Raw genomic sequence first — 57,671 nt, 5'->3', positions numbered from 1 at the left:
CGTCCTTGCAGGCATCGGTAGGTTGGCAGAAGATCGTGTAGTCCCGGAAGGGTTCTGGCCAGTTCGCCGACATGGTTGCGCGACAGAAGCCCCGGTGCGCCCCGTCCGGAGTTGAGCATCTCCGTCGTCTTGACAGCGCCCTGGAATGGTGTGCCGAAGGTCAGGGTGGCTCGTACGTCGTCGGACGCCCCGGATATTCCTGCCATCGCCCAGCACAGCAGGCCTCCCATGGAGTGGGCCAACATGACCAGCTGGGCATCCCGCGCGTCAGGGTCCGCCTGTCGTGCCTTGTCGTAGGCTGGGTGCTTTCGCCAGGCCGCCAGATGGTCATTCGCGGCACGTGCCAGCAGGGTGGCATTGTGATCGACGGAAAGCCGCCAATCATAGGCGAATTCCATGATGGCATCGGGGTGGGCGACTGCGGTCCGCAATCCGTCTACGAGATCCCGGTACGGCTCCTGCCCTCGTAGGAAGGGCGCCCACGCAGGTGCCTCCAGCAGGCCGCAAGCCTTGATCCGTCCGGTGCGCCCCTCGCGCTCCGCGTCGGTGACATGCAGTGCTCGCAAACCTCGTCGATGTCGCCACCTCAACGAGTACTGAACCACCTGTTCCATGCCCCATACCCAGCAGTTGTTCTCTGTGTCGTACAGGCGGCTTCCCATGATTCCGGGAACCAGTACGACCGCGTCGTAGCACACACTGCGGCGGATCAGTGGGTAGCTGGTACCCCCCTGTGACTCCATCACTCAACGGTAGCGGACTCGGACGGAGGTCTTCTGGTTTCCAAAGGCCCGGTTTGCGGATATCAGGATCGAGTCTTCTTGCTTTGGCCGGGCCAGCCATGTTGCCCGAGAATGATTTCGGGCGGTTTCCGATCAGCTTCTCTGTGGGTCCGGGGGGACTCGATGTTCAGGTTCACGGTCTCGCGCCTGTCAGCTCCGGTGTTCGCATCGAGAAGGTCAGGGGTTCGATTCAGCGCTCCCACTTCGGGCTCCCCGAACGACACGGAAACGACACGCTTTGGACGGGAATCGGCGGGTCTCGACGGACGTCGATGAGCAGCCTGGTTTCGACAAACGTGCAGGTAGCAGGCAATTTTTGGATAGATTGGGAACCGTTGGGATTGGCCTGTTCGAGAGCGGCAGGTATCGATGAGGTCGAAGACCGGGTAGTCGGCTTGGCAAGTGAGTTTCGTTGGCAGTCAGGCGGTCTCGACCATCATCCGGAACTGCGGCGTCGGTCGAGCCTTCCAGCACGTCGGTTGGTCAGCGCACGCCTGAATCCACTCTGACCGTCGCTTAGACCCCTTATCGGCGGTCAGGCCGCCTGTCGGCCCCGGGTCGGCATATGGATTCGATCCGCCGATCCCGCTGTCCGGCTCTCTCGGCCGCGCAACGCCGAAAGCCCCGAGCTCGCACGTAATGAGCCCAAGGCCTTCGTGATTGGGTGATCGGCCGCACACAGGCTTGATGCAAGCTAATGGTTGGCGTTTCACAAAGTAGACGCGGTGGGCGGGTTCAGGCATCGGGCGGTCAGCGGATGCGGCCGACAGCTCGTCTACAGTGGAGCGTGAAGAGTCGTTGCCCGGGGAGGAACCTCGGTGACGCATGCCTTCCCATGACTCTGCTTCGACAGCCCCACGTCCGAACGACGGGACAGGTCCGCAACGACCGTCCCAACCCGACGACGAAACGTGGTTGAGCACCGTCGAACTGTCGGACCGCCTGAAGATCCCCGTGAAAACACTGGCTTCATGGGCCTCCGGTGGGACCGGACCGCGCTTCGCCCGCATGGGCCGCTACCGGCGATACCGACTCGGCGACGTGCGCGACTGGGAAGCTCAGCAGCTGTTCACGCGCCGCGATAGTCGCTGACCGAAACGCCGCATTCGGCGGATCTTTCCATGCAAACACCTCACACATGTTGCCGACGATGCCCTGCGCATCCGAGGCCCTTCTGCGCGTCCACCAGTCTGCCCCGTCAGCGACGCCGCCTCCCCCAACCTTGCGAGCTTCTGCGCGCAGGGTATTCGGGCTGCGGCGCTGTCGACAACACACGAATGAGGTGACCATGACAGGCCGCCGCCCGCGTCCCGTGGGCACGTTCGCGACTCCGTCCAAACCCAAGAAGCAGCGCAACGGCTCGTGGAAGGCAACGGTTCGCTTCTACGGAGTCTGGGGCACTCCCCAGATCACCCGATTCGGCGCGACCTCGGGAGAGGCGAGCGACCGACTGGCCGAGGCCATGCGCGATTTCCGTGAGGTTCCGCGCAACAGCCAGATCACACCAACCACCACTCTCACCACGCTCGCCCAGGAACTGTTGGCCGAGATGCGGGCCGACGCCGCCTGCTCGGCGGGTCTGGTCGAGGACTACCGACGCGAGATCGAAGTCTCCACACACCGCCGCGCGAATCCGAAGACGATCAAGATCGACAACTCGATCGGTCGCCTTCAGATCTGGCAAGCCACTGCCGGCGAACTCGACCGCCACATCAAACAACTCACCACGCTCGGACTCCGCCGAAAAGCCAAGCAAAACAAGATCATCCTCCGATCGATGATGCAAATAGCGGTCCGGCACGGCGCCCTCGACGCCAACCCCATCGATGGCGTGGCAGCGTTCAGGAGAGTTGCCAAACCCGCCCGCGGCAAGATGGCCGACATGGAATCCTTGCCGGCATTCCGTGACCAGGTCCGCGCCTGGGCGCGGGGCGAGGAAGTTCCCGGAACAACGGCATACACCAGCGGTCCGAAACGGGACTGGACCATGGTCTGGGTTGTCGATGTCATCACCGGGACCGGCATCCGCCCCTATGAAGTCTTCGCACTGTTGCTCGACGAGATCGATCTCGACGCGCCCGTCCCCTACTTTGATGTCACCGGCACCCTCGTGGAAGTCAAAGGCGCCGACAACGGTGGGTGGGTGCGCAAACCCACGCCGAAGTCCGAGAACGGATGGCGCCGAATCCTGTTACCCCAAGACACCGTTGAGGCCATCGGTGAAGCGATCATCGACCTGGAGATCACCCGATGCCCGAACCCGATGGGTCTGCTGTTCCCTGCCCGCAACGGATCATTGCGTAACCCCAACAATTTCGGCCGCATCTGGCGGGCGGCCCGCGGTGAGAACTTCGCCTGGGTCACCCCACGCACCTTCCGACGTGGTGTCGCCACCGCAGTCGACCGCGCCTTCGAAAGCCCCGAGCGCGCCGCCCGCCAACTCGGCAACACCACCGCTGTCGCCAAAGCCCACTACATCGACCGCCCCGACACCGCACCCGACAATTGCGAGATCCTCGAGCGCTGGGCCAAAGGCGGTCCGCAGGAGCACCGTCAGTCACCACTCGAAACCCCGGACATGTAGACCGTGATAGCCCGATCGGCATGTAAGGAGCGCAGAACGCCGGAAGCGCTCCCCCGTGTTCCGAGCCACAGTTTGGACACGGTCCACCACGCGGTTCCGTCGCTACAGTCGATATTGACCAAGCCAGGCGCTCGATGAGAGATATTCCGTGACAGTCGATTTCATCGAACCCCAGCCCTCCGACGACCACGAGCACCCGCTCGGCGCTGATCGAATCGCGGCGATGGTCACCGACCTTCCTCCATTGACAGGCGAGAACCCCAACGCGGCGATTCCACTCGAGGCCCAGGCCGCCGACATGGTGCAGGAAATGCTGTATGCCATCGAGAAACAACTCGATGTTGTCGACAGCCAGATTTCCGGGTACACCGACGGAAACGGTCGTCTTGCCTGCTGGACCGAGCAGCGAGTCGACACGTGGAGAATCGCGAGAGCCACCCAACAACACGTCCCGACGTGGGCCACAGTCCGTGCCGACCACCGTCCGCTGTACGCAATGATGTCGAACGCCATGAACCTGCGTGGTTTGATCTCTGCGGAAGACCCGAGTCCTCCCGTGTGGGCGTACATAGCCAACGAGCGCAACAAGCCCCCGCCTCAAATTTGCGGAGCCTCGTCTGCGACTCTTCTTGCGGCAACGGCCTGCCCGTGTGCCCGGGCCATCACGTACCCCCCGGACACACGGCGCTATTTATAAGCGTCGATCCCACACAGGTTGTGGCCAGCAACTATTCCCGCTGGGGTCTCGCGCTCAGCGGTGCCTATATTCCGGCGGATTACCTCGATGCAACTCGCTTCTATCGCCTCCTCTCCACCGTGTATCCAGGGAGCGCTGGCGAGCCAATATCAGCCCGGGACTGGACGCCTGCCCTGCGCACGCTCGCACGAGCGTCAGCGGTCCGAGCATTCGATCTCACGCCAGGAATCCCTGGGATAAGTCCGCAGACCCTGTTCTCCGAAGCTGACGAGGCGCGTCGCGATCGCACCATGCAGGTCGCGTTGCCAGCGTTGAAGCACTCACAGGTGCGCCAGGTCGTACATGGACCGTCATGGGAGCAGAAAGAGGAATGGTGGTCCTTCGCGGTCAAGCACAAACCGGTCGCCGTTGTTCGCAACGCAGGCACGCATGCCTACCCGTCGATCAACTCGGTCAGCCCGGCATCGAGGGCGACAGCGTGTGAAACCCGACCTACGTTGGGCGCTGCTCGAGTGCAGACGTCCAGCGATTGCCCGCTCGTCCGGCTGGTTGAATCTTCCACTGGCGACAGACTCGTAGAAAAACTGCTGAGCAACCCAGACCACTCTCGAAAGTCGAACCCGGTCTGATCACCCGGTTCGACTATGGCAGTGTCCGAATGCGTTCTGACCTGCATATATTGTGCGAAACGGGGAACTCGAGCCCCTGACCCCCACAGTGCGAGGTTAGAGTTCGACCACGATAAGCCGACTACACAAGGAACACAGCCGCCGCGGGCAGGACTGGCGTTACCCCCGTTCGCGCGGGTAGGGCGGCGACGGCGGAAGCACCGTCCAGTCGGACGATTCGGGCTCATCCCCGCTCGCACGGGCGGGCGGCATTTCTCGCTTCAGCCGCACCGCCCGTCCCATCCATCTCGAGGTGATTGTCGGCATCGATGCGTGCCTGGGGGGACGAACGTGGCAACCCGTGCTGGACGTTGCTCCCGGTGTCGTCGAGGACTATCGATCGCAGCCAGCGATCGAGGGCCGCGAAGTCCTCGCCGGTAAGCCCTCGGAACGACTCGACCTGCCACAGGAACGCGGGACCGCGATGATGGACAGCCACCCAGGAGCGGTCGGCATCGGTGATCTCGTCGTCGACCCAGGCGAACGGACGCCCGGCCGCCCAGTCCACCAGGGTCCGGGTCTTCCAGCACAGCCCGAACCAGCGGTCCTCGCGTTCGTGCTCAGCAGCGGGTTCCGGCCAGCGCACGACCGGCAGTCGTGGCAGCCCGAGCCGGGGCGCGATCTCGGCGTTCGCCTCGTCTTCCCATGTTGTGGCCCAGACCAGCTGGCACGGCAACTCTGCCAGCCGACAACCTGCCCCGAGGCTGAGCCGCGAGAAGCGTGCGTCCGATACGGCGTTGCGTGGCCCGCGTCCGGGGTCTTCACCGAACGGCAGAAGCGGCCCGTCGACATCGAGGAACAGCAGTGGGTGGTGTGAGTGATCGGTCATGCCGCCGTCTCGATCAGAGTGAGAGATGCTCTCACTACACCACACCGGACATAGCAGGCCGGCCAGGATTCGAACCAACCCGCTGGGTCAAGGTCAGTGTCGTACCGCCACGAACCTGTGGATCACCCCGATCGGCGTGGCTTCTCGAACAGCTTCTTGAATTTAATTCGGTATCGCGAGTGTCCCGCCCGACGCCGGCGAGTTGGTCGGCGAACGCGGACTGGGCCGCGGCGATCAGGTCCGCTGATACGTCAGGTGTGGCGTCCATGATCTCGAGTAGCGCGTCCTGGACGTCACTGTTGAGCGACAAGTGGGTCCGGCCGCGGCCCTGCTGGGCTTCACCGAGTGCCCATTCGAACTGGCGGCGCATCTCGGCGTCGGTGCGCGGCCCGGAAGATCGGCACATGCTCGTGGCGTCCTCGGTGCTATTTGTTGGGCGGTTCGGACAGAACCTCGCGGGATAACTGGGTCCACCCTGATCCTGCCAACGAGCCCTCCTGCGCACAACAGAGGTGCCCAGGTTGGTCCAGAAGCAGCATGAAGTCGAGATAGGTTGAGTCCGGGCGTGATACGACTCGCCTCGACCGATGAGCTGGTCGAGGCGAGTCCTTCCCCGTGCACCCACGCGCCGCCGCCACGTCGCGGGGCGCGGTCCAGCCTAGGCTCCGCAGGGCCACCGTCGCAGGAGCTGCGCCCGCCGACTGGATATCGGATCTACAGTCGCTTGATAGCCACTGCCACACGCGACTTCGCGGATCGCTCTGCCGCCGCACGTGATACGAAGGCCGAGCTTCGCGATTCGCCATAGGGAGTAGCGACTTCGGCTGTATCAGCGCAAACCCGACATCGAGAGACGGCGCACGGGACCACTCAGAGTCCCGTTCGACTCACACGCGCGGACTACCCAACAGGTCGGACGGTTGGCGGCGTCGCATCGATCCCAGGCGCGTTGCGGCATCGGTCGGGGCGGAGCGGGACTCCGCCGCACAGGTCGGCGTTTACGACGGACGTGAAGAAGGACTGCACCTGACCGACCGCACGGACGACTCTCCCAGCAACCCGGCGGAGGGGAACCACGGGGCACTGGACAGGTGATCAGATTCAAAACTGTGGAGTTTGGCCAAACCACGTCAAATCTCCAAGACACAAGAAGACCCCCTCCGACTCAGGTCAGAGGGGGTTTTCACTGTCGGGCTGACAGGATTTGAACCTGCGACCACTTGACCCCCAGTCAAGTGCGCTACCAAGCTGCGCCACAGCCCGTTCTTGCCCCCGTCTCCGGGTGCTCGAAAAGATTACCTCACCACTCGTCGAAGGTACTAATCGGCTGGTAGATGCATCTTTTATCGTTGCCTGGCCGCACCTCCGACGATGCGGTGGAGCTGGCGTGAGTGCCGAGTTCGTCGGGGTCACACTCGGTTCCGTGGAGTAGCGCGCGAAGGCCACTGCCGGGACGGCATCTGACATACTGACGCAGACGGTCTCGAGCCCTCGGCGCTCGACCGCTCTCGGCTGCGGTGCACATCAACCCGCATCGCCTTCCTCATCCGCGTTCCGCGACGAGCACTCGATCCACCCTCTGGTTCATCACCGCCAGCTGGACGTGTGGCACCCGAGATCACTCGCGATCATCCGCTCGTAGCAGGCCGCATCGAACTTCGACCAGCAAGAGAACGGAGTGAAAGTCCATGTCTACAAACATAATTACCATCGGAACCGAGCGAGCGATCATCGAGAACACACTCGATCGCAACCGAGAAGCGCTCATCGCGACCGCGCGCGGGCTCTCCGATGTCGATGCTCGCCGACGGCTCGTCGCGTCGCTGACCACGCCGATCTCGTTGATCAAACACGCGGCCGCTGCGGAGCGGATCTGGTTTCAGCGGTTCTGGGCGGGGCTGGACGAGTCCGAATGCGACGGGTACTCGAATCGAGACGAGGGCACGTTCGTTGTCGCCGCCGACGAGTCGCTGGTCGAGGTGATCGCCGAATTCGAGCGCGCAAGTGGGCGGTCACGGGTGATCGCCGCTCGCTTCGACCTCGACGACACCAGGGTGAATCCGCGTGAGGGGGCTGTCAGCATGCGGTGGACACTGCTTGCCATGATCGAAGAATTCGCCCGCCATGCAGGTCACGGCGACATTCTGCGCGAGCAGATCGACAGGTCTCGCCGGTCAGGGGGTTGACCCTCCCCTGTTCTATGCAAGACTACATAGCAAGTGCCGCGATCGGTGCTTCTACCTCGAAGGGGCTTGTATGTCGCGCAACACCCCGGCTGCCGATGACAACATCGCGGACTCGCCCGAAGCGGCGGTCTGGCGAAAGACTGCCTGCATTCTCTGCGAGTGCAATTGTGGTCTCGAAATTCGGACCGACGGTCGCAACCTGCTCAAGATCAGAGGTGACAAGCAGCATCCGGGGTCTGCGGGCTACACCTGCGAGAAGCCGCTGCGGCTCGACAAGTACCAGTCGGGTGCGCACCGCATCGACACTCCGCTGCGACGCACCGCTGACGGCACGTACGAACCCATCGACTGGGATACCGCCCTCGATGAGATCGCCGCCAAGCTCGCCGGGGTCCGTGACGAGCACGGCGGGGAATCGATCTTCTTCTACGGTGGGGGCGGGCAGGGCAATCATCTCGGTGGCGCCTACGGTCGCGCGCTGTATCACGCGGTCGGTGGCCGGTATATGTCGAATGCGTTGGCGCAGGAGAAGACCGGCGAATCGTGGGTCGATTCGCAGCTCTACGGCAATCACACCACCGGCGACTTCGAACGCAGTGAAGTCGCGATCTTCGTCGGCAAGAATCCTTGGCAGTCACACGGCATCGCCCAGGCGCGGCCGGTGCTGCGCGAGATCGCGCGGGACCCGAATCGAACGATGATCGTCATCGATCCGCGCGTCAGCGAGACCGCGGCATTGGCCGACTATCACCTGCAGGTCAAACCAGGTACCGACGCCTGGTGCGTGTCGGCGATCGCGGCGACGCTGGTCCAGGAGAATCTGCACGACGAGGCATGGTTGGCCGAGCACGCGACCGGCGTGGAACCGGTGCTGCGGGCGCTGCGGGCGGTCGACATCACCGCCAACGCGCGACGCTGCGGTCTCGACGAGACGCTGATCCGCACTGTCGCGCGTCGAATCGCCGCCGCCGAGAGCGTCGCCACCTACGAAGACCTCGGCGTGCAGCAGTCGCCCAACAGCACCTTGGTCGCCTACCTGAACAAGATGCTGTGGATTCTCACCGGCAACTTCGCCAAACCTGGTGGGGTGCACATCCATTCGTGGATGTTTCCGCTGGCCGGATGCTGGCACGCCATTCCGAAGCGGAGTGCGGCGCGCAGATCACAGTGGGCGCGGCGTGCGGTCGCGACCGTGGCGATGCGCTACGGCGCCACCCCGGCACGTCGGCTGATCGCCGCGACCGCGGGGCACGGCGCGATCGCACGGAACATGGCCGGGTTGACCGCGAGTGCCACGCTCGACGTGTTCTTCGACGCTGTCGCGGTGCCGATCGCCCGCACTATCGCGGACAAGTTGAGCATGGCCGAGGGGCCCACGCACACACCGGTTTCCGGTGCTCGGATTCTGAACGGCCTGATTCCGTGCAACTCGATCGCCGACGAGATACTCACCGATCACCCCGCCCGGTTGCGGGCGATGTGGATCGATTCGTCCAATCCCGCTCACTCGCTGGCGGATTCGGCTCGGTTCGTGGCGGCGATGCGATCGCTCGAGCTGACGGTGGTCGTCGATGTGGCGATGACCGAGACCGCTCGCCAGGCCGATTATGTGCTGCCCGCGGCGAGTCAGTTCGAGAAGTACGAAGCGTCGTTGTTCACGCTGCACTTCCCGCACAACAGCTTTCAGGTGCGGGCACCGCTGATGGCGCCGTTGCCGGGAACGCGGCCCGAACCGGAGATCTACGGCGCGGTGATCGACCGGCTCGGCGTGGTCGAGCCGCGCCTGCTCGAGGAGTTGAGCGCGGCGGCGCGGGTGAGCCGGGAGGCGTTCGCACTCGCGCTGTTCTCCACGCTGAAAGCGCGCCCCGAACTGTCCGGGCTCACGCCATATCTGCTGTACCGCACCTTGGGCGCCGGCCTGCCCGAGGGGCAAGCGGCGCTGGCGCTGGCATGGGGATTCGCGCTGCTGTGCGTGATCTCCCAGCCCGACGCAGTGGCACGCGCGGGATTCACTGGATCCGGTTTCGGGCAGGCCGAGGAGTTGTTCGAGGCTCTGCGCGCGCACCCGGAAGGGGTGATGTTCTCCGATGACCGCTATGAGGACGCGTGGCGCTACATCCAGCACACCGACGGCAAGATCCATGCCGCGATCCCGGAACTGCTCGACGAACTGCGCGCGGTCTGCGCGGTCGACCCCGAATACACCAGCGCGGAGTTCCCGTTCACCCTGTCGGCCGGTGAGCGGCGCGCCTTCACGGCGAACGTGATCATCCGCAATCCGGATTGGCGGCGCCGCGATCGTGACGGCGCGTTGCGGATCGGGGTGGCCGATGCCGAGCGACTCGCGCTCTCCACCGGTGACAGGGTGCGGGTGGTCACCGAATCCGGTTCCGCGACAACCTCGGTGGAGATCAGCGAGATGATGCAGGCCGGCCACATTTCGCTGCCCAACGGCATGGGCGTCGCCTATCCGGGTGAGGACGCTGTGGTCGGTGTCGCGCTGAATACACTGACCTCGACCTCGCGACGCGACAAGTTCTTCGGCAGCCCCTGGCACAAGAACGTTCCAGCCCGGCTCGAGGTGCTCGCGGCGCCGACGAAGGAGGACTGACGGTGGGAGCTCGAACCGGTACTCGCCAGAAGATGCTGGGCAGCGCGATCGAACTGCTGCGGGAGCGGGGCGCGGCCGGGGTGACCATCGACGCGGTGCTCGCGCGCAGCGGCGCCCCGCGCGGATCGGTGTATCACCATTTCCCCGGCGGCCGCGCCGAGATCATGACCGAATCACTCACGCTCGCCGGCGATGCGATCAGTGACCTCATCGAAGAAGCCGCGACGCGGGGTGCGTCCGGGGTATTGGCCGGCATCGCCGAGTTCTGGACGGCGATCCTGCTGGCGTCCGATTTCGAGGCGGGCTGCCCGGTGGTGTCGGTGGCGGTCGGCGGATCGCCCGAGGACCACCACTTGCACCCGGAAGTCGCGAACATCTTGCACCGGTGGCACGACACCCTCACCAGCGCGATCACCGCGGAAGGTATCGAACCGGAACGCGCGGGGCGCTTGGCCACCATGGCGATCGCGAGCGTCGAAGGGGCGGTGATCCTGTGCCGCGTCAACCGCTCCACGACCGCTCTCGACGAGGTCGTCGAGGAATTGCGCGTCCTGCTCGCCGCCGCCGTCGGCAGGTAGGGCAGCTCCGCTGGACGCGGGACCCTCAGGCAGGTCGCAGAATTCGCAGGGCGGCGCGCTCGATGCGGTCGGCGATTTCGGAGTACGACTCGTAGCCCATGCCCGCCCGCACCAGCGCACCGGCGTAGATGATCTCGAGCCATTCGATGACCTCGTTGTCGGCGTCCGGGCCGAGTGCGCGCGCGAGCCTGTCGCGGATCTCGATGCCGATGCGGGTGCGCAAATGTTCGACGTCCGGATCCGAGCCCAACAGCGCGCCGGTGACCGCGCCGGACAACTCCTGCTCCTCGGCCACCAGGAGTGCGATGTTGCGCAGCTCGGCCAGTACGCGCACCGTCGGGTCGGGATTCTCGCTCGCGGGTGAACGCGAGGCCAGCAGGCGACGCCAGAAGATCTCGGCGACCAAGTGTTCCTTGGAGGAGAAATAGGTGTAGGCGGTGGCGGTGGCGACGCCGGCCTCCGCGGCGACCAGCCGGATCGTCATGCCGGAAAAGCCATCTCGCGTCAGTACCACCAGCGCGGCCCTCGTCAGCCGTTCGACGGTGTCGGCCTGCTTACCGGTCAATCGACGCCGGGTGGCTTCGAGACTGATGGAATCGCTTTCAGACATGCGTCCGGATGTTACTCGCCAGTTCCGACGCCTCGACGAGGCACACCGCGTCGGCGCACGAGGCGGGGTTGATTCATACTAATGTCCAGAATACAATCTGGACACATGTCTGATGCATTGAACGCGAGATCCACCGCCGACAAGGTCGTCGTCGTCACCGGCGGCGCGCGCGGCATCGGACGTGCGGTGGCGAGTGAACTCGTCCGAGCCGGTTCCGTCGTCGCCATCGGCGATATCGACGCGGCCACTGCCGCGAGCACCGGAGCCGAGATCGGGGCTGCCGTGGCGCGCCACCTCGATGTCACCGACCCGGCGTCGTTCGCGAGCTTTCTCGCCGAGGTCGACAAGACCTGCGGCCCCGTCGATGTGCTGATCAACAACGCGGGCATCATGCCGGTCGGCCGGTTCGCCGAGGAGTCCGACGAGATCACTCGCCGGATACTCGACATCAATGTGTACGGCGTGCTGCTCGGCACCAAGCTCGCCCTGCCGCACATGCTCGCCCGGGGTCGTGGCCACATCGTGAACATGGCCTCGATGGCGGGCGAGAATCCGACACCGGGAATGGCCACCTACTGCGCGAGCAAGCAGGCCGTGCTCAGCTTCACCGAGACCATGCGCCTGGAACACCGCGGCACCGGCGTGCGGTTCTCCGCCGTGCTGCCGACCTTCACCCGCACCGAGATGATCGCCGGAACCCGCGCTCCGCGTGCGCTGCTCGCCGAGCCGGCCGACGTCGCCGCCGCGGTCGCCGCCTTGATCGCCAGGCCACGGCGACGTGTGTCGGTCACCCGCACCGCGGGCATTCTCGCCGCCTTCAACAAGCTGACCCCGCGCCCGCTCGGTGAGTTCATGGCTCGGCGGTTGGGCGTGCACCGCACCTTCATCGATGTCGACCGCGATGCCCGTCGTGCCTACGACGACCGGCTCGCGGCCGACTGAAGTCTCAGCTGCGCGACAGGATCACGACGGGGATCTCGCGTTCGGTCCAGGACTGGTAGGCATCGAAATCGGCGTAGAGGCCGGTCAACAACGGCCACAGGCGCTGACGCTCGTCGGCGTCGGCGACGCGGGCGCGTACCGGGTAGTGCTCGGCGCGGATCCGAACATGCGCGTTCGGATCCGCGAGCAGGTTCAGATACCACTGCGGATGATTCGCGAGACCGCCTTGTGAGCCGACGATGACCAGATCCTCGCCGTCGACGAGGTAGAGCAGGGGCGCGGCGAAGATCTTGCCGGACTTGCGACCTCGATGTTCGAGCAGCAGCGTCGGCACCGGACTGCGGAACCCGGCACCGATCCGCCAGGTGCCGCCGACGCGGCCGTTGGTGCGGCGATAGATCCACGCTTGCATCCGTGACCCGTATCGGATGATCCGGGTCGTCATCGGCGAGTTCAGCCCTTTCGGCTGATTTTTCGGCATAACCATCGTTCGCACGCTACAGCGATCGCGGATCGTCGATTTCGGTGTCGGTCACTTCTTCCGACGCTCCTGGGCGATCACCTTGCCGACGGTGCCGTCGAGCTTCGTCCCCGCGGGCCAGCCGACGTAGTGGCACAGGAACAGCGCGATCTCGCGCAGCTGTTCCTCGGACAGTTCGCCGTTGCGCAGGGCGGCACCGATCTGGATCTCGGCGACATCGACATTGCCCTGCGCGGTGAGCGCCCCGAGTAGCAGCAGTCGTCGTTCCCGCACGGTCAGGGCGGGTCGCGACCAGATGTCGGCGAACAGGTGGTCGGCGGTGACGGCGAAATGCTCGCCGGGACCGTCCTCGAATTCCCAGCCGTAGACCTCGGTCATCTTGGCGAGGCCGCGCTGTCGAACGTCGGCGGGGGTTTCTCCGTTGGTGGTCATGAGGTCTCCTTGTCGAGAGCGGGTTCGGCGACGCCGAGTCCGCCGGCCAGTCGGGCGAGGGCGAGTTGCGCCAGCGGCAGCTCGACCCCGAGCCGGTCACCGAGATCGAGGGCGAGCGTGAGGTCCTTCTCGCCGAGGTCGCGCACGTGGCCGAGGATGGGGAACCAGAAGTCGTCCGGGTCGATCGGCGCGGTGGTCTCGCGCAACATGATCGCGCCCGGCCCGCCGGTCACCGCATCGGAGTGGCGGACCACCTTGCCGAGCGCGGTGAGACTGAGCCCGGCGGCATCGGCGAGCCGCTGCGCCTCGGTGGCGGCGGTGAACGAGATGAAGTGGAGCAGGTTGCGGGCCAGCTTCATGCGCGTTCCGGCACCGACCGGGCCGGCGTGCACGATGAGGTCGGAGAAGCATTCGAACGGCGGCCTGATCAGGTCCACCGCGGCGGCGCTGCCGCCGACCATCACGGCCAGACTCCCCCGGGTCGCGCCGGGTGCGCCACCGCTGACGGGCGCGTCGACGAATTCGACCTCGTGCTCGGCACACCGGGCCGCCAGCTCCTGCGCCGTCCGGTCACTGATGGTGGAGTGCACGGCCACGACCGTGCCGGGCGCCGCGGTGCTCAGGATGCCCGCGGGACCGGTGAGGACTTCGGTCACCTGCGCGTCGTCGATGACGGTTACGCAGATGATCCGCGCGTGCGTGGCGACCTGCGCTGGATCGGCCACCGCGCGCGCACCCGCCGCAACGAACGGCTCGGTGACCTCGGCCCTGATATCGCACACCGTGAGCCCGCCGGGCCACTCCAGCAGTCGGCGCGCGATCGGCGCGCCCATATTGCCCAGTCCGATGAATCCGACCGGGGCACTGGCGGATTCGGTCGTCATCGGATGATCTGCCCGCCGTCGACATTGAGGATCTGGCCGGTGACCCAGCTCGCCTCGTCGGAGAGCAGGTACAGGCAGGCGCCGACCAGGTCCTGCGGGGTGCCCATCCGCTTGATCGGGATACGCTTGACCATGTCCTTGACCATGTTTCCCGGCGTGACGGTCTGGGTGGCCTCGGTGTCGATCGGGCCCGGCGCGATCGCGTTCACCCTGATCCGCGAACCGCCCAGTTCGGTGGCGAGCTGCTGGGTGAGGCCGTTGATGCCGACCTTGGCCAGCCCGTAGAACCCCGAGTACAGCCACGCGGCCGTGGAGGATTGGTTGACGATCGAGCCGCCGCCCGCCGCGACCATCGGCTGCCAGACCGCGCGCGTCACATTGAGCGCGCCGTCGAAGTTCACGCCCATGAACTTCTTGTAGTAGTCCCACGGGACGGTGAGCAGCAGATCGAGCTTCATCTCGCCGTAGATGGCCGCGTTGTTGACCAGGTGGTTGATCGCGCCGAACTCGGCGACGGTGAATTCCGCCAAGGCCGCCGCTGATTCGGGATCGGCGACGTCGACGCGGCGAAAAGCCGCGACCCCGCCGTCGGCGACGATTTGCTTGGCCACCTCCTCGCCGCGCTCGACGTTGAGATCGGCGACGACGACATTGGCGCCTTCGGCTGCCAGCGCGGCGGCGTAGACCGCGCCGATGCCCTGCGCGGCGCCGGTGACGATCGCGGTACGGCCGGTGAAACGTGCCATGGTGTTCAGCTCCTGAGTGTGGATGATGTCGGTGAGGTCAGGCGGGGGTGGCGATCAGCTTGGTCTCGAGGTATTCCTCGAAACCGGCGACGCCCATCTCACGGCCGATGCCGGACTGCTTGTAGCCGCCGAACGGCGCGTCGGCGTGGTACCAGAGGCCGCCGTTGACGCTCAACGTCCCGGTGCGCACCCCCGAGACCACCCGGTCGATCCGGTCCTGGTCGGTGCCCCACACCGAACCCGACAGGCCGTAGGGCGATTCGTTGGCCAGTCGGATGGCGTCGTCGTCGCCGTCGTGGGCGATCACGACGAGCACCGGCCCGAAGATCTCCTCCTGCGCGACCGTCGCGGTGTTGTCGAGTCCGCTGATCAGCGTCGGTTCGATGAAGTACCCGCGTTCCTTGTCCACGGGCCTGCCGCCACCGACCTCGATACGCCCGCCTTCGGCCCGCGCGATCTCTAGGTAGCGCTCCACTCGGGCTCGCTGACGCTCGGAAATCACTGGCCCGCAGACCGTTCCGGGGTTGGTCGGGTCACCGGCGGCGAGCCCGCGCATCGCCCCGGCCGCGGCGGTGACCGCGGCGTCGTAGGACTCGCGCGGCACCAACAGCCGGGTGGTGAGGGCGCACCCCTGGCCGGCGTGGACGGCGACGGTGAATGCGGTGTAGCTCGCCGCCGCCGCGATGTCGGCGTCGTCGAGCACGATGGCAGCGGATTTGCCGCCCAGTTCGAGAAAGGTGCGCTTGAGCGTGGCCGATGCGCCGACCATCACCGAGCGGCCGGTCTGGGTCGAGCCGGTGAAGGTGATCATGTCGACGCGCGGATCGAGGACCAACTGGGCGCCGAGGCCGTGGTCGGAGGAGGTGACGATATTGATCACCCCGGCCGGGATGTCGGTGTGCTCGGTGATGAGCGCACCCAGCACCGCCGCGCACCAGGGTGTGTCCGGGGCGGGTTTGAGCACCACGGTGTTGCCCGCCGCGAGCGCGGGTCCGATTTTGGCCATGTTGATCTGGTGCGGGAAATTCCACGGGGTGATGGCACCGACGACACCGACCGCCTCGCGGCGGATCACCCGGCGACTGGCGATACCCATCAGGTCCCTGGTGCCGAGATCGGTTTCCCAGGTGTAGTTGTCGGCCAGGTCGGCCGCGTAGGACAGGTCCGCGATCGGACCCTCCAGCTGCGGACCACTGGTCAGCATGACCGGGGTGCCGACCTCGGCGATCGTGATCTCGCGCAGTTCCTCGAGGTGCTCGCCCAGCACGTCACGCAATTGGCGCAGGCAGTGCGCGCGAAACTTCGGATCACGCGACCACTGCGTCTCGTCGAAGGCGGTGCGTGCCGCGGCGATGGCCGCCTCCATATCGGCGCCCGAGGCGTCGGCGGCGTAGCCGAGCACTTCCTCGGTGGCGGGATTGATGGTCGCGAAGACACCGGAGCCACCCGGAATCAACTTGCCGCCGATCAACAGTGGGGTGCCTTCGGCGGGGACGAGACCGTTCATAGCAAAGCTCCGATACGTGTCTGGACAGGTGTACGGAATATAGTTCGGGTTGTCGATCGGACGCAAGACCATCGGCGTCCATTGGCCTGTACACCAGGCTGTAGTAGCATCCGGACACATGTCCGAAATCGCGCCTACCGGCATCGAAGCAACTCGACGACGCTTGACCGAAAAGCAGGCCGATACCGTGGACCGCCTGACCGTCGCCGCCGTCGACGTCTTGTCGCGCGAGGGCTACTCGGGCACGACGATCCGGCTCGTCGCCGCGTCGGCGGGTGTCGGCACCGCCACGGCCTACACCTACTTCTCCTCCAAGGAGCACCTCATCTCCGAGGTGTTCTGGCGGCGCCTGGTCGCGATGCCACCCCTGGCGACCGGCGAGGCCGACCAGACCACACGCGTCGTCGCCGTCCTTCGCCAGGTCTCGATGCTGGTGGCCGACGAACCCGCCCTGGCCGGGGCCGTCAGCAGCGCCATGCTCGGCGACGATCCCGACGTGCGACACCTGCGGGTGCGCATCGGCAGGGAGATCCGCCATCGACTCGGCGAAGCGCTCGGCACGAAGGATCCCGAAAGCCTGGCCGCGCTCGAGCTGCTGTATTCCGGCGCGCTGCTCCAGGGCGGGATGGGCTTGCTGTCGTATGCCCAAGTGGCCGATCTGCTCGAGATCTGCGCGCGCCGATTGCTGGCCACACCCGCCACCGACAGCTAGCCCGAATTCGGCTCGAACCTTGTCGCGCACCCGGAAACCGTAGTACTGTCCAGACACTTGTCCATGACATTTCTGGACAGTATTCCAGGAAGGACTTTCCATGACGCTGGTCAAACCGCAGCGCGTCTCCGGAGGCGAGGACGAACACGGGCACCTGGCCGAGTTCCGCACCGACCCGATCGCGCTGATGCGGCGCGTTCGCGCCGAGTGCGGCGATGTCGGCGCCTTCGAGCTCGCGGGGCGCGATGTCGTCCTGCTGTCCGGCGCCGAGGCCAATGAATTCTTCTTCCGGGCCGGCGACGAAGATCTCGACCAGGGCGCCGCCTATCCCTTCATGAAGCCCATCTTCGGTGAAGGCGTCGTCTTCGACGCACCCCCGGAGCGCCGCAAGGAGATGCTGCACAACCAAGCCCTGCGCGCGGACCACATGCGCGGGCACGCGGGCACCATCGCCAACGAAGTGGACCAGATGGTCGCGCGCTGGGACGACGAGGGCGAGATCGACCTGCTCGAGTTCTTCGCCGAACTGACCATCTACACCTCATCGGCCTGTCTGATCGGGGTGAAGTTCCGCAATCAGCTCGACGGCCGCTTCGCACACCTGTATCACGAACTGGAGCAGGGCACCGACGCCCTGGCCTACGTGGACCCGTACGCGCCCATCGAGAGCTTCGTCCGACGTGACGCGGCACGCGCGGCGCTGGTCGAGCTGGTGCAGGCGATCATGAATCAGCGCGAGGCCGATCCGCCGACCAGTAAAGACGATCGCGACATGCTCGATGTCCTCATCTCGGTGAAGGACGAGAACGGGACACTGCGGTTCTCGGCCAGCGAGATCACCGGCATCTTCATCTCGATGATGTTCGCCGGCCACCACACCACCTCGGGCACGGCGGCCTGGACGATCATCGAACTGCTGCGCCACCCCGAGACAATGGCCGGCGTGGTCACCGAACTCGACGAGCTCTACGCCGACGGCGCCGACGTGAGTCACCATGCGCTGCGCCAGATCCCGAATCTGGAAGCCGCGCTCAAGGAAACGCTGCGCCTGCATCCGCCCTTGATCATCCTCATGCGCCTGGCGCGCGGGGAATTCGAGGTCTGCGGACATCGCATCGAGCCCGGCGACATGGTGGCCGCCACCCCCGCCGTCTCCAACCGGATCCCGGAGGACTTTCCCGACCCGGACGCCTTCGACCCCGGGCGCTATCTCGACCCACGTCAGGACGACATCCTCAACCGCTGGACCTGGATTCCGTTCGGCGCGGGCAGGCACCGCTGTGTGGGAGCGCCGTTCGCGCTCATGCAGCTCAAGGCGATCTTCTCGATTCTGCTGCGGGACTGGGAATTCGAGCTCGCTCAACCGTCGGATACCTACCGCAACGATCATTCGAAGATGGTGGTGCAGTTGCAGCAGCCGTGCCGTGTCCGCTACCGCCGCAGGCAACGCTGAGCGCGGCGGAGGTCACCGTGTCCGCACCGTCCATTCCCCCCGGCTTCGACTTCACCGATCCGGCCCTGTGGGAATCACGCAATCCCGTCGAGGAATTCGCCGAGCTACGCCGAACCGCTCCCGTGTGGTGGAACGCCCAGACCGACAGGCAGTCGGGTGGCTTCCGCGACGGCGGCTACTGGGTGATCACCAAACACGAGGACATCAAGGAGGTTTCGCGCAATCCGGAGCTGTTCTCCTCCCAGCAGAAAGGTTCGGTCATCCGGCTGCCCGGCGAGGTGACACCCGAGCAGATCGAACTCACCGGCGCTCTGCTGCTGAACATGGATCCGCCCAAGCACACCAAGATCCGACGCATCATCTCCAAGGGATTCACGCCGCGCGCGGTCGAGGGGTTGCGCGCGGCGTTGAGCGAGCGGGCGGCCGCGATCGTGGCGGCCGCACGCGCGGCAGGCGGTGGTGATTTCGTCGAACAGGTGGCGTGTGAGCTTCCGTTGCAAGCCATCGCCGAACTCATCGGTGTCCCGCAGCAGGACCGTCGCAAGCTGTTCGACTGGTCGAACCAGATGCTCAACTACGACGACCCGGAGTACGGCGACGCGACCACCGCCGACGCCTCGTCGACCGCGGCGATGGAGATCCTCGGCTACGCCTGGAACATGGCCGAGCAACGACGCGCCGATCCCGCCGACGACATCGTCAGCAGGCTCGTCCATGCCGACCTCGACGGGGAGGCGCTCGGCTCCGACGAGTTCGGCTTCTTCGTGATCCTGCTCGCGGTCGCGGGCAACGAGACCACCCGCAACGCCATCACCCACGGGATGAAGGCGTTCATCGACAATCCGGATCAGTGGGAGCTCTACAAGCAGCAGCGCCCACGCACCGCGGCCGACGAGATCGTGCGCTGGGCGACACCGGTGACGGTGTTCCAGCGCACCGCGACCGCCGACACCGAGCTCGGCGGACAACAGATCCGCGCCGGTCAACGCATCGGATTGTTCTACGGCTCAGCGAATTTCGACGAGGACGCGTTCGGGAATCCGTTCGACTTCGACATCCTGCGCGACCCCAATCCGCACCTGGGGTTCGGTGGCACCGGAGCGCATTTCTGTGTGGGCGCGAACCTGGCGCGACTCGAAATCGAGCTGATCTTCAATGCCATCGCCGACGTGATGCCCGATCTGTCGCAGGTTTCGGAGCCACAGCGGCTGCGATCGGGTTGGATCAACGGCATCAAACACTGGCAGGTCAGCTACGAGTCGGGAACGGTGCACTGATGCGGATCGCTCTGCTGTCCTATCGGAGCAAGGCGCACTGCGGCGGGCAGGGTGTCTACGTTCGGTACCTGAGCCAGGGGCTCGTCGACCTCGGCCACGACGTCGAGGTGTTCTCCGGCCAGCCCTATCCCGAGGATCTCGATCCGCGCGTACGGCTCACAGAGGTGCCGAGCCTGGACCTCTATCGCGACGAAGACCCTTTCCGCACACCGCATCCCCGTGAGATCCGCGACCGCATCGACCTGCTCGAACTCGCCACCATGTGGACGGCCGGGTTCCCCGAACCCCGCACGTTCAGCATGCGCGCGGCCCGGCTTCTGGCCGCGCGCACCACGGAGTTCGATGTGGTGCACGACAATCAGTGCCTCGGTTACGGCCTGCTCGACATCGCCGAGAGATTGCCGCTGGTGGCCACTGTCCACCATCCGATCACCCGCGACCGCGCGGTGGACCTGGCGGCGACGCCGTGGCGGCGCAAGCTGTTCGTGCGACGCTGGTACGGGTTCCTCGGCATGCAACAGCGCGTGGCGCGCGAGATTGCGGACCTGATCACTGTGTCCTCCTCCTCAGCCGCAGACATCGCCGAGGACTTCGGGGTGGCGCCGGGGCACCTGCACACCGTCCCCCTCGGGGTGGACACCGAGCTGTTCCGGCCGCGCGCGACACCACGGGTGCGTGGGCGGATCGTGGCTGTCGCCAGCGCGGACAAGCCGCTCAAGGGCATCGCCCATCTGTTGAAAGCTGTTGCCCGGCTGCGCCACAACCACGAGGTCGAGCTGCGGCTGGTCGCCAAGTTGGAGCCCAACGGCCCGACCGAGAAGTTGATCGCCGAACTCGGCATCGCCGATATCGTCACCCCGGTCAGCGGTGTCAGCGACGAACAGTTGGCCGAATTGCTCGCCTCGGCCCAGATCGCCTGCATCCCATCGATGTACGAAGGTTTCTCGCTGCCCGCTGTCGAGGCGATGGCCAGCGCAACACCGCTGGTCGCCAGCCGCGCCGGTGCGCTGCCCGAGGTCGTCGGCGAGTGCGCCGAACTGGTTACGCCCGGCGACGTGGATGCCCTGACCCGGGTGCTCGGCGAACTGCTCACCGACTCCGACCGGCGCGCCCGCATGGGCGCGGCCGGGCGCGATCGCGTGCTGGCGCTGTTCAGCTGGGCAGCTGTCGCCGCGCAGACCGTCGCGATCTACGAACAGGCCATTGCCCGCCGCTCCCCCACATCGCCGGGCACATCCCGATGACCATCCCTTCCCACACTTCCCCGGAGGCTCCATGTTGACCGTCGATTTCGACCGCCTCGGCGTCGGCCCCGGGTCACGGGTGATCGACATCGGCTGCGGCGCGGGCAGACACTCCTTCGAGGCCTACCGCCGCGGAGCCGACGTTGTCGCCTTCGACCAGAACGCCGCCGACCTGGCCGACGTCGACGTCATGTTCGAGGCCATGGCCGCGGCGGGCGAGGTGCCGGAGTACGCGAAGGCCGAGACCGTCCGTGGTGACGCGCTCGATCTGCCCTACGGCAACGACGAATTCGATGTGGTGATCGCCTCGGAGATCCTCGAGCACATCCCGCGGGACAACCGTGCCGTGATCGAGCTGATACGAGTGCTCAAACCCGGTGGCGCACTGGCGGTCACGGTGCCACGATGGCTGCCCGAGCGCATCTGCTGGGCGCTGTCGGACGAATATCACGCCAACGAGGGCGGCCATGTGCGCATCTATCGCGCCGACGAACTGCGCGACAAGATCACCGCGCGTGGCCTGCGCTACCACCACCAGGACTTCGCGCACGCTCTGCACTCGCCCTTCTGGTGGCTGAAATGCGCGGTCGGCGTGCGCAACGACGACCATCCGCTGGTGAGCGCCTATCACCGCTTGCTGGTGTGGGACATGATGTCGGCGCCCGCGCTGACGCGCTCGGCCGAACGCCTGCTCAACCCGTTGGTCGGCAAGTCCGTGGCCCTGTACTTCACGAAACCGGCGGTGCGCAGCGATGCCCGCTGATCTGCCTGCCGTCCCCGGGGTCGTCTCCGCGCGCGATATTCGGCGCACCGCCGAATCCATCGCCGCCGCACAGGAACCCGACGGTGCAATCCCCTGGTTCAGCGGTGGCCACACCGATCCGTGGGATCACATCGAATCCGCGATGGCACTGACCGTGGCTGGCCTGTGGGACCAGGCCCGCGATGCCTACATCTGGTCGGCGAAATCGCAGCGCTCCGACGGCTCGTGGCCGATGCAGTTGCGCCGCGGCGTGATCGAGAATCACGACGCCGACACCAATTTCTGCGCCTACCTCGCCACCGGTGTCCTGCATGCCCTCGACGTCACCGGCGATATCGGGTTCGCCACGGAGTTGTGGCCGACGGTCCGCGCGGGCATCGACTTCGTCCTCGGCCTGCAACTGGGCACCCACGGCGAGATCCACTGGTCGGCAAGCGAATCCGGATCCTCCGGGGAAGCACTGCTGACCGGCTGCTCCAGCATCTTCCACAGTCTCGGCTGTGCGGTGACCCTCGCCGAGCGGGTGGGCGATCCGCGACCGGACTGGGCGGCGGCCCGCGACCGGCTCGGCGACGCGCTGCGCCATCATCCGGAAGCGTTTTTGGACAAGGGCCGCTATTCCATGGACTGGTACTACCCGATCCTCGGCGGTGCCCTGCGCGGCGCGGCGGCGAAGGACCGGATCGCGCGGCACTGGGACGACTTCGTGGTCGCCGACCTCGGCATCCGCTGTGTCTCCGACGCCCCGTGGGTCACCGGCGCGGAAACCTGCGAACTGGTGCTCGCCCTGGACGCCATCGGCGACACCGCTGCCGCCACCACCCTGTTCGGCGATATGCAGCATCTACGTGATGTCGACGGATCCTATTGGACCGGACTGGTTTTCACCGATGGCAAGCGCTGGCCCGAAGAACGCACCACCTGGACCGCGGCGGCGGTCGTCCTCGCCGCCGATGCCCTCACCCGCACCACCGCGGGCAACGGCATCTTCCGCGACGCGCTCCCCCGCTGAGCAGGCTCAGCCGCAGGCGGCGGTGCGCTGCAGGATGCGCAGCGAACCGGTGACCGACAGTTCGTCGAACTTGCCGCTGTCGAGGGCGCGGCGATAGATGTTGAACGGCGCCCGGCCACCGTCGGCGGGGTCGGGAAACACATCGTGGATGGCGAGCAGCCCACCGCCGGCCACCCAGTGCACCCAGTTGTCGTAGTCGCGCTGGGCGGCTTCCTCGGTGTGGCCGCCGTCGACGAACAGCATCCGCAGCGGGGTGCGCCAGACGCGCGCCGCGGCGCTGGAGGAACCGATGATCGCGGTCACGGTGTCGGTGAGGCCCGCGTGAATCATGGTGCGCCGGAACGTGGTCACGGTGTCGAAGACGCCGGTCTCCGGGTCCACGAGGCTGGTGTCGTGGTACTCCCAGCCCGGCTGGTGCTCCTCGGAACCGCGATGGTGATCGACAGTGAACACCGCGGCCCCGGTCTCGCGGGCGGCGGCGCCGAGATAGACGGTCGACTTGCCGCAGTAGGTGCCGATCTCCATGATGGTGCCGTCGCCGCCGTACGCGCGGGCGGCGGCGTAGAGCGCGTGTCCCTCGTCCGGCGGCATGAATCCGACGGTCCGTTCGGCAAGTGCGAACAGGTCGCTGGTACCGGCGGTGATCTCGTCTACAGCTCCCATGCGGGCCACGCTAACATACGAACTGGAATACAATCCAGACTACTGTCCAGCTAGGAGAAGATGATGAAGACTCGCTTGAACTGCCCCTGCGGCGTCAGCATTCGGGGTACCGACGAAGACGACCTGATCACCCGGACCCAGGCGCACCTGGCCGAGAACCACCCCGGCCACGACTACACCCCCGACGAGATCCTCTTCATCGCCTACTGAGTCATCGCCTACTTGGTCGGCAGCGCGTTCTGCAAGCCGCCCACCTCGGTGATCTGCCAGTTCGCGTCGCGGTCGACGGTGAGCGAATAGGTGACGGTGGTGCGCGTGCCCTCGGGCGTCTGCGCGCTGGTGGAGACGACATCGAGATAGGCGTTGACCTTGTAGATGCCACCGCTTTCCGATGTCACCGTCGCCGAGAGCGGCGTCGCCTTCGACGTCCACTGCAACGGCAGCAGAATCTGCTCCAACTGTGGTGCGGTGGCGTCGAATTTCGCGGCGAGTTGCGCGGTGGTGCCGGTTTGCAGTCGGGCGAACCACGCCTTCACATCGCGGTAGTCGATCGTGGACGCGCCGACCCCGTAGTCCGAGGCGATCTGCTCGACACGCCTGGCGTCGGCCGCACGCGCGTCGCGCTCGGCCAGCGTCGCGTCGGCGGAGAAGTACAGCGACGCGAAGGTGACCACCGCGACGACGAGGGCACCGATCGTGGCGGTGAGCACGACCGTCGAGACTCGGATGGACACGGTGCGCGGAGGCTGCCCTTCGGTCTCGGTTGCGGGGGCTGCTTCGGTTGCTGTGCTCATGATCTGTCCTCTGTCCGGCTATTTGACGCCGATGCGGAAATGCACTGTGCCGTCGGCGTCCACGCTCTGCAGTGCTTGGTCGATCAGGGTGCTGATGTCGATCGCGGGCGTCCGATTCACGGAATCGGTGACCACGGGGCCGAGTATCTGGCCCAGCGGGGCCATGCTGGGCCCGATCTCGTTGATCAGCGTGGTGAGGTTGTCGAGGAACGGCACCAGGCCGTCGCCGGTGAAATAGGCGCTCAGCGGACGGCTCTCGACCAGCGCCGATCCCGATTCGACGATCGCGTTCAGCGTGACGCCGAACTCGCCGAACAGCGGGCCCGCCACGCCGAGTGACGGTCCGAGCCAAGCCATGTCACCGCCGAGGGCTTGGATGTCGGCGAACAGTTGCCGAATGGCTTCGGTGCGGCTGAGCAAGGTGGCCGCGAGCAGCGTGGAGGAGCGCTGCAAGGTCTGCATCGCCGAGTCCGTTCCGGCCAGCGCGCGGTCGAAGGTGTCCACCAGGCGCGCGATCGCTTCGGGATGGATCTGGTCGAGCAACTCGACCAGCCGGGCCGACAGCGCGGTGATGGTCATCGCTGGATGAATCCGATCCGCGGCGACGACCTGGCCGTCCTCGAGATAGGGGCCCGCACCGGAGGCCGACGAGAACGCGATATAGGGCTCGCCGAGCGCCGACAACTGCTCGATCCGAACGTCGCTGGACACCGGGATGCGGTAACGGCTGTCGACCCGCAGTTGCACGAGCACCCCACCTTCCTGCTTGCGCACCGACTCGATGCGGCCCACCTGGACCCCGGCGAGCAGGACAGGCGAATTCGGCGCCAACCCGCTCGAGTTGTTCAGCCGCAGATCGGCACTGATGTAGCTGATCCGCGGATCCAGCCGCAGCACACCCAGCGACATGTACCCGACACCGAGAACCAGAACGGCCGCGATCGCGGAAAGAGACACTGCCGCACGAAGGTTCATCGCACCATGCCGATCATCCGCAGGGTCTCGACGACGCGGGCGGTGTGCTCGTCGGTGGTGATCGGGTCGGTCGACGGCCCGAGGGTGACATCGACCAGGTCGACCTTCGGGCCGTGGTCGGCGAACGGTACGAGGTCGGTATTGATCAGGTCGATCAGCGCCTTCGTGTTCGACGGCGAATCAGCGTCGAGGGGGCGGCTGCCGAGCAGCATGGGCACCAGGGCGCGGGTGGTGTCGTCCAGAGAGGACAGCAGCGGGCCCAGCCACTGCGCGCTCGGCGCGACCGGGCCCAGCGCGGTCAGCACGAAGATGACACGGATCTGCGCGTTCACCGCGGCGGTGGTGTGTTCGACGCCGTAGGGGGTGAGCAGCTCGTCGAGGATCGGCAGGTTCTGTTGCATGCCCTCCTCGACCGTGGCTTCCATGCCGTCGAGCAGGGCATCGACCGAGTGCAACCGGTCGCCGAGGTCGGTGATGTCGGCGCCGAGGATTCCCGCGAGACGGGCGGTGTCGCGCGGGTCGTCGGGGAACACGCCGTTCATCGTGCGCACGATGCTCTGGAAGTCGGTCACCGCACCGCTGCCGATGAAGGTGGACAGTCCAGCCAGGATGTCCTCGATCGGGGGCGACTGAGTGGTGTCGGCGAGCGGGATGGTCGATCCCGCCGCCAACTCGCCCGCGGTCGCGTCCACCGGTTCACTCAGCGCGATGTGGACGTCGCCGAGCGGAGTCTCCTGGCGCAGTTCGGCGGTGGTGCCCACCGACAGCCGTACCGATTGCCGGATGGCGACATCGGCGATGGCGTAGCCGGGCTCGGCCGCCCGGCCCGGGGTCGCGGCGCCGGGATCGACGAGAGTGACCCCGGTGAGCACGCCGACCCGCACGCCTGCCGCGATCACCTTGGCGCCCTGCGGAAGGTTGAGCACATCGGCGAACTCGATCCGCAGCTGATACGTCGGCCCGCCGACGCCTGCGCCCGGCACCGGCAGGTCGGCGGGCTGGAAACCGCAGCCGGTGCCGGTGAGCAGCACCGCGAGGACGAGCAGGACCCCGCGTCTCATCGCGCGCTCACCGCCCCGAGCAGCAGGGGCAGGGCAGGAATCGTCATCGCACCGCTTTCGGTCGGCCGGCACTGCTGTCCCGTGATGATCTGCACGGCCGCACAGACCTGGGCCGTGTCGTGCTGGGCGAGTGCGAGTTTCGGTGGCGCGTAGCCGATGGTCAGCGCCCCGGTGACCGGGTCGACAGCACCGGCGAAACCACTCGCGACCGCAGGCGCCATGGCGATGATGTCGGCGAGCGAGCCGACGCCCGCCGCGATCATCCGCGAAAGGTCGGGCACGGCGTCCAGGGCGCGCAGCGCGGGCGAACCGAACATCACGATCACGTCGTTGAGCTGGGGCAGCAGATCGGCGAGGGCGGCGACGATCTCGATGATCGGTGGGAACGCGATCGTGACGATGTCGTTGAAGGTCTGCGGCAGCCCGCTCACCGTGGTCTCCACCTGTGCCCATCCGCCCCTGGCCCGATGGGCCAGTTCGGTGAGTGCGTCGAGTAGTTGCCCGATGTGACCGATCGCCGCGTCGGGTGCGGCCAGCGCCCGGCTCAGCGCGACGATGATCTCGTTGATCTGATCGCCCGTCCCCGCGGTCGCGCGATCGAGGGCGTCGATTCCGGCCCCGACGGCGTTGCGCTGCGCGGGATCCCCCGCCCCGTTGAGCTGATCGGCGAGGCCGGCGAGCGCGTCGAAAGTCTGCGTCAGGCTCTTGGGTGTCAGGGTCTTGGTGATGCACTGGCTCGAATTCCAGCCCGGCCCAGCGGGTTCGGCGCCGATCAGGGCGAGCCGACGGTCGGCGATCAGGGTGTCGCTGACCGTCACCGCCCCCACATCGGGCGCCAACTTACGATCAGCGCGTACGACGAAGTCGACGCGCGCCGACCCGCCGTCGATGTTGATCTCGGTGACGCGCCCGACCTGTATCCCCATGACGGTGACCGCGCTGCCCTCGTAGAGCCCGATGCTGTCGGGCATCTGCGCGCAGTAGCCGCGCATGGGCGGATTCGGTGTGCTCAACCGCAGACCGAGCGCACCGGCCATGACCACCGTGAGCACGACCGCGGCCGACATCAATCCACGCGACCCCAGGGCCTGTTTCCACATCAACACCCACCTCCGGGCAGCGGCACACACACGGCGGGCAGCTGAACGGTCGCGCTGGACTGATCGATGCTCACACCGCCGCCCGCGGGCATCAGCGGCAACAGCCGTTGCCCCAGTGCGCGCACGGAATCGAGCAGGGTGCCCAAGCGCGCGCCCAGTTCTTCGAGTGCGGGGATGGCATCGGCGAGTGGTTGGGCGCGCTGCTTGATCGTCGCGTCCCACGCTCGCCCGAGCGGGGTGAGATCTTGCAGAATCACTGCCAGGTCACGCAGTGATTCGGCGACCTGCACCTTGTTGGTCTGAATGATCTGTTCGAGCGTGCCGAGAGTGATGATCAGGTCCGCCAGCACATCGGCGTTGGCGTTGAGTGCGGTCAGGTATTCGTCGGCGATGGACAGCGCACGGGAGATGTCGGCGTTCTGCTCGTCCAGGATCGCGACCACGTCGCCTGCGGCACGCACAGCCGACCGGACAGCCTCCGGGCTCTTGTCGATCGCGGTGGACAGCGCGGCGAGGTCGCGCCGGAAGATGCTGCCGTCGATCCGGCGGACCGGCTCCACCGCGTCCTGGAACGCCTTGGTCAGGTTGTAGGGCACGATGACTCGCTCGGCGGGGATCACCGCATCGCCGAGCGGTGTCGTTCCGGCGGGCAGGACGGCCACGTAGTACCCGCCGACGAAGGTCAGCATCCGGATGTCGAGAGTGCTCTGATCACCGACGAACGCGTCGTCGGCGACGGTGAACTCCATCCTGACCCGATCGGGCAGCAGGCTCAGCGCGGTCACCTTCCCGACGGGTATTCCCGCGAGCCGCACATCGTCGCCGACGCGGACCGAGCCCGCCTGGGTCATCTCGGCGGCGTAGGTTCGCTCGGCGGTCGTGCCGGTGACATATACCGCGCCGATCGCGACGAGCAACAGCACGGCCGCGCACATTCCCGCTATCCCCCACCGCAACTCACCCGCCCTCGGGTCGGTGGCGCGTCGGCGCGTTATCGGTGACACAGCACGATCCCCTGTCCGGCGATGAGCACTTGCAGCGGTTCGGGTGCCGTGGCGTCCCCGTGCGAGCAGGTGAGGTCGGGTCCGGTCGGCGGAATCGCCTGTGTCATCGCCTGGATGAGACCGGGCAAGCTCTCGAACGCGGCGACCGCCTCGTAGGGGTCGGGGAACGCCCGACGTAGCGCTACATCGAAGTCCCCGCCGGGTTCGCCGGTGACCCCGAAGACGGTGAGCATGCTCCGCAGTGGTTGCAGTACCCCGGGTATGCCGTTGGCGAAGTCGACGAGGCCGGGCAGTTTCTCGGTGATGGTGATGAACAGGTTGGTCAGATTGGTCAGCAGGGTCATCGCATTGCCCGACTTTCCGCCGAGATGATCGGCCACCTGGGCGAGGTTGGCCGCCAAGGTCGACAGCACCGCCTGCCGGTCGGAGGCATAGCGGCTGAGCTTGTCGATGGCGCCCAGCGCCTGCCCGAGACCCGTTCCGTCGCCCTGGACCACGGCGAGGATGCTGGTCGCGAATTGGTTGAGATCATCGGGCGAGAGTTCGGCCAGCACCGGCTGCAAGCCTTTGAACAGCCGGGTGATGTCGAAGTCGGGGATCGTTTCGTCGGTGCCGAAGACCGAGGCCGGATCGCGTCGAGCACCGGGCTGATCGGGATGTTCGACGTCCAGATACCGGAAGCCGGTGAGGTTCTGGTAGCGGATGGCGATCGTGGTGTCGGTGAACAGCGCCCGATCCCTGGAGACGGTGAAGCGCACCCGAGCGAGCGAACCGTCGAGTTCGACCGCGCGCACCTTGCCGACCTGGACGCCGTAGAGACGCACGTCGTCACCGTCGCGCAGGCCGTTCGCGTCGGTGAACAGTGCTGTGTAGGTGTCTGTTTCGCCGTCGACGGGGCGTTCGATGACGCGCAGGACGCCGACCAGCACCAAACCCATCAGCAGGATCGCCGCGGCCACCCGGATCAGCAGGGCACGTGTCGTCATCAGCGGCCACCCCCGAGCATCGAGGCCAGCGGTACCGCCAGGCCCGGCACCACATCCAGCTCGACCGCGGCGCGCAGTACCGGGCCGTCGGGGGTGTCGTGAAATGCGGTGTCGAGTCGGGCGAGGAGTTCGCTCAGCTGGTGGGCCGAGCGCTCCGGTGTGCTGACCGACGCGGCAAGTCGGTCGAGAACGACGCTGATCATGGGCAGGATTCCACCGAAATACACCTGGGAGGTGCTGAGCAGTTGGGTGACCGTCGGCAGCAATTGGTATTGGATGCCTTCGAACATCTGGCCGAATCGTTGGAGCTGGTCGGGTACCGCCAGGTACTTGTTCGTGTACTCCGCGTGCAGCAGCGTCAGCCCACCGGTGAGCATCGGCGGCAGACCGGTCAGTGCCGAACCGAACTGTTCGAACAGCATCGACGGGGGCAGCTGCCTGGTCTCGGCATAGGAGCGGGCGGTCGTGCCGATGGCCTGCATCAGTGGTGTGAAGGCGGTGAGGTCACGCGAGAGCGTGCTGAGCAGTTCGACCAGTTTCGGGGTGAGCACCTCGTCGGTGAGCTGTCCCGTCGATTTCAGCAGGGCCGAGAGCGTGGCGTCGTGCACTCGATCGGCTTCGCGTTCGGTGAGATCGACGGTCGAGCCGTCGACCAGCACGGTACCGCCTGCCACCGAATGCAGCTCGATGGCGCTGATGCCGAAGAGGTTGCCCGGCGCGTAGTCGACCGAGAGCGCGTCGGTCAGACCGAACAATTGAGACCCGCTCAGCGTCAGCGCGATTCGCTGCTTGCTGCGGCCGGCGAAGTCGATCGTGGCGACCGAGCCGACCTGCACGCCGTCGAGCCGGACGTCGGTCCCCTCCCCGACGCCCGCACCGACTTCGCCGACCAGCAGCACCACCTGGATCTGGTCCGCGGGCTCGCTGTCGGGCACCACCCGCCAGACCAGCACCCCGAGCAGGGCGAGGACGACCGCGAGCACGCCGAGGACGCGAGCACGCAGCGGCCCGACCTCGGTTCCCGGCAGAGCATAGGCAGGCATGGCATCACCCGGTGAACGTGACGGGGGATTGGAATCCCCAGAGCAGGATGGTGGCGACCATGTCGAGCGCGATGATCGCGACCAGGCTCGCCCGAATGGCGCGCCCGGACCCGATGCCGACGCCTTCGGGGCCGCCCGTGGCGAAATAGCCCTGATAGCAATGGATCAGCACGACGGCGATGGCGAAGATCATCACCTTGACGGTCGCGGCGAAGACGTCCCACCCGACCACGAACTGATCGAAGTAGTGGTCGTAGGTTCCGCTCGGCGTTCCGTGGATGGTCGTCACGATCAGGGCACAGGAGGCGTAGCTCAGGATCAGCGCGACCACGAAAGCCGGTGCCACGGCGAAGATTCCGGCGATGACACGGGTGGTGACGACGAACGGCACCGACCGGATGCCGAGGGATTCGAGTGCGTCGATCTCCTCGGAGATGCGCATGGAACCGATCTCCGCGGTCATCCGGCACCCGGCCTGAGCCGCGAACCCGATCCCGGCCGCGATCGGGGCAAGCTCACGGGTCACACCGAAAGCCGAGATGAGACCGCTGAGCTGACCCAGCGACAACAAGTTCAGCGCGCTGAACGCCTCGATGCCGATCGACGCGCCCATGGCCGCGCCGAGCAACAGCATCAGGGGCACCACGCCGCCGCCGATGATCACCGATCCGCGACCCCAGGTCATGTCGGTGACCATGGTGATCGTCTGTCGCCGGTAGCGCATCAGCGTGTAGGGCACCGACGAGAGCACCTGCCAGACGAAGCCGATCACGAAGCCGATCGACTCGATCGGGCCGAGCGGGCGAATGCCGCGACGCCGGAGCCGACCCACCCACCGCAGGCCGACGGGATAGTAGGGAGCGGCGCCCATCAGGCCATCCTCACCGGGAAGAACATGGTGACCACCTGGGTGATCACGGTGTTCAGCACAACGGCCGCGGCGATCGACATCACCACGGCCGCGTTGACCCCGTCGGCGACGCCGCGCGGCCCGCCCTTGGCCTCCAATCCGCGCTGACAGGCGATGACCACGACGAGGAAACCGAAGATCAGCGCCTTGACCAGCGAGACCCACACGTTGATCGAGGTGGTGAAGGCACCGAAGGACTGCCAGTAGCTGCCCGGGGTGACGTTCAACGCCGACACCGCGACCAAGAACCCGGAGCTGATGCCGATGAAGATGATCAAGATGTTGAGCAGCGGCGCGACCAGCATCATGGCCGCGATGCGCGGCACGACCAGCCGCTGCACCGGGTCGATGCCCATCACCCGGAGCGCGTCGACCTCTTCGCGGATGGTCCTGGCCCCCAGGTCGGCGGCGATGGCGGCGGCGCCCGCACCACCGAGCAGCATCGCGGTGGCCATCGGCGCGCCCTGTTTGATCACGCCGAGTCCGCCCGCGGCGCCGATCATCGAATCGGCGCCGAGTTCGGACACGATATTGCCGACTTGCGCGGAAACGATGACACCGAACGGAATGGCCATCAAAATGCTCGGCACCGCGGTGACCCTGATCAGAAACCAAGCCTGCGCGAGAGTTTCGTGCACTTGGAAGCGACCACGAATGGCGTCGTTGGTGCCGATGTAGATCGCCGCGGCGCCCATACGCAATGCGCGCCCGAGCGTCGCCACGCTCGAAAGAACAGTGTCGGAGAAGTTCCGGCGAATTATCCGCCCGGCGCCGACCTGTTCCTCGTCCAGCACGTCCGGGTCACTCGTGCCCGTCGCACCACCGTAAGCCGGTGCAACTTCGCCGTCTCCCCGTGCCATGCCGGTGACCGTACCATATGATTTGGACCACATTCCAGACAGTGGTCCAGATTTCTACAGGCCCCGATCTCGGCGCTCATCGCCCGGTCAGGCCGTCTCCGAGTCGAGAAACCGTTGTGCCGAACTTGCGTCGGTGGTACCGTCCAGACACATGTCCAGCTACGTGTCTCCCTCGGGGTTGTCGACCCCCACCTACGCAGGGGACGATCTATCGAAACCGGGGTATTCGCGATGACCAGCGCCACTGTGGAACCCGTGACTTTCGACCCGTACGACTACGGATTCCATGAGGACCCGTATCCGACTTACCACCGTTTGCGTACCGAGGCCCCGCTTTACCACAATCCCGATCTCGATTTCTGGGCGCTTTCCCGGCATTCCGATGTAATCGCGGCATTCCGGGACAGCAATCGGCTCTCGAGTGCTAATGGCGTGTCCCTCGATCCGGCTGCCTGGGGCCCGCACGCCCATCGGGTGATGTCGTTTCTGGCGATGGACGACCCCCGGCATATGCGGATGCGCAGGCTGGTCTTCAAGGGATTCACCCCGAAGCGTGTCGCCGAGATGGAAGTACGCATCCGGGAGATCACGCTCGAGCATCTCGAGCCCGCGCTCGCGCGCGGCAGCTTCGACTGGATCGACGAGGTCGCGGGCAAGCTGCCGATGGACGTCATCTCCGAACTGATGGGTGTCCCCGAGCCCGATCGCGCCGAGATCCGACGGTTGGCAGATCTCGTGGTGCACCGCGAGGAGGGCATCCTCGATGTGCCCGCCGACGCGATCGATGCCTCGATTCGACTGTTCGGCTACTACGCCGACATGGTCGCGCAGCGCCGCGCCGAGCCCGCCGACGATCTCACCTCGGCGCTGTTGGATGCCGAGATCGACGACGACACCCTCACCGACGAGGAGATCATCGGCTTCATGTTCCTGATGGTTGTCGCCGGAAACGAGACCACCACAAAGCTTTTGGGCAATGCGCTCTACTGGGCGGGCGCCAACCCGGCCGAGTACGCCAAGGTCGTCGCCGAGCCGGCGCTGGTCAGCGACTGGGTGGAGGAGACGCTGCGCTACGACACCTCGAGCCAGATCGTGGCTCGCACCGCCGCGGTCGATCTCGAGTATCACGGCGGCACCATTCCGGCGGGCGCGAAGGTGTTGCTGCTGATCGGCTCCGCCAACCGCGATCCGGCGGCCTTCGACGACGGCGACAGCTACGTCATCGATCGCCACAGCAGCTCCGCGCTGGCCAGCTTCGGCGCGGGCGTGCACTTCTGCCTCGGCGCGCACCTGGCCCGGCTCGAGGCCACCATCGTGCTCGGCGAATTCGCCTCGCGGGTGGCGGCTTTCGACGTCGCCGCCGAGGGCATCGTGCGAGTGCACTCCACGAACGTCCGTGGCTTCGCCAAACTCCCCATCACAGTAGAGGTCAGCTAGTGCCCCGATTCGAACCCCATCCCGAACGCAGGCCCGTCCTGGTCGCCGGTGCCTCCTCCGGCATCGGTGCCGCGACCGCGGTCACACTGGCAGAACTCGGCCATCCGGTGACGCTGGGCGCGCGCCGGGTCGAGCTGTGCGAGGAGATCGCCGACAAGATCCGCGCGGGCGGCGGCACGGCGTACGCGCACCGTCTCGACGTCACCGACGCCGCCTCCGTCGACGAGTTCGTGACGGCCGCCGAGCGCACGCTCGGCCCGACCGAGATCCTCGTCTCCGGCGCGGGCGATATCGAATTCTCACTGGTGAGCGACATGGACCCGGAGCGATTCCTGTTCCAGGTGCAGGTCCATCTGGTCGGCGCGCAACGCCTGATCCACCGGGTACTGCCAGGGATGACGGCGCGCCGACGCGGCGATGTGGTCGTGATCAGCTCCGACTGCGCCGACAACCCGAGGCCACGGACCGGCGCCTACAGCGCGGCGAAGAACGGTCTCGAGGCGATGGTCGGCCAGTTGCGCATGGAACTGGAGGGCAGCGGGATTCGCGCCTCACTGGTGCGCCCCGGCCCCACCCTGACCGGGATGGGCATGGACTCCACCCCCGAGGTCGTCGGGCCGGTGCTGCAGGACTGGCGCGACTGGGGCCTTGCCCGCCACCCCTACATGCTGCGGCCCCAACACCTCGCCGACGCCGTCGCGACCGTTGTCTGCGTCCCCCGTGGCGCCCACATGGTGCTGGTCGAGGTGCAGCCGGAGGCGCCGCTGCGGTCGGCGCCGGAGGACGGTGCGCCATGAGAGTCGTGGTCGACCTGGACCTGTGTCAGGGACACGGGGTCTGCCAGGACGAAGCGCCGGCGGTCTTCACCGTGCCCAAGCGCGGCCTCGTCCAGATCACCGACGCCACCCCGGGCGATGCGCAACGCCAGGCCGTCGAGGCCGCGATCCGCTACTGCCCCACCCGAGCTCTGTCGATCGCCGACGATGGCGATTCCGACTCCACTGCGAAAGGCACAGACTGATGGCAAGTTTCGAGCGGGCCGAACTCGACGAGATGGTTCGGCGTTGGGTCGTGGAAAACCAGCGGTGCGAGGAGAAGGGTGACTGGAAGCCCCTCGCCGAGATGTACACGGTGGACGCGACCTACGGCTGGAACTACGGTCCCAAGCAGGAGTTCATGTCCGTCGGCCGCGACGAGATCCGCGACTACGCCCTCGGCCAGGAGATGCTCGGCCTCGAGGGCTGGACCTATCCCTACCAGGAATTCGTCATCGACGAGCGCAGCGGCACCGTCATCGGCTTCTGGAAGCAGATCAACGAGGGCAAGCGCGCCGACGGTCGCCATTACTCCCCCGAGGGCATCGGCGGCAGCTGGTTCCGCTACGGCGGCGACTTCCAATGGTCGTGGCAGCGGGACTTCTTCGACTTCGGCAACGTCTCGGCGATGTTCCTCGACATGATCACCGACAACGCGCTCTCGCCGGGCATGCACAAGCGCATCGAACGCTCGGTCTCGCGTGACCCGCTGCCCGGCTGGTACCGCATCGGCGAATCGCCCGCTTCCCTGTGGTGACCCCGATGAGCAGGTACGCGGAGTTGTCGAGGGACCAACTGGCCGCACTGGTCCCCGAGCTGCTGCTGTGCGGTCACCTCATCGACCGGTCCGGGATGGCACACACCATCGCCGCCTTCGGCCGCGAGGGGATGACGGCGGTCGCGATCGAGGAGTGGCAACTGGCCAGTCCCATCTACACCCGCCGGATGCAGCGCGCCCTGCGCTTCACCGGCGACAGCGTCGAAACCATCTTCAAGGGGCTACAACTCGACATCGGCGCGCCACCGCAGTTCATGGACTTCCGGTTTCGGGTCGACGACCACGATCACGGCGAGTTCTGGCTCGATCACTGCGGGGCGCTGGCCGATGTGGAACCGATGGGCGAGGAGTTCGTGGTGGCGATGTGCCACGACATCGAGGACCCCACCTTCGACGCGACAGCGCTGGCCACCAATCCGCACGCCCAGGTGCGACCGATCCACCGCCCACCCCGCGCGCCCGCCGACCGGACCCCGGTGTGCGCCTGGACGGTCGTCATCGATCCCGCGCACGTCCCGCCCGAGATCCCCCGCAACGCCGCGCTGCTGGCGAACTCCGTGGCCGCAGGACTCGAGTTGGCCGAGATCGACCCGGGCGAGGAAGGCATGGCCGACTACACCGGGCCGTTGCTCAGCGATCTGCGGTTCGCCGATTTCTCCCGGGCCGCGCTGCGGCGGATGGCCGACGAGATCTGCCTGCAACAGCACCTGCTGACGCTCGGATTCATGGTCGCCATCAACGAACGCGCCGATGCGACGACCGCCCTCGGGATCGGGCGTAAGCAGTTCGCCGGCATCGCCGGACTCACCTCCGAGCGCATCCGTGACTGCCTGAAGCTCGGCCGTGATCCGCACGCTCTCGCCACGGTCCTGCGCCTACATCCGGCGCTGAACCCGCTGAGCTACACCAGTATCGACATCTCGGTCGCGGCATCGGTGGTGCGCCTGCGCTTTCCGCACAGCAGCGGAGCGCGGACCGACGGTGCGTGGCCTTCGATGCTGACGCCCGAGGACCTTCGCCCCCTCGAAGCGCTTGTGCGCGGGGTCGACCCGCGGTTCGTCGCCCGAGTCGCAGGCACCGACCAGCACGGCTGGACCGTCGAGATCGACCTGGGCGAGAAGCCGTTCCGTGAAGCATCCGAGGTGGCGGTGACCCGTTTCAGTACCGGTGCGGGCTTCGCCTTCACCGACCGGGGAAAGCCCCTGCCGCTCACCGTCGTGTGAGAGATCGTCGAGAGAGATTGACATGGCCAACAACTTCGCCGACCTGTTCGAACATTCCGTCGACGCCATGCCCGATCGGATCGCGCTGATTCAGCGCGATCGTCGAGTCACGTTCCGGGAGCTGGACACTCGCGCCAATCAGCTCGCCGACCAGCTGGCCGAGTCGGGTGTAGGTCACGGCACGCACGTCGGATTCCAGATGCACAACAGCATCGAAACCATGGAGACGTTGATCGCCTGCTTCAAGCTGGCGGCCGTCCCGATCAATATCAACTACCGGTACGGCCCGACCGAGCTGGCCTATGTCTACGACAACGCCGATCTCGAAGTGCTGCTGTACCACGCCTGTTACGCCGAGACCGTGCACGCGGCCCTCGCGCTCGCGCCGAAGGTTCGGGTGTCGATCTGCGTCGACGACGACCGCCGCGACGCCTCGTCGGTGCCGGGCGCGATCCGGTACGAACAGCTCGTCGCGGCCGGTGAGCCGCAGCGCCCGGCGGTCACTCGCACAGCGGACGACCTGTTCATGATGTACACCGGCGGCACCACCGGCATGCCCAAGGGCGTCATGTGGCGACAGGAGGACATGTGGCGCGTCCTGGGCGGCGGCATCGATTTCTACACCGGTGAACCGGTGCGCGACGAATACCAGCAGTCCGCGACCGGTGCGCAGGGGGTACCCAGCATCTGGTTCGTGCTCCCGCCGCTGATTCACGCCGCCGCCATGATGCCCACCTTCAACGCCCTGTGGTCGGGCAACACCGTGCTGTTCGAGCCGCGTTTCGATCCGGCCCAGATCTGGCAGTCCGTGGCCACCCACCGCCCGCACGTCATGGTCATCACCGGCGACGCGATGGCTCGACCGCTCATCGATGCCTTCGACGCGGACCCGGTCGACGCGGCCTCGCTGCTCGTCATCGCCTCGGGAGCCGCGCTGCTGTCGCAACCGGTGAAGAACGCGCTGCTGGAGAAGTTCCCGACGTCGATGGTGTCGGACTCGATCGGGTCGTCCGAAACCGGTTTCGGCGGTATCGGTTTCGCGCAGAAGGACGACGATCCGGCGCGCGGCCCCCGGGTACAGACCGGGCGCGGCGCGGTGGTCGTCGACGAGGACGGTCGACCCGTCGCCCCCGGTGAGGAGGGTTGGCTGGCCAAGACGGGCGCGGTGCCGCTCGGCTACTACAACGATCCCGAACGCACGGACCGGCTCTTCAAGTCGGTGGACGGGGTCCGCATCGTGGTCACCGACGACCGGGCCCGCGCCGAGACCGACGGCTCGATCACCCTGATCGGTCGCGGCAACATGGTGATCAACACCGGCGGGGAGAAGGTGTTCCCCGAGGAGGTCGAGGCCGTCGTCAAGTCCCACGACGCGGTCTACGACGCGGTGGTCATCGGCGTCCCCCACGAGCGGTGGGGCCAACAGGTCGCGGCGATCATCTCGGTCGCCTCCGATCGCACCGTGGACTTCGATGCCGTCCGCGCCCACCTCCGTCCCCACCTCGCCGGATACAAGATCCCCAAGCGCATCTGGATCGCGGAGTCCATCTCCCGCTCCCCCAGCGGCAAACCCGACTATCGCTGGGCCAAGGAATACGTCACCGAGCGCGCCCCCGACCATCGGTCCGACTGAGTGAACGCTTCACGGCGTCGGTGACCCTGGGACCTCTTGCCCCACAAGAGGTGCCACCCGACTACGCAGGCGGAGCGAAGTCCGCTCCGCCTGCGCGGGTCAGACGACCTTGGCCTCGATCAGCAGGTTCCAGATCTCGCCCTGGTCGACGACCTCGACACCGAGCTTCTCCGCCTTCGCCAGCTTGCTGTCACCGACTCCCGCGCCGGTGATGAGCATGTCGGTGTTGGCCGAGACCGAGGAGGCCGCGGTCGCTCCCGCCTGTTCACACAGTCGTTGGAACGTCGGCCGCGCCACTTTCTCCCCGGAGCGAGGGTCGCTGATAGCGCCGGTGATCACCACCGTTTTGCCCTCGAGGGGCGCGCCTGCCGCGATGACCGGCGGCAGGTCCTCCTCGCGCACGTCGAGGCAGACACCGAGTTCGCGCAGGCGATCCAGTTCCGGACGCAACCGCGTCAGATGCGCGACCAGGGACGCCGCGACCTTCGGGCCGATGTCCTCCACCGCCACGAGCCGCTCCTCACCCGCGTCGGCCACGTCCTCCAGGGAGCCGAAGCCCGACCGGGCCAGTCGCGCGGCGGTGCCGTCGGAGGCCATCGGGATGGCCAGGCCGATCAGGGCCCGGCGCAGGCCCACCTGGCGGCTGGCGTCGATCGAATCGATCATGCGCGCCGCGGAGATCTCGCCGATGCGGTCGAATTCGAGCAGTCGCTCCTTGGTCAGGGTGTAGAAGTCCGACGGGTGTTCGAGAATGCCCGCCTCGGCGAGGCGTTCGATCCACACTCCCCCGATGGCGTCGATGTCGGCTGCCGCGCGCGAGGCCCAGTGGATCAGCCTGCGCACTGTCTGCGCGGGACAGGCCACGTTGGTGCAGAACAGCTCTCGGCTGTTGCCCTGCTCGGTGACCGGCTGCCCGCACGAGGGGCAGACGGTGGGCGAGACGATCTCGATCTCCTCGCCGGTGCGCTTGGCGGCGTCGAGCACTCCGGCCACGAACGGGATGACATCACCCGCGCGACGCACCAGTACCGTGTCGCCGACCTTGATGTCGCGGGCGCGGATCACCTCCTGGTTCGCCAGGGTCGCCTTGGTGACCGTGGTGCCGCCGACGAAGACCGGCTCGAGCCACGCGACGGGGACGATCTTGCCCGTCTTGCCGACGTCCCAGATCACCTCGCGCAGCAGGGTGGTCTTCTCCTCGGCGGCGAACTTGAACGCCAGCGCACCACGGGGGGAGTTCGATCGGGTGCCTGCCGCCGCGTAGGCATCGCGGTCGGCCAGTCGCAGTACGGCGCCGTCGATGTCGTAGTCCAGGTCGTTGCGACCCTGCTCGATCTCGGTGATCGCCGCCTGCGCCCGCGCGGCGTCGGCGCACAGCCGCATCTGCGCACCCGCGACCCCGATCGCACGCAACCCTTCCCCCAGGTCGTGCGCGGCGTCGTCGGCAGAGGTGTCCAGATCGAAGCCGAAGAACTGTAGGCGTCGCTCGGCCACGGTGGCCGGGTCCTTCGCGCGCAGGGTGCCCGCCGCCGCATTGCGCGGATTGATCAGCGGCTTGTCCGGATGCGCGGCGTTGTAGGCGAGAAAGGTCGACCGCAACATCACCGCCTCACCACGCACCTCGACGCGGCCGGGCAGGTCGATCCGCTCGGGAACCCCGTCGACGAGGGCACGGACCAGCGGGGTCACGTCGTCACCGGTGGTGCCGTCGCCGCGGGTGACCGCCCTGGCCAGCCGACCGTTCTCGAAGACCAGAGCCAGCGACAACCCGTCGAGCTTCGGCATCACGACCACCGACTGACCCGGGAACCGACCGAAGAACGCCTCGACCTGCTCCGGCTTGGTCGCCTTCTCCAGCGAGAGCATCGGCCGCGAATGCCGCACCGGGGCGTGCAGCACCGAGGGCGCACCGACCTGCTCGAGCGGATTCGGGTCCGGCGCGAGGTCGGGATGCGCCTCGATCAGGGCCCGCAGCTCGTCTTCGATCGCGTCGAATTCAGCGTCGGCGACCAGCGGAGCCCCCTGGTAATAGGCGTCGCGCAGCGCCACCATCCGGTCGGCGAGTTCTTGGATACGTTCCCCTGTTTCCACAGCCGAGACGCTACCGATACCCACCGACAACAAGGCCAGGTGCCACGCTGCGTGGCCGACCGAAACTCCCGGGCGGCCGAGAACGACTGTCCTACTTCGCGTCGCCGTAGCACTGGACCACCGCGGTGGTGAACGGGAACCGGACCGGCGTCTGTCCGAAGGCGATCCGGCCCGCCGTGTCGGCGGCGGTGGCGATCGCTTCGGCCACCGTCGCGGCTTCCTCGGTCGGGCAGTGCACGATCACCTCGTCGTGTTGGAAGAACACCAGTTCCGCGCGAAGCTCGCGGATCGCGTGCCGGATGCCCGCCAGGACCAGCAGTGCCCAGTCGGCGGCGCTGCCCTGCACCACGAAGTTGCGGGTGAAGCGGCCGCGGGCGCGGGCGGCGGAATCGGTGCGCGTGTCCTGAGGCGCGTCGGTGTCGTCGAGCGCGACCGACAACGGCGTGCAGGTGCGCCCCAACCAGGTGCGCACCAGTCGGCCTTCCTCGCCGGCGCGCGCCGCGTCGTCGACGTAGGCCACCGCGGCCGGGTAGCGCCGACGCAGACCCGCGAGATGAGTCAGGGCGTCACCAGAGGTCTGCCCGTAGATGGCGCCGAGCAGTGCGATCTTGGCCTGATCGCGATCGCCGCCGAAGCCGCGGGCCGCCAGGTCCGCGTACAGGTCTTCGCCACGACCCGCCGCCTCCATCAACCCTGGATCGCGCGAGATCGCCGCGAGGATCCTCGGCTCCATCTGGTCGGCGTCGGCGACCACCAGCGACCATCCCGGATCGGCCCGGATCGCCTGCCGAATCACCTTCGGAATCTGCAGTGCACCACCACCATTGGTGGTCCAGCGCCCCGATACGGTGCCGCCCGGCAGGTATTCGGGGCGGAAGCGACCACCGTGCACCCACTGCTCGAGCCAGGACCAGCCGTGCGCGGTGTAGAGGCGGTACAGCGATTTGTAGGCCAGCAACGGAGCGACGGCCGGGTGGTCGATCTGCTGGAGCTCCCATTTCCTGGTGGAGGACAACAGGATTCCGGCGCGGCCGAAAGCCCTGATGATGTCGGCGGGCAGGTCGGGACGCACCCGAACTCCGGTCCCGAACGCCCGCGACACCTCGTCGGCCAGTTCCGCCATCCGGCGAGGCTCCGATCCACCCGGAAACCGCTCTCCCAGCATCGAATCCAACAATTCGCGGTGCACATCGGCGCGCCACGGAATGCCGAGCTGCCCCATGTCGACAGCGACGAGCATGCCCGCCGATTCGGCGGCGAGCAGCAGCCGCATGCGTTCCGGGTGTTCGGCCCGCGTCGTGCGGGCGACCTGTCCGGCGTAGACCGCCAGCAGCGCGGTGAACTCGTCGACCCCCGGCGGCAGCGGGACCGGGCCCGATTCGAACAGCGACGGCTGGGTCTCGGCGGCTCGCACCGGCGCATCCGGCGGAACGGCCAGGTTGTGCAATCGGGCCCACGCCGCCGCCAGCGAGCGCGCCTGACCCGATTGCCCTTCCTCGTGCCCGATCAGCAGCGCCTCCGCCGCCTGCACGTCGTAGCAACGCTCGACCCACACGCCCGCTGCCCACAACGCACGATAGATCTCGGCCGTGGATCGCCATACCCATCGCTCGACATCGGGGCGGGAGCGCACCGCCTCGACAAGCGAGGGTTCGTCGAGGACCGGTCCCGCCGGGTGACCGTCCTGATCGAGCGGACACAATCGAGCGCCGCCGTCGCCCGTCTCCGCTATCGCCCATCTCACCTGCTGGAGTCTGGCACCGGGGTACGACAATCATCGGCACCGCACGCCGACGACCAGCACGGACCGCGAAAACTAGGAAGCGCTCAGGGCGGCGCGTTCTCGATGCGCACGCGAGGGCATCGCCACAGTCAACGCCGCGAGCATCAGGGCGACGGCCGCGATGGCGCCCATCATCATGATGGCGCCACCAAGGCTGTGTGAGGCGAAGAACACCGTGGTCAAGACCGTGAGGCCGACGGCGTTGCCGACCTGTTCGATGGTCGGCAGCACCCCGGAGGCCTCGGTCATCCGCTTCGCGTCCAGCCCGGACAGCATCATCGGTTGCAGTTGCACACCGAACAGCCCGACGCCGAATCCGGCGGCGAACACCGGTCCCGCGCAGAGCAGCGCGTTCGCCACGCCGTCCACCAGGTGCAGATACACCCCGCCCGCGCCGATGCACCCGCCGAACAGCGCGATCCCGGCGGCCAACGCCCAGATATCCCAGCGGGGCACCAGAATCAGCGATCCGATGGCACCGGCGCCCGCCCCCAGCGCGAACAGGGTCATCACCATGCCGGTGAGCAGCGGCGAATAGCCGAGCACATCCTGCATGGTGATCGAGGCGGCGAACACGAACGCGGTGAACAGTCCGAAGAAGGCGCCGACCAGCATCGAGCCGATCCGAAAACCGGGGTTGCCGAACAGGTCCAGGCGCAGGAGGGGGTCGGCGCCGCGCGTGGTGCGGCGGCGCTGCTGGGCGAGGAACACCGCCGTCAGCACGAGACCGGAGCAGGTGACGGCGACGAGGTCGAGCCGCCACCCGTGCTGCTGGATCTGGGCCATGCCCGCGATCAAGGCGAACAGGCCGAGCCCGGACAGCGCGGCACCGACCAGGTCGAGTCGGTGCCGGCCCTCCGGCCTCGACCGGTCCAGGAATTTCCAGGCCAACGCGAACGCGAACACCCCGACCGGCAGGTTGATGAGAAATACCGACCGCCATCCCCACCCACCGATATCGATGGTGAGCAGCACGCCGCCGACGATCGGCCCGAGCATTCCGGCGAACCCGGCCACTCCCCCGTACAGCGCGAAAACCAGCGGATGGCGTTCGCGCGGAAAGCCGGCCGTGAGAATCGCGATCGTCTGGGCCGCCATTCCCGCCCCTGCCGCACCCTGGGCCACCCGGGCGATCACGAGTTCTGTGGCACCACTGGCCGATCCGCACCACACCGAGGCGGCGGTGAAGGCGGCCACCGACATCAGGAACATCTGCCGCCGACCGACCATCGCACCGATCCGGGCAGCGGTGAGCAGGGTGCAGGCGAATGCCAGGGCGTACCCGGAGATCACCAGCAGCTGGGCCGACCGCGAGGCACCGAGGTCGGCGGTCAGGCTCGGCAGCGCGGTGTTCACGATCGTCACATCGATCATCTGCATGAACACCGCGATCAGGCACGCACCGAACGCCAGCCACGCGCCGAGTCCGGGTGCCTCAGCCTTCGCGACCCCGGCTGTTTCACTCACGACACCAGCTCCATCGTGGCTCGCGGAGCCGACATCGACATCTGGGTCGGAAAACTCATCTGCACCATCCGATGCGGGGCGGCCACCTCGAACAGCGCGAAGAACGGCGGCACGACCGACCCGACCATCTTGTCCAGCATCCCGTTCACCTGGTCGAAGCCGGGCCGCAACCGCACCTGCCAACACGGGAACACCCCTGCCGGGCCCGCGTGGACGACTTGCTTCTCCACCCGGACGAGCAACGGCCAGTGCACCGAGTACGCGAGCCACACGTCGATCGTTTCGACCAGCCCGTCGGCGAATTCCAGGCCACGCAGCATTGTCGGCCCCGCGGCTATCGGCATGACATTCGGCGGAAACGGTCCGGGCAGGCCACCGAATTGCAGATGCACGGTGTCGACGAAATTCACTTCCTCGCGCGACACCACCGTCGATCCCAACACTGTCCGCGCGCGATAGCTCTCCGCGTGCAGACGCCCATCGATGCGCCCGATTCGTTGCTCGACCGTCATGACCAGTCCGCGTTCGCGCTGGCTCCTGTCGTCCGGGCTCGCCTCGACTGTCGTGTGGTATCCGCCCCGGTCGTGCACGACGACGTGCGACACCTCGATTCCCCCCGGCTCACCGGAGATGCCGACGTGATATCTCGACTTCTCGCCGTCGGGAATGCCCGGGTCACGAAAGATGGTCGGTACGAATTCTTCTCGGATCATGGGTGCTCCGCGGCGCTGTCGATGATGGTGTCGAATACCGATTTCATAGTGGCCAGGTAGCGGCGCACCGATTCGTGCGCGATCGCGGTATCCGGGAATATGACGCTCAATGTCGTCCGGCCCGGTAGCCGGTTGATCCAGATGAGCGCCTCCTCGGAGGCAGCGCGGTTGGCGAAAACCCCGGCTTTCATGCTGTCGAACAAGGCGTTGCCCAGGAATTCCCTGGCGTCGATGAACGAGATCATCGGGGTCACCCACCCCGGCTCGGCTTTGATTTCGGAATCAGCGGGCAGCAGATCGAGCACACGGTGAAAGGAGGTGGGCGCCAGCAGGAGTCCGCTGTCGTAGGCCCGTTGCGCGATCGTCAGCGCACGGGCGAAGGTGGTGCGCTCGCTGAGCGGGAACGCGACCGGGACGAGCGTCACGTACCAGCCCACCGAATTGTTCTCGGCCGCCGAAGTCCTGGTGCTCACCGGGGTCATGCCGAAGTAGTAGTCCGAACCGACCAGCTCGCGTTCGGCCAGTGCGGCCGCGGCGAACACACCCCCGACGAACTCGGCACCGTTGGCCCGGCAGACCTCGTCGAATCGATCGGCCTCGTCGTCGTCGAACAACACCAGGCTGCGGTGGGCGCTGCGATGGTAGCCGTCGGTCTGCTTGCCCAAATCGAGCGGGAAGACGGGCAACCGGTTGTCGTTGCCGCCCAACAGCGCGAGCCATTTCCTCACCCCCGGCGAGGACAGGCTTTGGGCATCGCTGAACAGCCGCTCGTTGCGGCAGTAGTCGAGATAGCTCGCCGCGGGAGCGAGCGGTTCGGCCTCGTCCCACAGTTGCGCGGCGTAGAGCTGGGCGAAGTCGGCCGCGGACAGGTACTGCCCGAGGCCGTCGGTGTGCAGGTGGTCGACGGCCAGGTACACGGTGGTGGAGTCGCCGTGCTCGATGGTGCCGAAGGTGAAGCAATCCCATTGGAACGGGCCGGGCGTCGTCTTCTCTACGTGTCGGCAGATCGCCGCGGGCTCGTCGATGTAGCCGTAGTCGACCGGCTCGAACTCGATATCGGCCTCGGGCACCAGGTGGCGCCGCACCGCGCCGCCGGGATCCACGGCGAACCAGGTGCGAAAGGTGTCGTGGCGCATCAGGAACGCGTGGATCGCCCGGGTGATCGCGTCACGGTCGAGGTCACCGGTGGGGATCTCCGCGGTCACCAGGCACAGGCCCGAGAACCGGAAGTCGACGCCGCAGTGGCGGTCGGCCAGGCGCAGATACTGCTCCTGCTGCAACGAGGGCGGTGCCGGATGGGCCGGTGCCCCGGCCGCGCGCGCGACCGAATCCGCCGAGGCGAACCAGGTCACGAGCCGACCGGGCGACGGACGCCATTCGTCGATCAAGCCGAAGTCGACCATCAGTGCGATCCCGCCATCGAAACCTCCGAGGGTCGGGCGGCGGTCCACTGTTCGGGCACGCTGGGCGGGGCCGACTCGCCGGTCATCGGTGTTGTCTCCGGAAGTCGCTGCGTGACAGCGGGTTCGGAGGCGAGGATCAGCTCGGCGACCTTCGGGCCCGCCTGTTCCAAGCTGAACGAGCGGCCCATCTGCATCGACATCAGGTCGATGCCGAGCGTCTTGGTGACACGGGCGCCCAGTTCGACTGCCATCAACGAGTCCAGCCCCAGCTCGGGCACCGGCACCGTCATGTCGATCGACTCCACCGGAACCCCCATGACCACGGCGAGTTCGTCGGCCATCTTGCGAGCGATGGCGGGTCCGCGTCTGGTTTCCTCCATCGCGGCCAGTTCCGCACGGAGCTTGGCCAGTTCGGAGGTGTCCTTGGCCGAGGATTGCGCCAGGGCGGCGGTACGGCCGGTGCGCACCAGCTGCGGGAACGTTCCGGTCAGTTTCGCCCAGTCGGTGGGGATGATCGCCGCGTTCGTCACGCCCAGGCGCAGGGTCTGCTCCAGGTAGGCTGTGGCGTCGGCCATGTCGATCGGTCCGAATCCCACCAGGTCCAAATACTTTTCGGCGGTTTCGTCCGATGCCATGCCGCCCGAGGCACCGGACAGGTGACCCCAGCCGATGCACAGTGCGCGCTCGCCCGCGGCGGCCCAGCGCCGGGCCAGTGTCTCGACGGCGACGTTGGCGGCGCAGTAGTTGTACTGACCGTAGATCCCGTACATGGAGCCGCCCGAGGAGCACAGAACGAACATGTCCAGGGCGATGCCGGCATCGGCGACCGCCTGATGGATCACCTGCGCGCCGTGCACTTTGGGGCGATAGACCCGGTCGAGTTCGTCGAGGGACATGCCGGCGAGCCGGTTGTCGGCCACCGCGCCCGCGGCGTGGAACACCGCGCGCAACGGATGGTCGTCGCCGTGTGCGCGCGCGACGATCGCGGCGACGGCGGCGGCGTCGGTCACGTCGGCGTGTTCCTCGATCACCTCGATGCCCACCGCGCGCCACACCTCGAGCTGACGTCGAGCCGTCTCGGTGGCCGCGCCGCTGCGCCCGACCAGCACCAGCCTGCGCGCACCGCGCAGCGCCAGCCAACGACCGATCGCCAGACCGAACCCGCCGAACCCGCCGGTGACGAGATAGCTTCCGGCACTGTCGATGTCGAGTGGCGGCAGATAGGGTCGCACGGGCGGCTGCGGGGCGTCCATCCGCAGGGCCACCCGGCCGACCCGCGAGGACCGCAGTGTCTCCTCGAACGCCTGGCTCACCTCGTGGGTGTCGAACATCTGGTACGGCAGCGGGGTGTAAGCGCCTTGGGTGACCTTCTCGAACACCCGCTGCAGCAGTCGCGACAGCCGTTGCGGACGCACCGCGACCAGCCGGTCGAGGTCCATCGAGTAATAGGCGAGATTCTTGTCGAAGTTGGCCAGTTCCAGCAGGCCGCCGGTGTAGATATCGGCCTTGCCGACCTCGACGATGCGCCCGAATTCGGCTGCGGCGTTGAAGTTCTGGCGCAGTATCTCACCGGGTGCGCTGCTGATGATCACATCGGCGCCGACGCCGTCGGTCAGGGCGAGCACGTCGTCGACGAAGTTGAGCGAACGCGAGTTCACCGCGAAGTCCGCGCCCATCGCGAGCACGTGCTCGCGCCGCTCGGGCGAGCTCGCGGTGCCGATGATGCGGGCGCCGATCGCCTTGGCCACCTGGATGGCCGCGGTGCCGACACCGCCCGCCGCACCGTGGATCAGGACGGTCTCGCCCGGTTCGAGGCGGGCCAGGTCGTGCAGGGCGTATTCGGCCGTGCCGAAGGCGATGGTGCTGGTGCAGTAGCCGGGATCGGTGTCGGGGGGCACGATCACGGCCAGTGCCCGATCGACGACGGCGAATCGGCGCATCATGCCCTTGGACGCCACCGCGACCTTGTCGCCGACCGCGACGTCGGTGACATCGGCGCCGAGCCGCACCACGGTGCCGATGCCCTCCATCCCGGGCACGGTGCCGAAATACGTCGGGGCGAGTTCCCGTTCGCCGAGCAGCCCGATGACCTTGAGCGGATCCTTGTAGTTCAATCCGATCACCGCCATCGCGACCTCGATCTGACCCGCGCCCGGTTCCGGCCGCGGGCACTCACGCCACGCCACCTGCGAGAGCACCCGGGTGCGTGGCATGTCGAGCTCGAAGTTCGTCGCCGGATCGGCCAACGGATGCGACGTCTCCAGCTCTTCGATGCGATCGGGCAGCGGCTTGGTCACCACGGGCGCCCAGCGTTTACCGTCGCGCAGCAGCACCTCGTCGCTGTTGTCGAGGGTGAAGGCGCCGGGCACACCGAGTTCGGTGACGAGTTCGGCGATGGTGGTGCCGGGCTCGGTGTCGACCAGCCGCCAGCGCAGCGGGGTCTGTTCGTTGAGCAGCACCCGGCGGCCACCGGCGAGGGCGGCCTGGCGCGGGTCCGGCGCGACATCGCCACCGGCGATCACGAACGCGGATTCGGTCACCAACGTGGCATGGACCTTGCCGTCGCCGAAGGTGATCTGCGGGGCGGCGCCTTCCACGGTCGGGGTGACGTACTCCGAGGCAGCGACCGCGAGGCGCTTGAGCGTCCACAAATCGGCGACGTCGTCGGTGCCCGCGCCGACCACCACACAGACGTGGGTGCGCTGCGTGTCGTCGGCCTTCGCCGCCGCCAGGATCGCGACCAGATCGGTCTCCAGGTCGTCGCTGGTCGGGTCGACGAGCAACACCCGTGAGCCAGGGATCGCAGCGGCGAGTTCCGCGGTACGCGGACTGTGACCGAGCCCGACGATCACGGTGGACACCGACCCGGCTTCGGCGAGCGCCGCGGGGTCGATCGGGTCGCGCTCTTCGTGCGTCTCGGTGTAGTAGAAGTCGGCCATCCGGTGCAGCGGACTGTCACCTGGCTTGAGCGCGCCGATCTGCAGACCGGTCAGCCGTGCGACCAGCTTTCGGTCCCGGTCGAGCAGGTCGACATCGGCGCGCAGGCGGGCGCCGGGGTCGCGTCGGGCGATGACGGTGATCTCGGCGGGGAGTTCGGCGAGCAGCCGCACCGCGTTCACCCCGACGGGCACCATGACGCCCTCGTTGATCCGCTCATCGGTGAAAAGCATCGCCGCGCATTGCATCGCGGCGTCGACGACCGCCGGATGCGCCAGATGCCGCGAGCCTTCGGCGATGCTGCCGTCGACGGTGGCCACCACCACATCGCGGCCGACGCGCACCGAGGTCACCCGCTGGAACGTCGGACCGTATTGCAGGCCGGCCGAGGCCAAACCGGCGTAGAACATCGCCGGGTCGACATCGACACCGATCTCGACGGTGGGCACCTCGACTTCTGTCTGTTCGTGGCTGCCGGTCAATGTGCGCCCCGTCGAGTGCACGGTCCACGCCGTACCGGTCGCGCTACGCGACCTGATCATGAAGCGGCCGCTGGCTTCCTCGACACTCATCGCCACCAGCGGCACATCGGGGGCACCCATGATCAGCGGCGCGACGAACCGAACCCCCTCCAGCGCCACCTGTTTGCTGCCGATCCGCTGCGCGGTGGCACTCAACGCCGCATCCAGATACGCCGCACCCGGCATGATCTTGACGCCGTTGACCACGTGGTCGACCAACCACGGAAGCAGTTCGGTGCCCACTTGGAGCAGCCACTCGGGGCGCCCCTCCACATCCGGGTCGCCGAGCATCGCGTGGCCGTCGGGCGTGCCGAGCCGAGCCTGCTCGAACAGCGGCAGCGCCGAGTGCAGACGGGTGCGCTGCCAGGGATAGCGCGGCAACGGCACGTGCGCGGTGGCACCCCGGTCCGCCGGGAACAACAGGTCACGGTCGAGCACACCGGCGGCGTGCAGACCGATGAGCGTGCGCCGGACACTGTCGGAGTCGGTCTGCTCGCGGTCGAGCGTGGGCACCGTGGTGCCGTTCACGTCCGCGTCGACCAGCGCCTCGCGGATATTTCCCGACAGCACCGGGTGGGGGCCGACCTCGAGAAAGACCCGGTTGCCCGCGCCGATCAGGTTCGCGACGGCGGCGAAGAATCGCACAGGCTGACGGACGTTCGACCACCAGTACTCAGCGTTCCAGTCGCCCTCGGTGACGAGCTCTCCGGTCACCGAGGAATACAGCGGCACCGTCGGAGTCCGCGGCGCCAGATCCGCCAGCGCCGCGAGCAATTCGTCGCGGATCGGCTCCATCAACCGGCTGTGGTAGGGCACCTCGACGCGCAGTCGACGCGCGAAGATGCCGTCCTCGGTGAGCTTTTCGGCGATCTCGTCGAGGCGATCGACATCACCGGACAGTGTCGAGGAGGTGGGGCTGTTGATCGCCGCGATGTCGACGCGCGGGTCGTCGGCGATGAGCGCCTCGGCCTGGTCCTTGGTCATGCCGACGGCGAGCATCCCGCCGGTCCCGGCGGTCGTGGCCTGCAATCGCGCGCGGTGGAAGGCCACGCGCACCGCCTCGCGCAGCGACAGCATGCCGCTCACGTACGCGGCCGACACCTCACCCACACTGTGTCCGACGATGGCCGCGGGGACGATGCCGTATTCGGCCAGCTCGCGCACCAGGCCCACTTGGACGAGGAAGTTCGCGGGTTGGGCGACCTCGGTGCGGGTGACGCGGGACTCGTCCTCGGGCTTGCGCAATTCCTCGATGATCGACCAGCCCGCGATCGCGCGGAACTCCGTGTCGATCTCGGCGGCGGTGTCGGCGAACACCCCACCGGCCGCGAGCAGTTCGCGTGCCATCCGCCAGTGCTGGGGCCCCATTCCCGAGAACACGAACACCGGCTCGGCGGCGCCGGAGGAGACCGTGCGGGCGGCGTCGCGGCCGGTGCCCGACGCGTACTCGCGCAGTGCGCCGACCAACTCGTCGGTGTCGCCGTCGAGGAGCACCCCGGTGCGGAACGGGTGCTGCGCCATCCGGGTCCACGCCGCTTCGGCCAGCCGATCCGGGTCGGCCCCCGCCGTGATCAGATCCGCGAACCTGCCCGCCAAGTCGCGCGCGGCAGCGGTGCTGCGGGCCGAGATGGGCAGAATACCGAGGTGACGGGCCGGTTCGGTCGACGATTCGGGCGCGCGGAATTCCTGCAGAATCGCGTGGGCGTTGGTGCCGCCGTAGCCGAAACCGTTGACCGCCACCGACATCGGCGCCGCATCGGCAGGCAGCGGTTGGGTCTCGGTCTGCACGTGCAGGCCCAGCTCGTCGAACGGGATGTCGGGATTCGGATTGTTCAGCCAGCCCTGCGGCGGCAGAGTTCGATGTCGCAGGGCGAGTGCGGCTTTGATCACGCTGGCCACGCCTGCGGCGGCTTCGGTGTGGCCGATCGTCGCCTTCACCGAGCCGACGCCGATGGTCCCCGTGCGCCCGGACGGCGACCCGAACACCCGGCCGAGAGCGCGCAATTCGACCGGATCGCCGACCAGCGTTCCGGTGCCGTGTGCCTCCAGGTAGGTGATCTCGTCGGGTGCAAGGCCCGAGCGTTCGCAGACAGTGCGGGCCAACGCCTCTTGCGAGTCGACATTGGGCACGGTGATCGCGGTGGTGCGACCGTCCTGGTTCGAGCCGGTGGCCTTGATCACCGCGTAGACGCGGTCACCGTCTCGCACAGCGTCATCGAGCTTCTTCAACACCACCATTCCGGCGCCCTCGCCGCGACCGTAGCCGTCGGCGGACGCGTCGAAGGATTTGCAGCGACCGTCGGTGGCCAGAAAGCCGCCCTTGCACATGAGCACGAACGTCTCCGGCTGCAACATCACGTTCACGCCGCCCGCTACCGCGACCCGGCAGTCGTCGTTGTCGAGGGCCTGACAGGCCAGGTGCAGCGCGACCAGCGACGAGGAGCAGGCGGTGTCGACCGTGATCGCCGGGCCCACCAGGTTCAGCGCGTAGGCGATCCGATTGGACAGCATCGTGTAGGACGCGCTGGCCGGGGTGTGCATGTCGGTGTGGAACAGCGCGGGACCGACCACGCCGATGACCGACTGGTCGACGACGAAGCCGCCCACATAGACCCCGACCTGTCCGCCCGACGAACGCCCGGCGATCCCGGCATCGTCGAGAGCCTCCCAGGTCACCTCGAGCATCAGCCGTTGCTGTGGGTCGAGCACAGTGGCTTCGCGCGGCGATATCCCGAAGAAGTCGGGGTCGAACTCCCACGGATCGGTGGTCATGAAGGCGCCGTGCCTGGTGTAACTGCGCCCCGGTGTCCGCGGCTCTGGATCGTAGTAGCGACGCCAATCCCAGCGGTCGGCAGGCATCTCCACGACCCCGTCGCGCTTGTCGACGATAAAGTCCCAGAACGATTCCGGGGAATCGATTCCGCCCGCGAACCGACATCCGATTCCGACAATGGCAATATCCGACACGCGATTTCCTCCGCTTCGACCGGCCTGTGACACTGACCGTTGATGCCAACGTAGAAGCCGACCATCGTGGCGATCGTCCGATTACCGACCTCTGGAATTTCGGACGAGTGATTCCGCAGTCCCCTGTGATCGGACCCATATCGCAAAGTAACGGCTCACAACACTGTCGTGGGAATCGTTGTGACCGGCAGCAACATTGACGGGTAGCGACCGAAAAGACCATCGACAGTGACAGGTTCGACACCGTCGCGAGCAGTTGGGAGTCGAATGTGTTCGCCGAGTTGACCCAGTGGGCAGACACCGTCGTGCGTCGGCGATATCTGGTGATCACGGTGATGGTGACCGGATTGCTGGCACTGGGAACCTACGGGCTCGGCCTCGGCGCGGATCTGAGTTCGAAGGGGTTCGACGATCCGTCCTCGGAATCGGTTCGCGCGGCGCAGGTACGCGACAACGCCTTCGGCCGCGATCACAGCAGCGACGTGCTCCTGCTGGTCCGCGCGCCCGAGGGCGCCACGATCGACGACCCGGCCTTCGCCGAGAAGGTCGTGGCGGGACTCAACCGCCTGCCGCAGCGTTTCCCGGACGAGATCGACCGGATCAACGGCGCGTATTGGCCGACCGATACCGGCGCGGCGCTTCCTGACGTCTTCGGCTCACCCGCACGAGATCACGCGTTCGCCTCGGTCGCGATCAGCGGCCACGATCCCACCGAGCAGGGCCGCAACTTCCGCAGGATCGCCGAGGAATTCGTGATCGACGGGGTCGATGTCGAACTCGCCGGCGGGCAGCCGGTCGCGCTCGCGTTGAACGACACCATGGTCCAGGACCAGCGCCGGGTGGAGTTGTTCGCCATCCCGCTGGTCGGGGTCCTGCTGTTCTTCCTGTTCGGTGGCGTGGTGGCCGCGGCGTTGCCACTGATCATCGGCGGACTCACCATGCTCGGCGCGTGGGGCCTGCTGCGCTGCCTCACCGCGGTCACCGAGGTCAATTCCTTCGTCTCCCCGGTGGTTTCGATGATCGGGCTGGGCCTGGCGATCGACTACGGGCTGTTCGTGCTCAGCCGGTTCCGCGAGGAACTCGCCGACGGCCGCACCGTCGACGACGCGGTCCGGCGTTCGGTGACCACGGCGGGGCGCACGGTGTTGTTCTCGGCCTTGATCGTCGTGGTCGCGGCAGCCGGCATTCTGGTGTTCCCCCAGGGCTTTCTGCGGTCGTTCGCCTACGGCGCCATCATCACCATTTCGCTGGCCGCGTTGACCTCGATCACCCTGCTGCCCGCGATGCTGGCCGTGCTGGGCGAACGCGTCGACCGGCTCGGCGTCGACTGGTTCCGCAAACCGGTCGCGAGTGACCGCGTCCCCGACAACCGGTGGGGCCGATTCGCCGCCGGTGTCATGAAACGTCCACTGGTGGTGGCGATTCCGATCTGCCTGGGCCTGCTGCTGCTCATCGTCCCGATCCAGAATCTGACCTTCGGCTCCATCAACGAGCGCTTCCTCCCGCCTGCACATCCCACGCGCATGGCCCAGCAGCACTTCGACGAACTGTTCCCACTGCGCCAGATCGACCCGATCGACCTGGTCATCGTCACCTTCGACCCCACGACCGCCGAGACCGTCCGCGCCGACGCCAACCACGCCCCCGGCCTCGGCGCGCCCTTCGCCGAGCCGATGCAGTCGCCGTTCCAACCCCAGGTTCTCACCACCCACACCGTGCTCGCCAGTTCCGACGACGCCGAGGCGACCGTCGACTATCTGCGTTCGATGCCACTGCCGCCCGGCACGACACTGATGGTCGGGGGGAATCCCGCCGTGGAGAAGGACAGTATCGACGCACTGGTCGAGCGGATGCCGCTGATGATCGCGTTCGTCTTCCTGGCCAGTACGCTGCTGATGGCGCTGACCTTCGGTTCGCTGATCCTGCCGCTCAAAGCGGCCGCATTGAACCTGCTCGGGCTCGGCGCCACCCTCGGCGTGCTGACATGGGTCTTCATCGATGGGCACGGCGCGGGGTTGCTCGGCTTCACCCCGCAACCCATCATGTCCCTGGTCCTGGTCGTCATCGTGTCGGTGGTCTACGGGCTGTCGACCGACTACGAGGTCTTCCTGCTGTCTCGCATCGTCGAAGCCAGGGCGGCGGGAGCCTCCACCACCGAAGCGGTGCAGGCGGGAATCGCCCGTACGGGCCGCATCATCACCGCGGCCGCGCTGATCCTGCTGGTGGTCACCGGCGCGTTCGCGTTGTCGGATCTGCTGATGATGCAGTACATCGCCCTCGGCATGGTCACCGCGCTGTTCATCGACGCCACCATCCTGCGGATGCTGCTGGTGCCCGCATCCATGCGCTTGCTCGGGGACGCCTGCTGGTGGGCGCCGAGGTGGCTCACACGCCTGCAGCCCACTCCCGAACACGAACTTCTCGCCCACTCGACACCTTCCGGAGCTGCTCCGACGCCAGTGCGCGGCGACCGGGACTGACCCGCGGAGTACCACCATGAAAGTACGGAGCGGCACCGTCGAGGTGCCCGCCGCACCCGTCCGCGCGCTACCCGCTTTCGCGTGGCGCGAGGTGTCGCTTGTCGCGGCCGTGGCCGCGACACTGTTCCTCGCCAGGATCGAGCGCTACCGCATCGGCGGCGACGAACTGTATTTTCTCGCGGCCGGGCGACATCCGTCGGTGAGCTACGCCGACCAGGGCCCGCTGGTTCCACTGCTGGCGGCACTGTCGGACCACCTCGCGCCGGGATCCACCGCCGTCCTGCGGTTGCCCGCGCTGCTGTTCACGGTGCTGGCCATCGTGCTCAGCGCGGTGATGGCCAGGGAGTTCGGCGGCGGACGACTCCCCCAGACCGTCGCCGCGCTCGCCTACGCGACCACTCCGACGGCGGTGATGCAATCGGCGATGCTGAGCACCTTCGCCCTCGACATCACCTTGACGGCGGTGCTCGCGTGGCTGCTGATCCGCTGGGTACGGACACGCGAGGACTACCTACTGGTGGCCGCGGGGTTCGTCGCCGCGGTCGACTTCCAGGTCAAATGGCTGATTCCGGTCATCTGGGCGATGCTCGCCCTCGGTGTGGCCGTGTTCGGGCCGCGCGAGATGCTGCGTCGGCCCGCGTGGTGGCTGGGCGCGGGCCTACTCGCCGGGTCGGCTGTCCCGATTCTGTTGTGGCAGCACAGCCATGGCTGGCCGCAGTTGGCGATGGGCGCGGTCGTGCGCGACGAGCAACTCGCCACCGCCGGGTTGACGGCGGTGCCGTGGACGTTGGTCCAGGTCACCGGCGCGGGCGGGCTGCTGCTGATCGCCGGGATGTGGGCGGGCCTGCGCGCCGAGCGATTCCGGCCGTACTACTTCCTGATTCCGATGATCGCGCTCGGTCTCGGCGCGGTGGTGCTCGCGGGTCTGCGCCCCTATTTCGTCGCCGGTGCGTTTCCCGGCCTGTTCGCGGCGGGCGCGGTGTATCTGGCAGACCGTGGATTCTCCCGGCTCGGGGCGATCATCGGCGGTTGCCTCGGCGCACTCGCGACCGCGATCTGTGTCGCGCTCGTCGTCGTCCTGCCCTTACCGGACTCGGCACTGCGACAGTCCACCGACGACTATTCACAAATCCACGCGCGCAGTCTGCTTTTCGGGCTGGACGGTTGGGACGAGCTGGTCACCGCGGTGGCCGAGACCTACGACCGGGTACCGCCGCGGCAGCGCGAGGGCTTGGTGATCGTGACCCAGAACTATTGGCAGGCAGCCGCACTCGACGACCTCGGGCCCGCCGCCGGTCTGCCCGCGGTGTTCAGCCCGAACCGCGGCTACGGCTATTTCGGCACACCACCCGACACCGCCACCACGATGCTCTACGTCGGGGTCGACGATCCGGGCACCGTGCTGCGCACTCGCTTCACCCAGACCACCCTGCTGACCCACATCGACGAGACGCTCGGCTTTCCCGGTGTGAACCGCAACGTCGCGGTGTGGCTGTGCGAGGGGCCGAGCGAACCGTGGTCGGTCCTGTGGCCGGATGCCAGGCAGCTGCGGTTCGTCGACGGGACGAGCCGCCATGGGCGATAGCGACGACGGAGCGAGCGGAGACAAGACAGTGGTGAATTCGACGATGCGGCGACTGGCACTCGCGGTGGCACTGGTCGCCACCGGCCTGCCCGTCGTCGCGACCGCGCAGGCGGCCCCGGACCTGATCGCCGCCCGAGCCATGGCTTCCGCGCTACCGGCACCGAACGGCTCGTTCGCGGTCGCGGCGGCCGCCAACGGCCCCGGCACGGTGATCGACCTGACCGTGCACTCGGCGGCGATGAACCGCCCGGTCACCGTCGCGGTCATTCCCGCTGCCGATCCCGAAGCACCTGCGGGCTCGCTGTACCTGATCAACGGGGTGGACGGTGGCACCGACACCTCCGACTGGCGGGAGGGCAGCAACTGGTTCACCAAAACCGACGCCGTCGAATTCTTCGGCACCGCGCAGGCGAACGTGGTGATGCCCATCGGAGGTGCGGGCACCTTCTACACCGACTGGCAGGCCGACGATCCGGGCACCGGACGTAATCGCTGGCTGACGTTCCTCACCGCCGAACTGCCGCCGATCATCGACTCGGCCTTCCACGGCACCGGGCGCGACGCGGTCGCCGGCTTGTCGATGGCCAGCGCGGCCGTGTTCCGGATGGCGCAGGAAGCACCCCGACGATTCCGGATGGTCGGCTCCTTCAGCGGTTGCGTCCAGACCGACAACCCGGCAGGCCAGGCGATGGTGGCCTCGATCGTCACGGCACGGCGCGGCAATCCGCTGAATATGTGGGGGCCGCCCGGTGATCCGGACTGGGCGGCCAACGACGCGATCCGCAACGCCGAGAAACTGCGTGGGGTGCAGGTGTACGTCAGTACCGGCAACGGGCTGCCCGGCCCACTGGATACTCTGGCCGGGCCCGGTATTCACCACAATCCGGTGAAACTCGCCGATCAACTGCTCATCGGTGGCGTTCTCGACGGGATCACGGTCGTGTGCACCGCCTTGCTGCGCACCCGGTTGGCCGAGTTGAACATCCCGGCCACCTTCGATTTCCGGGCGGCGGGCACCCACTCCTGGGGGTACTGGGAGCAGGACATGCACACCTACTGGGAACGTGCCGCCGCATTGCTCGTCCCGTAGACGGACTTGCCGGGACGAACAGCAAAGAAATCGCTTTCGGTCAGGTGTGTACAACTCACCAACGCACTGTTATGGGGCCCATGGCCGCACACAGGAAATATTATTCACCGCGACAGCGACCAGTTTTCGTAATATTTTCACTAGAATCATCACGGCCCCCAGCGGTCACATCGATTCACGTATTCCGATGTGCCGAAACCCGATCCGCCTGCTCATCGATGCGCTTTCGCTGCTGCGGAAAGTTGGCAACTCGACCACCAGCACACCGTCGGGTGCAGAAAAGGACCACCGATGCCACCGAAACCCGTCGACCGGCGAATCCGGCCGAAGCAGGAGCGCGCGAAGGCGACCCGG

Annotated in this window: 48 protein-coding genes and 1 tRNA gene (2 of these 49 cut by a window edge); 24 read left to right on the top strand and 25 right to left on the bottom strand. The window is 67.1% G+C overall.

Features of this window, described 5'->3' with window-relative positions; translation table 11 throughout:
• Positions 1 to 614 carry the start of a hypothetical protein gene (locus ACFWUR_RS18000; protein ID WP_378908222.1) on the bottom strand. The gene continues 721 nt to the left of window position 1, outside the view, so only the first 614 of its 1,335 coding nucleotides appear in the window; it begins with the start codon at positions 612 to 614; its stop codon lies off the left edge, out of view.
• 1,083 nt (positions 615 to 1,697) lie between these two features.
• Between ACFWUR_RS18000 and ACFWUR_RS17995 the strand changes: the two genes are divergently transcribed.
• From ACFWUR_RS17995 to ACFWUR_RS17985, 3 genes are all read left to right on the top strand, one after another.
• Entirely contained in the window at positions 1,698 to 1,874 is a 177-nt protein-coding gene (locus ACFWUR_RS17995; protein WP_378908221.1) for a DNA-binding protein, read from the top strand.
• A gap of 46 nt (positions 1,875 to 1,920) precedes the next feature.
• Complete coding sequence (gene xerC / locus ACFWUR_RS17990; RefSeq protein WP_378908220.1) at positions 1,921 to 3,366, top strand: tyrosine recombinase XerC; 1,446 nt, start codon at positions 1,921 to 1,923, stop codon at positions 3,364 to 3,366.
• Positions 3,367 to 3,514: 148 nt separating this feature from the next.
• Positions 3,515 to 4,063: a hypothetical protein gene (locus ACFWUR_RS17985; protein ID WP_378908218.1), complete on the top strand. Its 549-nt coding sequence runs from the start codon at positions 3,515 to 3,517 to the stop codon at positions 4,061 to 4,063.
• Between the two features lie 852 nt (positions 4,064 to 4,915).
• Here ACFWUR_RS17985 and ACFWUR_RS17980 read toward each other — a convergent pair.
• A complete protein-coding gene (locus tag ACFWUR_RS17980) occupies positions 4,916 to 5,560 on the bottom strand; it encodes an HAD domain-containing protein (RefSeq protein ID WP_063893769.1) in 645 nt (214 codons plus the stop codon).
• A 1,189-nt stretch (positions 5,561 to 6,749) separates the two neighbouring features.
• Positions 6,750 to 6,823: transfer RNA gene (locus ACFWUR_RS17975), tRNA-Pro, on the bottom strand.
• Positions 6,824 to 7,248: 425 nt separating this feature from the next.
• On the opposite strand from ACFWUR_RS17975, the gene ACFWUR_RS17970 reads away from it, so the two are divergent.
• From ACFWUR_RS17970 to ACFWUR_RS17960, 3 genes are all read left to right on the top strand, one after another.
• Positions 7,249 to 7,746, top strand: a complete 498-nt coding sequence (locus ACFWUR_RS17970) for a DinB family protein (RefSeq protein ID WP_378908217.1) — start codon at positions 7,249 to 7,251, stop codon at positions 7,744 to 7,746.
• Positions 7,747 to 7,816: 70 nt separating this feature from the next.
• Positions 7,817 to 10,357 carry a molybdopterin-dependent oxidoreductase gene (locus ACFWUR_RS17965; protein WP_378908216.1) on the top strand — a complete coding sequence of 847 codons (2,541 nt, stop codon included), beginning with the start codon at positions 7,817 to 7,819 and terminating at the stop codon, positions 10,355 to 10,357.
• Between the two features lie 2 nt (positions 10,358 to 10,359).
• Entirely contained in the window at positions 10,360 to 10,935 is a 576-nt protein-coding gene (locus ACFWUR_RS17960) for a TetR/AcrR family transcriptional regulator (protein WP_378908215.1), read from the top strand.
• A gap of 25 nt (positions 10,936 to 10,960) precedes the next feature.
• Here the strand turns inward: ACFWUR_RS17960 and ACFWUR_RS17955 are convergent, their stop codons facing one another.
• A complete protein-coding gene (locus tag ACFWUR_RS17955; RefSeq protein WP_378908214.1) occupies positions 10,961 to 11,545 on the bottom strand; it encodes a TetR/AcrR family transcriptional regulator in 585 nt (194 codons plus the stop codon).
• Positions 11,546 to 11,650: 105 nt separating this feature from the next.
• Here ACFWUR_RS17955 and ACFWUR_RS17950 point away from each other — a divergent pair, with 105 nt between their 5' ends.
• Positions 11,651 to 12,487, top strand: a complete 837-nt coding sequence (locus ACFWUR_RS17950; RefSeq protein ID WP_378908213.1) for an SDR family oxidoreductase — start codon at positions 11,651 to 11,653, stop codon at positions 12,485 to 12,487.
• 4 nt (positions 12,488 to 12,491) lie between these two features.
• Here the strand turns inward: ACFWUR_RS17950 and ACFWUR_RS17945 are convergent, their stop codons facing one another.
• From ACFWUR_RS17945 to ACFWUR_RS17925, 5 genes are read right to left on the bottom strand one after another with little or no spacing between them, the layout of a single operon-like run.
• Positions 12,492 to 12,968 carry a nitroreductase family deazaflavin-dependent oxidoreductase gene (locus tag ACFWUR_RS17945; protein WP_378908270.1) on the bottom strand — a complete coding sequence of 159 codons (477 nt, stop codon included), beginning with the start codon at positions 12,966 to 12,968 and terminating at the stop codon, positions 12,492 to 12,494.
• A gap of 51 nt (positions 12,969 to 13,019) precedes the next feature.
• A complete protein-coding gene (locus ACFWUR_RS17940; RefSeq protein ID WP_378908212.1) occupies positions 13,020 to 13,400 on the bottom strand; it encodes a carboxymuconolactone decarboxylase family protein in 381 nt (126 codons plus the stop codon).
• On the bottom strand, positions 13,397 to 14,284 hold the full coding sequence (locus ACFWUR_RS17935; protein ID WP_378908211.1) for an NAD(P)-dependent oxidoreductase: 888 nt from the start codon (positions 14,282 to 14,284) through the stop codon (positions 13,397 to 13,399). The genes ACFWUR_RS17940 and ACFWUR_RS17935 overlap by 4 nt, the downstream gene beginning before the upstream one ends.
• On the bottom strand, positions 14,281 to 15,030 hold the full coding sequence (locus ACFWUR_RS17930) for an SDR family oxidoreductase (protein WP_378908210.1): 750 nt from the start codon (positions 15,028 to 15,030) through the stop codon (positions 14,281 to 14,283). Before ACFWUR_RS17930 ends, ACFWUR_RS17935 begins: the two co-directional genes overlap by 4 nt.
• A gap of 37 nt (positions 15,031 to 15,067) precedes the next feature.
• Entirely contained in the window at positions 15,068 to 16,537 is a 1,470-nt protein-coding gene (locus tag ACFWUR_RS17925) for an aldehyde dehydrogenase (protein ID WP_378908209.1), read from the bottom strand.
• A gap of 118 nt (positions 16,538 to 16,655) precedes the next feature.
• On the opposite strand from ACFWUR_RS17925, the gene ACFWUR_RS17920 reads away from it, so the two are divergent.
• The 6 genes from ACFWUR_RS17920 (at position 16,656) to ACFWUR_RS17895 (ending at position 22,998) form a co-directional block, all read left to right on the top strand.
• On the top strand, positions 16,656 to 17,249 hold the full coding sequence (locus ACFWUR_RS17920) for a TetR/AcrR family transcriptional regulator (RefSeq protein WP_378908208.1): 594 nt from the start codon (positions 16,656 to 16,658) through the stop codon (positions 17,247 to 17,249).
• A 100-nt stretch (positions 17,250 to 17,349) separates the two neighbouring features.
• Complete coding sequence (locus tag ACFWUR_RS17915; RefSeq protein WP_378908207.1) at positions 17,350 to 18,702, top strand: cytochrome P450; 1,353 nt, start codon at positions 17,350 to 17,352, stop codon at positions 18,700 to 18,702.
• A 17-nt stretch (positions 18,703 to 18,719) separates the two neighbouring features.
• Positions 18,720 to 19,979: a cytochrome P450 gene (locus ACFWUR_RS17910; RefSeq protein WP_378908206.1), complete on the top strand. Its 1,260-nt coding sequence runs from the start codon at positions 18,720 to 18,722 to the stop codon at positions 19,977 to 19,979.
• Positions 19,979 to 21,223 carry a glycosyltransferase family 4 protein gene (locus ACFWUR_RS17905; protein WP_378908205.1) on the top strand — a complete coding sequence of 415 codons (1,245 nt, stop codon included), beginning with the start codon at positions 19,979 to 19,981 and terminating at the stop codon, positions 21,221 to 21,223. The genes ACFWUR_RS17910 and ACFWUR_RS17905 overlap by 1 nt, the downstream gene beginning before the upstream one ends.
• A 31-nt stretch (positions 21,224 to 21,254) precedes the next feature.
• Positions 21,255 to 21,986, top strand: coding sequence for a class I SAM-dependent methyltransferase (locus ACFWUR_RS17900; protein ID WP_378908204.1), 732 nt, complete (start codon positions 21,255 to 21,257; stop codon positions 21,984 to 21,986).
• On the top strand, positions 21,976 to 22,998 hold the full coding sequence (locus ACFWUR_RS17895) for a prenyltransferase (protein WP_378908203.1): 1,023 nt from the start codon (positions 21,976 to 21,978) through the stop codon (positions 22,996 to 22,998). Before ACFWUR_RS17900 ends, ACFWUR_RS17895 begins: the two co-directional genes overlap by 11 nt.
• A 6-nt stretch (positions 22,999 to 23,004) precedes the next feature.
• Here the strand turns inward: ACFWUR_RS17895 and ACFWUR_RS17890 are convergent, their stop codons facing one another.
• Entirely contained in the window at positions 23,005 to 23,661 is a 657-nt protein-coding gene (locus ACFWUR_RS17890) for a class I SAM-dependent methyltransferase (RefSeq protein WP_378908202.1), read from the bottom strand.
• A gap of 63 nt (positions 23,662 to 23,724) precedes the next feature.
• Here ACFWUR_RS17890 and ACFWUR_RS17885 point away from each other — a divergent pair, with 63 nt between their 5' ends.
• On the top strand, positions 23,725 to 23,871 hold the full coding sequence (locus tag ACFWUR_RS17885) for a DUF1059 domain-containing protein (protein ID WP_378908201.1): 147 nt from the start codon (positions 23,725 to 23,727) through the stop codon (positions 23,869 to 23,871).
• An 8-nt stretch (positions 23,872 to 23,879) separates the two neighbouring features.
• On the opposite strand, the gene ACFWUR_RS17880 is transcribed toward ACFWUR_RS17885, so the two are convergent.
• The 9 genes from ACFWUR_RS17880 to ACFWUR_RS17840 are packed head-to-tail and all read right to left on the bottom strand — an operon-like array spanning position 23,880 to position 32,394.
• Complete coding sequence (locus ACFWUR_RS17880; protein WP_378908200.1) at positions 23,880 to 24,455, bottom strand: hypothetical protein; 576 nt, start codon at positions 24,453 to 24,455, stop codon at positions 23,880 to 23,882.
• 18 nt (positions 24,456 to 24,473) lie between these two features.
• The gene (locus tag ACFWUR_RS17875; protein ID WP_378908199.1) at positions 24,474 to 25,412 is read right to left on the bottom strand and encodes an MlaD family protein; all 939 of its coding nucleotides are present in this window, start codon (positions 25,410 to 25,412) and stop codon (positions 24,474 to 24,476) included.
• A gap of 14 nt (positions 25,413 to 25,426) precedes the next feature.
• A complete protein-coding gene (locus ACFWUR_RS17870) occupies positions 25,427 to 26,491 on the bottom strand; it encodes an MlaD family protein (protein ID WP_378908198.1) in 1,065 nt (354 codons plus the stop codon).
• Entirely contained in the window at positions 26,488 to 27,591 is a 1,104-nt protein-coding gene (locus ACFWUR_RS17865; protein WP_378908197.1) for an MlaD family protein, read from the bottom strand. The genes ACFWUR_RS17870 and ACFWUR_RS17865 overlap by 4 nt, the downstream gene beginning before the upstream one ends.
• Positions 27,591 to 28,595 (bottom strand): MlaD family protein, encoded by a 1,005-nt coding sequence (locus tag ACFWUR_RS17860; RefSeq protein WP_378908196.1) that lies wholly within the window; start codon positions 28,593 to 28,595, stop codon positions 27,591 to 27,593. Before ACFWUR_RS17860 ends, ACFWUR_RS17865 begins: the two co-directional genes overlap by 1 nt.
• The gene (locus tag ACFWUR_RS17855) at positions 28,583 to 29,581 is read right to left on the bottom strand and encodes an MlaD family protein (RefSeq protein WP_378908195.1); all 999 of its coding nucleotides are present in this window, start codon (positions 29,579 to 29,581) and stop codon (positions 28,583 to 28,585) included. The genes ACFWUR_RS17860 and ACFWUR_RS17855 overlap by 13 nt, the downstream gene beginning before the upstream one ends.
• On the bottom strand, positions 29,581 to 30,624 hold the full coding sequence (locus ACFWUR_RS17850; RefSeq protein WP_378908194.1) for a hypothetical protein: 1,044 nt from the start codon (positions 30,622 to 30,624) through the stop codon (positions 29,581 to 29,583). The genes ACFWUR_RS17855 and ACFWUR_RS17850 overlap by 1 nt, the downstream gene beginning before the upstream one ends.
• Positions 30,625 to 30,628: 4 nt before the next feature.
• The gene (locus ACFWUR_RS17845) at positions 30,629 to 31,495 is read right to left on the bottom strand and encodes an ABC transporter permease (RefSeq protein ID WP_378908193.1); all 867 of its coding nucleotides are present in this window, start codon (positions 31,493 to 31,495) and stop codon (positions 30,629 to 30,631) included.
• Complete coding sequence (locus ACFWUR_RS17840) at positions 31,495 to 32,394, bottom strand: MlaE family ABC transporter permease (protein ID WP_378908192.1); 900 nt, start codon at positions 32,392 to 32,394, stop codon at positions 31,495 to 31,497. Before ACFWUR_RS17840 ends, ACFWUR_RS17845 begins: the two co-directional genes overlap by 1 nt.
• Positions 32,395 to 32,625: 231 nt before the next feature.
• Here ACFWUR_RS17840 and ACFWUR_RS17835 point away from each other — a divergent pair, with 231 nt between their 5' ends.
• From ACFWUR_RS17835 to ACFWUR_RS17810, 6 genes are read left to right on the top strand one after another with little or no spacing between them, the layout of a single operon-like run.
• Complete coding sequence (locus ACFWUR_RS17835; protein WP_378908191.1) at positions 32,626 to 33,831, top strand: cytochrome P450; 1,206 nt, start codon at positions 32,626 to 32,628, stop codon at positions 33,829 to 33,831.
• On the top strand, positions 33,831 to 34,628 hold the full coding sequence (locus ACFWUR_RS17830) for an SDR family oxidoreductase (protein ID WP_378908190.1): 798 nt from the start codon (positions 33,831 to 33,833) through the stop codon (positions 34,626 to 34,628). Before ACFWUR_RS17835 ends, ACFWUR_RS17830 begins: the two co-directional genes overlap by 1 nt.
• Positions 34,625 to 34,852, top strand: coding sequence for a ferredoxin (locus tag ACFWUR_RS17825; protein WP_378908189.1), 228 nt, complete (start codon positions 34,625 to 34,627; stop codon positions 34,850 to 34,852). Before ACFWUR_RS17830 ends, ACFWUR_RS17825 begins: the two co-directional genes overlap by 4 nt.
• A complete protein-coding gene (locus ACFWUR_RS17820; protein ID WP_301906214.1) occupies positions 34,852 to 35,403 on the top strand; it encodes a nuclear transport factor 2 family protein in 552 nt (183 codons plus the stop codon). The genes ACFWUR_RS17825 and ACFWUR_RS17820 overlap by 1 nt, the downstream gene beginning before the upstream one ends.
• 5 nt (positions 35,404 to 35,408) lie before the next feature.
• Positions 35,409 to 36,647 carry a hypothetical protein gene (locus ACFWUR_RS17815; RefSeq protein ID WP_378908188.1) on the top strand — a complete coding sequence of 413 codons (1,239 nt, stop codon included), beginning with the start codon at positions 35,409 to 35,411 and terminating at the stop codon, positions 36,645 to 36,647.
• A gap of 22 nt (positions 36,648 to 36,669) precedes the next feature.
• The gene (locus ACFWUR_RS17810) at positions 36,670 to 38,280 is read left to right on the top strand and encodes an acyl-CoA synthetase (RefSeq protein WP_378908187.1); all 1,611 of its coding nucleotides are present in this window, start codon (positions 36,670 to 36,672) and stop codon (positions 38,278 to 38,280) included.
• 99 nt (positions 38,281 to 38,379) lie between these two features.
• Here ACFWUR_RS17810 and ligA read toward each other — a convergent pair whose 3' ends face one another.
• The 6 genes from ligA to ACFWUR_RS17780 all read right to left on the bottom strand — a co-directional run bounded on the left by ligA (position 38,380) and on the right by ACFWUR_RS17780 (position 52,162).
• Positions 38,380 to 40,371, bottom strand: coding sequence for an NAD-dependent DNA ligase LigA (gene ligA, locus ACFWUR_RS17805; RefSeq protein WP_378908186.1), 1,992 nt, complete (start codon positions 40,369 to 40,371; stop codon positions 38,380 to 38,382).
• Positions 40,372 to 40,462: 91 nt separating this feature from the next.
• Positions 40,463 to 42,115: a bifunctional 3'-5' exonuclease/DNA polymerase gene (locus ACFWUR_RS17800; RefSeq protein ID WP_378908185.1), complete on the bottom strand. Its 1,653-nt coding sequence runs from the start codon at positions 42,113 to 42,115 to the stop codon at positions 40,463 to 40,465.
• Between the two features lie 72 nt (positions 42,116 to 42,187).
• Complete coding sequence (locus tag ACFWUR_RS17795; protein WP_378908184.1) at positions 42,188 to 43,621, bottom strand: MFS transporter; 1,434 nt, start codon at positions 43,619 to 43,621, stop codon at positions 42,188 to 42,190.
• Positions 43,618 to 44,334 carry a hypothetical protein gene (locus ACFWUR_RS17790; protein ID WP_378908183.1) on the bottom strand — a complete coding sequence of 239 codons (717 nt, stop codon included), beginning with the start codon at positions 44,332 to 44,334 and terminating at the stop codon, positions 43,618 to 43,620. Before ACFWUR_RS17790 ends, ACFWUR_RS17795 begins: the two co-directional genes overlap by 4 nt.
• Positions 44,331 to 45,737 (bottom strand): condensation domain-containing protein, encoded by a 1,407-nt coding sequence (locus ACFWUR_RS17785; RefSeq protein ID WP_378908182.1) that lies wholly within the window; start codon positions 45,735 to 45,737, stop codon positions 44,331 to 44,333. The genes ACFWUR_RS17790 and ACFWUR_RS17785 overlap by 4 nt, the downstream gene beginning before the upstream one ends.
• On the bottom strand, positions 45,737 to 52,162 hold the full coding sequence (locus tag ACFWUR_RS17780; RefSeq protein WP_378908180.1) for a type I polyketide synthase: 6,426 nt from the start codon (positions 52,160 to 52,162) through the stop codon (positions 45,737 to 45,739). The genes ACFWUR_RS17785 and ACFWUR_RS17780 overlap by 1 nt, the downstream gene beginning before the upstream one ends.
• A gap of 269 nt (positions 52,163 to 52,431) precedes the next feature.
• On the opposite strand from ACFWUR_RS17780, the gene ACFWUR_RS17775 reads away from it, so the two are divergent.
• The 4 genes from ACFWUR_RS17775 to ACFWUR_RS17760 form a co-directional block, all read left to right on the top strand.
• Positions 52,432 to 54,642 (top strand): MMPL family transporter, encoded by a 2,211-nt coding sequence (locus ACFWUR_RS17775; RefSeq protein ID WP_378908179.1) that lies wholly within the window; start codon positions 52,432 to 52,434, stop codon positions 54,640 to 54,642.
• A gap of 16 nt (positions 54,643 to 54,658) precedes the next feature.
• Positions 54,659 to 56,227 carry an ArnT family glycosyltransferase gene (locus ACFWUR_RS17770; RefSeq protein WP_378908178.1) on the top strand — a complete coding sequence of 523 codons (1,569 nt, stop codon included), beginning with the start codon at positions 54,659 to 54,661 and terminating at the stop codon, positions 56,225 to 56,227.
• A complete protein-coding gene (locus ACFWUR_RS17765; RefSeq protein WP_378908177.1) occupies positions 56,217 to 57,317 on the top strand; it encodes an alpha/beta hydrolase in 1,101 nt (366 codons plus the stop codon). Before ACFWUR_RS17770 ends, ACFWUR_RS17765 begins: the two co-directional genes overlap by 11 nt.
• A 291-nt stretch (positions 57,318 to 57,608) precedes the next feature.
• Positions 57,609 to 57,671: the 5' portion of a TetR/AcrR family transcriptional regulator gene (locus ACFWUR_RS17760; RefSeq protein WP_378908176.1), read on the top strand. Its footprint extends 585 nt past the window's final position; the window shows 63 of its 648 coding nt (coding positions 1–63); its start codon is at positions 57,609 to 57,611; its stop codon lies beyond the right edge, outside the window.

Origin of the sequence: Nocardia sp. NPDC058633, assembly GCF_042717045.1 — a bacterium.
GTDB lineage: Bacteria > Actinomycetota > Actinomycetes > Mycobacteriales > Mycobacteriaceae > Nocardia.
This window is presented reverse-complemented; position numbering and strand designations above follow the sequence as displayed.

Bases quoted from the DNA above. Each gene is read 5' to 3' on its own strand.
- xerC (WP_378908220.1), top strand. From the start codon at position 1,921: ATGTTGCCGACGATGCCCTGCGCATCCGAGGCCCTTCTGCGCGTCCAC.
- ACFWUR_RS17980 (WP_063893769.1), bottom strand. From the start codon at position 5,560: ATGACCGATCACTCACACCACCCACTGCTGTTCCTCGATGTCGACGGG.
- ACFWUR_RS17970 (WP_378908217.1), top strand. From the start codon at position 7,249: ATGTCTACAAACATAATTACCATCGGAACCGAGCGAGCGATCATCGAG.
- ACFWUR_RS17965 (WP_378908216.1), top strand. From the start codon at position 7,817: ATGTCGCGCAACACCCCGGCTGCCGATGACAACATCGCGGACTCGCCC.
- ACFWUR_RS17955 (WP_378908214.1), bottom strand. From the start codon at position 11,545: ATGTCTGAAAGCGATTCCATCAGTCTCGAAGCCACCCGGCGTCGATTG.
- ACFWUR_RS17950 (WP_378908213.1), top strand. From the start codon at position 11,651: ATGTCTGATGCATTGAACGCGAGATCCACCGCCGACAAGGTCGTCGTC.
- ACFWUR_RS17945 (WP_378908270.1), bottom strand. From the start codon at position 12,968: ATGCCGAAAAATCAGCCGAAAGGGCTGAACTCGCCGATGACGACCCGG.
- ACFWUR_RS17940 (WP_378908212.1), bottom strand. From the start codon at position 13,400: ATGACCACCAACGGAGAAACCCCCGCCGACGTTCGACAGCGCGGCCTC.
- ACFWUR_RS17935 (WP_378908211.1), bottom strand. From the start codon at position 14,284: ATGACGACCGAATCCGCCAGTGCCCCGGTCGGATTCATCGGACTGGGC.
- ACFWUR_RS17930 (WP_378908210.1), bottom strand. From the start codon at position 15,030: ATGGCACGTTTCACCGGCCGTACCGCGATCGTCACCGGCGCCGCGCAG.
- ACFWUR_RS17925 (WP_378908209.1), bottom strand. From the start codon at position 16,537: ATGAACGGTCTCGTCCCCGCCGAAGGCACCCCACTGTTGATCGGCGGC.
- ACFWUR_RS17920 (WP_378908208.1), top strand. From the start codon at position 16,656: ATGTCCGAAATCGCGCCTACCGGCATCGAAGCAACTCGACGACGCTTG.
- ACFWUR_RS17915 (WP_378908207.1), top strand. From the start codon at position 17,350: ATGACGCTGGTCAAACCGCAGCGCGTCTCCGGAGGCGAGGACGAACAC.
- ACFWUR_RS17905 (WP_378908205.1), top strand. From the start codon at position 19,979: ATGCGGATCGCTCTGCTGTCCTATCGGAGCAAGGCGCACTGCGGCGGG.
- ACFWUR_RS17900 (WP_378908204.1), top strand. From the start codon at position 21,255: ATGTTGACCGTCGATTTCGACCGCCTCGGCGTCGGCCCCGGGTCACGG.
- ACFWUR_RS17895 (WP_378908203.1), top strand. From the start codon at position 21,976: ATGCCCGCTGATCTGCCTGCCGTCCCCGGGGTCGTCTCCGCGCGCGAT.
- ACFWUR_RS17890 (WP_378908202.1), bottom strand. From the start codon at position 23,661: ATGGGAGCTGTAGACGAGATCACCGCCGGTACCAGCGACCTGTTCGCA.
- ACFWUR_RS17885 (WP_378908201.1), top strand. From the start codon at position 23,725: ATGAAGACTCGCTTGAACTGCCCCTGCGGCGTCAGCATTCGGGGTACC.
- ACFWUR_RS17880 (WP_378908200.1), bottom strand. From the start codon at position 24,455: ATGAGCACAGCAACCGAAGCAGCCCCCGCAACCGAGACCGAAGGGCAG.
- ACFWUR_RS17870 (WP_378908198.1), bottom strand. From the start codon at position 26,491: ATGAGACGCGGGGTCCTGCTCGTCCTCGCGGTGCTGCTCACCGGCACC.
- ACFWUR_RS17865 (WP_378908197.1), bottom strand. From the start codon at position 27,591: ATGTGGAAACAGGCCCTGGGGTCGCGTGGATTGATGTCGGCCGCGGTC.
- ACFWUR_RS17855 (WP_378908195.1), bottom strand. From the start codon at position 29,581: ATGACGACACGTGCCCTGCTGATCCGGGTGGCCGCGGCGATCCTGCTG.
- ACFWUR_RS17850 (WP_378908194.1), bottom strand. From the start codon at position 30,624: ATGCCTGCCTATGCTCTGCCGGGAACCGAGGTCGGGCCGCTGCGTGCT.
- ACFWUR_RS17845 (WP_378908193.1), bottom strand. From the start codon at position 31,495: ATGGGCGCCGCTCCCTACTATCCCGTCGGCCTGCGGTGGGTGGGTCGG.
- ACFWUR_RS17840 (WP_378908192.1), bottom strand. From the start codon at position 32,394: ATGGCACGGGGAGACGGCGAAGTTGCACCGGCTTACGGTGGTGCGACG.
- ACFWUR_RS17835 (WP_378908191.1), top strand. From the start codon at position 32,626: ATGACCAGCGCCACTGTGGAACCCGTGACTTTCGACCCGTACGACTAC.
- ACFWUR_RS17825 (WP_378908189.1), top strand. From the start codon at position 34,625: ATGAGAGTCGTGGTCGACCTGGACCTGTGTCAGGGACACGGGGTCTGC.
- ACFWUR_RS17820 (WP_301906214.1), top strand. From the start codon at position 34,852: ATGGCAAGTTTCGAGCGGGCCGAACTCGACGAGATGGTTCGGCGTTGG.
- ACFWUR_RS17815 (WP_378908188.1), top strand. From the start codon at position 35,409: ATGAGCAGGTACGCGGAGTTGTCGAGGGACCAACTGGCCGCACTGGTC.
- ACFWUR_RS17810 (WP_378908187.1), top strand. From the start codon at position 36,670: ATGGCCAACAACTTCGCCGACCTGTTCGAACATTCCGTCGACGCCATG.
- ACFWUR_RS17790 (WP_378908183.1), bottom strand. From the start codon at position 44,334: ATGATCCGAGAAGAATTCGTACCGACCATCTTTCGTGACCCGGGCATT.
- ACFWUR_RS17785 (WP_378908182.1), bottom strand. From the start codon at position 45,737: ATGGTCGACTTCGGCTTGATCGACGAATGGCGTCCGTCGCCCGGTCGG.
- ACFWUR_RS17770 (WP_378908178.1), top strand. From the start codon at position 54,659: ATGAAAGTACGGAGCGGCACCGTCGAGGTGCCCGCCGCACCCGTCCGC.
- ACFWUR_RS17765 (WP_378908177.1), top strand. From the start codon at position 56,217: ATGGGCGATAGCGACGACGGAGCGAGCGGAGACAAGACAGTGGTGAAT.